Genomic DNA, 56,350 nt, shown 5'->3' on the forward strand with positions numbered 1-56,350 from the left:
ATTATTCGGGTTTCAAGACACGCTCGAGGCAGTTGAAGATGGCCTTGTAGATGCAGGTTGGGTCGGTGCGGGTCTGTGGGAAGAATCCAAGATGCCGCTGCAAACGATTACCTACTACGCACCCTTCGTCACTGATGACCAACCGACTTTGATGGCGATCATGAATGATCTCAACGAAAACACCCCAGCTATGGCGCAGTCTTGGGAGGATCGCGGCCAGGTTTTTCTTGGCGCATCAGGCGTTGAAACATACCACTTGCTGACGACCTTTCCCGTAGACTCTCTGGCTGACCTCGAAGGCCGCAAGATCCTGGCACCGGGGCCATCGGGGAATTGGATGTCGGCCATCGGTGCCGTCCCAGTCAACGGTGCTTTGCCTACATATTACAACTCGCTTCAGACTGGGGTTGCCGACGGAGTAATCTCCATCATCACAGGGACCTACCCCAACAAGATTCACGAGGTCGCGCCCTATGTGACGCTCGTCGGTGTTGGTGCTCAATATACCGGGGGCCTTTCGTTCAACCGGGATTCCTGGGATGGCCTGTCGGAAGATGTGCAGAGTGTTTTGCGCGAACTTGGAGCTGAGTACGCGATCCTGCACGCCGAACAGGTTCAGGGACGCTACGACCAGTTCCTTCAGGCAATGCGTGATGATCCGGACGTGACCGTTTCGGAGATGTCCGCCGAGGACCGCCAACAATGGATCAGAAGCCTGCCGGACTTGGCAGGCGACTGGGCTGCACGTCACTCCGCAGGCCCGGAAGTGCTGGCAGCCTATATGGCGGCCGTTCGCGCCGCCGGAGTCGAGCCAGGCCGCAACTGGGACCAGTAGCGCGGCCTTCCTCGGCCCCGCAGTAACTCCCTGCTGCGGGGCCAAAACGGCTCGAAAGGAAATCACATGTCGCGCACACCCACTCTGCTACATCGCCAATCTGATCCAACAAACCCGATAGCTCTTGAAAAGCCGAAATGGTTCGGGTCGCTGCATCTCGGGTTCTCCTACATCGCCGCGATGCTGGCGGCTGGCGCGACCCTATGGATTTTTGTCATAATGTTAATGATATGCGCGGATGTAATCGGGCTAAAGGTGTTCTCACGCCCGCTTTACGGCGTCGTCGAATTGACCGGCGCCTCGATCGTTGCCGTTGTATTTGCCCAGCTACCTCATACGCTGTTCGAAAAACGCATGACGCGGGCCGATTTTCTAATCTCGACGCTGGAAATCAAGACGCCGCACCTGGGGTTGGCGCTGAACCTGATATTCTGTCTTTGCGGTCTGGGCATCTTCGCTGCTCTCGCATGGATGCTGATAGATCCCACCCGTTCGGCCCTACTTGAAGGTGAGTTCATCGGAACCCAAGGCATCTTTACGATGCAGGTGTGGCCGATCAAGGCGATCATCCTTCTGGGCGTCACCATGACCGCACTTGAGTTCGGGTTTCAGTCCATTCGTCTGGCGCACGCAATCCTTGCGGAGAAGGCCGTGAAGGCCGCAATTGTTCCGTTCGGACTGGTCTTGCTGATTTGCATCGCGGTCTGGGTGGCTCCTGATATCGGGCGCATCGGGATCGGCGTGATCGGTGTCGTGGCCATGGTGCTCATGATCCTTCTAGGCATACACATCCCGGTAGCCATGATGCTGGTGGCCTTGGTCGGCGTCTGGTTGATCCGCGAAAATCCAACCCTTGCCCTAAAAACCATCAGATCTGCGGCAACAGGCACGATCAATAAATTCGATTTTGGCGTGGTTCCTCTGTTTGTATTGATGGGGCTGCTCGTTGACGCTTCGGATTTGGGCAAGGACGCCTACCGCGTTGCCGCGTCACTATTGCGACGCCTTTACGGCGGTCTGGCCATCGCAACTGTGGCCGCAAACACTGTTTTCGCGGCGATCACCGGCATTTCCATTGCCTCTGCCGCCGTCTTTACCCGCGTAGCAGTTCCTCAAATGACCGCGCATCACTATTCGTCGGGCTTCGCTGCCGGGACTGTCGCTGGATCATCCGTCCTCGGCATGCTGATACCGCCCAGTCTGCTATTGATTATCTATGGCTTCGTGACCGAAACGAGCGTCGGAAGTCTGTTCATCGCAGCCACTTTGCCGGGGCTGTTGCTCGCTATCTCATTTTGTCTGTTCATCTATCTCGCAGCGCGATTTGCGCCGGAGAAAGTTGGCTGCCCGGACATCGCAGAAGACATCGCACCCGTATCGGGCGGCGAGGTAATTCGTGCCCTGGCCCCCATCTTCTTTCTGGTTTTTGTGGTGCTCGGCGGGATTTACGGTGGCGTTTTCACACCGACACAGGCGGGCGCAGTCGGTGCTGCGACAACACTGATCGTCGCTGTCGCCCGCCGCTCACTTACATGGACAAAACTATGGCTCGTAATGAAAGAAACCGGCGTGATTTCGGTCACAATCCTACTTTTGATCATCGCAGCAGCCGCTTTCACAAAAATGCTCGTGATGTCCGGCATCCCCAACGCAATCGTCTCGGTCTTTCTTGAGCAAGGCATTTCGTTCTGGGGTTTCATGCTTGGCTATTTCGCAGTGATCATTCTGCTGGGCATGTTCCTCGACTCCACCTCGATCATCCTGATCGTCGTGCCTCTCGTGGTCGGCATCGTGCCCGAGATCACACAAGGCATCGTCGCCAGCGATCCGCTGATATGGTTTGGCATCGTCACTATCATCGCGGTCGAAATCGGGCTGCTGACGCCCCCCTTCGGCATCACCGTCTACGTCGTCAAAGCGACGCTCGCGACGGATGACGTAACGCTGACGGCGATATTCAGGGGCGCATTTCCATACGTGCTGATCATGGCGGTCGTGATGCTGATCCTGACGGCCTTTCCGATGATCTCGCTCTTTTGGCTGATGCCATGATTGCCTCAACTCTCCAAAGAAAGAAGCCTGCCCTGATGCTTTTGTTTGGCATTGCTGTTGCCCTGACGTGTGGCGTCCTGATTGGCGTACAACCTGCAATCAACGCCGAAGTCAGCCGTCGTCTTGCGTCCCCTTTCGCCGCTGTTCTGTTTTCGTTGCTGGTAAGCACAGCGATCGTTCTGCCGTTCGCCTTTCTGCAGGATCGGGCGCCAATCGGGCCAGCGATTGCCTCAGCCCCCTGGTGGGTCTGGCTAGGCGGGCTTGCAGGAGCGGCTTTTGTGACTGCGGGCATAACCATTGCACCAATCATGGGCATCGCGCTCTTTCTAATGATCGTCGTCACCGGCCAGCTCGCCGCTGCATCGTTTGCGGATCACTTTGCGCTGTTCGGCACGCCTAAGCGGCCAATGACACTCAGCAGATGTCTGGGTGTGGGTCTGGCACTTGTCGGCGTGCTGACATTCCGGTTCGGCAGGTTCTAGAAATGGGTCTGCACGTTGTCTCACCCGAACGAAGTGTAACTCTTATCAAGGGGTTGTCTGTGTTAGGATTCGTCGCTTCAAGACCTTTTGGGTGTACGATTGCGGAGACGGCCAAAGATGTTGAAATCAGTAGAGCTGCCGCCCGCCGGCTTCTGCTCACCTTTTGCGACATGGACATCTTGCGCCAAGACCAAAAGTGGTTCTTGCCGACACCAAAGCTTGCTGAACTTGCCATAAGCCCAATTGTGACTGAACCCTTCTGGGAAGCGTTGCGTCCGCCCATGAAGCATGTGTCTGAAAAGACGGGCGAAGCCTGCTCAATGTCGACCCTCTATGGTCAGGATATCGTCTACGTCGCGCGCGCGCCAAGCCGCCGTGTGCTTTCCGTCCACCTCGAAGTCGGCAGTCGGCTGCCTGCTGTCCATACCTCGATGGGTCGCGTTCTTCTGTCCAACCTCGTACCGGAGAGGCTGACCGCGTTGATCAACCAGACCGAGCTCCCGCGCAGGACACGTTTTTCATTATCAGACAGGCAAGTTCTATTGGAAACGCTCTGCGGCGTCGCGTCAAATGGCTATGCGATCGTTGATCAAGAGCTTGAAGAAGATCTGATCTCTGTCGCGGTTCCCGTCTTCGCACCGACGGGCGCAACGCTTGCCGCCCTCAATTTCAGTTCGACCCCAACTCGATACCCGTCCAAGCGGCTCCGCGACACCATCGTGCCGATGCTTGAAGCCGCTTCGAAGCAGATCACTGACGTGCTCCGGACGAACCAAGACATCAATTCTCACGCAATCAAGGAGATCAAAAAATGACCAGAAATTTCACCGAAGAGAACGCAACGGCCGAAGTCCTCAGCCGCTACGCAGACTGCCCCGACCCGCGCCTCAAGGAAGTTTCCGAAGCAATTGTGCGCCACCTGCACGCCCTTATCCGCGAGGTTGAGCCAACGACCGCGGAATGGATGCAAGCGCTCGAGTTCCTCACCGAGGTCGGACAAAAATGCGACGACGTCCGCCAGGAGTTTATTCTGCTTTCAGATGTCTTCGGGGTCTCGACACTGGTTGACGCTATCAACAACCGAAAACCCGCAGAGGCGACTGAGTCCACCGTATTGGGCCCCTTTCACATGGTCGAAAGCCCTGCGTACCCGAATGGCGAAAACGTGGCACGCCATGGCAGCGGCGCGCCTTTGGTTGTGACCGGAACGGTGACCGATCTGGATGGAAAGCCCTTACGGCAAGCGAAAGTCGACATTTGGCAGGCCAATGAGGACGGGTTCTACGACGTGCAGAAACCCGGTGAGTTACCCGATCTGAACCTGCGCGGTCTGTTCACGACAGAGGAGGATGGTTCGTTCTGGTTCCGGTCGGTTTTACCCAGCTACTATCCGATCCCAACAGACGGACCCGTCGGGAAAATGGTGCTGGCGTCCGGTCGACACCCTAACCGCCCGGCACACATTCATTTCATTGGGATGGCCGAAGGGCATGAGCCAATCACGAGCCACCTCTTTGTTGAAAACGATCCATACATCGAATCCGACGTCGTCTTTGGTGTGAAGGAAAGCCTCGTGCGGGAATTCGATCTGGTGGATGACCCCGTGCGCGCGGCAGAATATGGCGTGGCCAATCCGTTCTACCATGTCCACAACACCATTTCCCTCGTCAAAAATTGAGGGGCACTGGACATGTTCTATATCGCAAAGGCTCAAGACCGGTCGGGAACCGGCGCCAAAAGGGCCGAGTTTCATCCGAAGCACGCCGCACATCTGGACCGCGCCATCGACAACCCGCGCGTCGTCGTGAGCGGCCCGCTTCTTGATCAGGGCGACGCGCCTGAGGGGTCGTTCTTTATCTTTGAAGCAACGTCGCTCAAAGTTGTTCAAGATTTCTTGGGTCAGGATCCTTTCGCCCAAGAAGGTATCTGGGCGTCGCACGAAGCGCAGGCATTCGATTGGCGGCGCGGAAAGCCTGCCCCATGATCCGTCTTTGGGGCAGAAGCACCTCGACCAATGTTCAGAAAGTCCTTTGGTTTACCGAAGAGCTTAAGCTGGACATAGAACACCGCGAAGTTGGTGGGCCATTCGGTGGGCTCGATACGCCAGAGTTTGCCCGACTGAACCCAAACCGTACGGTGCCTGTGCTCGAATACGATGGATGCGTCATTTGGGAGTCTCATGCAATCCTGCGCTTTCTTGCCAACAAAAACGGAGCAGAAAGCTACTACCCTGGGAACGCAAATGAACGCTCCTATGATGACCGCTGGCTCGATTGGCACTCAAACGTGTTCTGGCCACCGATCAGAACGTTGTTTCTCGATGGATGGCGCGACAAGGTGTTCGCTCTCAATTCACCGGAGGCATCGAAGCTGTTTGCGCGGGTCGCAGCGAATGTGGACCTCCTTGAAACGTGCCGCGTTGGCGAAGCCGAAAGCTCAGGCGATGCTCGTCTGAGCGACCTCCCGCTTGTGATCGGGTTGAACCGGCTTCTTACCGTAAATCCCGAATTCACACTTCCACCCCATGTCGCAGACTGGTTCGCGCGGCTGACGTCACGACCGGGATTTTCTGTCGTTCGTGATGCAGAACGAAACCTAAGGATCTGAAAAAGTGAGATATCCCACAGTATTTGCCGCAATCGTCGCTGTCGGCATGATGACAACAACCGCCAAGGCACAGGAATTTGATCTGACATTCAACAATGTTGCGATCTCCGTTTCCGATCTGGACGAAAGCATCGCGTTCTACCGCGACATCCTCGGGTTCGAGGTCGTATCCCAAACCTATTTTGAACCGGTCTCCGCAAAGGTCGCATTCATCGCCCTCGCGGATGTTCGGCTGGAACTGCTTGAGGTCGAAGGCTCCGAACGGTTGCCAGAACTGGATACCCCACCCCCAACCCATCTGCTTACGCAAGGGTTCAAGGCCATCGTGTTTGATGTGAACGATCTGTCCGGTTTCACACAATATCTGAACGCGAACGAGGTCGAGACTCTTTGGGAAGAACTCGTGCTTGATGATGCCGGTTCGACGTCGACGCTGTTTCGCGATCCGGACGGGAACCTCATCAACGTCTTCGGGGTCAGCGATGATTGAGCTTTATTATTGGAAAACATCCAACGGTCACAAAGTGGCAATCTGCCTTGAGGAAATGGAACTCGCGTACCGTGTCACGGCAGTCGATATCCAGAAAGACGAGCAGTTTTCACCGCAATTCCTGTCGATCAATCCGAACAACAAGATCCCTGCGATCGTTGATCACGCACCGTCAGACGGTCTTTCACGGCAGGAAGTCTTCGAGTCCGGGGCGATATTGCTCTATCTGGCCGAAAAGACCGGCCTCTTTCTTCCAAAGACCGCGCCGGAGCGGATGGAGGTCTTGCAATGGCTCTTTTGGCAGGCAGCAGGGTTCGGACCCATGCTTGGTCAAGCGCATCACTTTAACCGAAAGGCGCCTGACGATGCTCACTATGCCAGGGAACGGTATAACAAAGAGGCGCTTCACCTCTATGGCGTGTTGGATCGCAGGCTTGAAGGGCGCGACTTCGTCGCTGGTGCCTATTCAATTGCAGACATGATGATTTTTCCATGGGTGCAAAGACATGCTTGGCAAAATGTCGATCTCAATGATTTTCCCGCAGTACACTCATGGAGCGAACGGATATCGGCGCGCCCTGCGATTCAGAAAGCCTACGCCCTTCCGGATCGCCTTGGGATTTAGTCCTTAGCGATCAGGACAAGGTCCACAACCGCTTCAAGGTCTTCCTTGGTCGCAAGGTTTCGCGCAGAGGCTGATAAGCCCCGCATTAAGATGAGAATGGTCGAGGCCGAACTTTCGGCCTCTTCTGCACCCAACTCCTGCAACCGTTCCGCTATTACCAGCTGTGTGCCCTGCGCTTGCGCCGCCACTAGCGCGTTCGCCTCCGGATCCTGTGAGGTGAGCGTCCCATCAAGGACCAGGCACCCTTTGATTTCTCCTGAGGTGTAGGCATCTGCGGCAGCGCGAAGGACCTTGTCCCACACCTCCCGCTCTGTCTGCGCCTGCTCAAGTGCCTCTCCAACGAAACGTCCGGTCGAACTGGCGTAGGCCTCTACCGCGCGCTCATATAGACCCAGCTTGTTGCCGAAGGCCGAATATAGCGATGTCGGGGTGATCCCCAAAGTGTCGCAAATCTCGCTCACGCCAACCACATCATACCCGCGACTGGCAAAAAGTAATTGCGCCTGCCGAACACCGCTTTCGATGTCAAACTTTCTTGGACGGCCTCGCGTTCTTTTTTGTGAAGTGGTCACTACATTAATCCTTGACCATAGCGATCAATTTAACTATCGATCACTACATTAATCCGTTTTGTCCCAAGATTCAACGGATTTCTCCAACCTAAAGGATATTGACTATGTTCTCTACGCTAAACCTCTCACCACTGAAAGCCGTCGCGTTCGCCGCTGGCGTCGCGCTCGCCCCGATTTCCGCAAGTGCCCAGGATGCAACCGTCTCGATTGCTGAAGCAGGCGATGCCGTCACTTTCATCAACGTGATGACGCCAAATGAAGGCGTTACGATCCAGGAACTGGCCCAGCAACTAACCCTAGCAATGGAGACCGAAATCAGCAGCTTCGACGGCTTTCGCAACGCGTCGGTCCACATCAGCCGCGATGAAACTGTCGTGACAAACTATGCGCAATGGGACAGTGAAGCGTCTGTGCAAGCGGTCGTCGAAGCCCTGACCGCCGGTGATCTGCCCGAATTGGGCAAAGCCTTCACCATTTCCAGCCCGGTTTTCCATCCCTACGATGTGTTCAGCATCACATTGGCGGCTGAATAACGGATGTCAGATCTCACATTCTACTTTCACCCCTCGCCAAATCCGCTGAAGGTCGCGCTCTTGTTGGAAGAGCTCGAGCTTGATTACGACGTCAAGCCGGTTGACACGTTCAAGGGCGAACAGCACAAGCCGGAGTTTCTTGCGCTGAACCCGAATGCGAAGTTACCCGTTCTGGTGGACGGTGACGCCACAATTTTCGACTCCAACGCGATCTTGCTCTACTTGGCCGAAAAGCACGGTAAGTTCCTCCCGCAGGATCCGGCCGTGCGTGCGGGCGTCCTAAGCTGGCATCACTTTATTGCAACGGGACTGTCGCCTTTTTCAGGGCAGGCAGTCCATTTTCTCAAGATGTGCCCCGAAGACATCCCCTACGCCAAGAACCGCTACGAGAAAGAAGTGGCGCGCCACTATGCCGTCCTTGATGAACGCCTGAAAACGAACGCGTTTATTGCGGGTGACACATACTCCATCGCCGACATTGGTGCGTGGGGCTGGATGAACTTCGCGCCCTATATCTTTGACGATGGCTTGGCGCAGTTCCCAAATGTCGCGCGGCTTTTTGATGCGATCTCTGCAAATCCCGCCGCTCAGCGGGTTGAGGCGCTGAAGGGTCGTCACGAGTTCAAGCAGGACTTTGATGACGAAACAGCCAAGGCACTGTTTCCACAAAACTTTTGAACCTCGTGAAAATCAGGAGAAAATACAAACTAGCGATCATTGGTCGCTAGTTTGTTTCTTTGGAGAGCAAATGAACTCAGAAGGTCACCTGGAGGCAGTGCCGATCAAGAAAATCCTTGATGCTCGAACAGGCAAAGTCGTGGGTTGGTTGTATTTGTGGAACAACGGTGAAGTTGCCCCAATGTGGATTGCCGACGAGCCTACCGATGAGATTTTTCCATCATTCTCGAGGCAAGGTCCCGCAGAATACTAGTCTGGTCAGTTGCTGATCGCTGGAACCGCCATTGGAGGTGCGCAACTAAACCACACTGTTTCTGTACCTCTCACTAGTTTCTTTAATGTTTTGAGGCACATTGCCCAATCTAGAGCTGATGATCAGGCTCTGTCATTCGCTCTGCAACATCCAAAAGTTCATGCGCATCTCCGTCAATTGCTCGCGACAAGACAATTAGCTCGATCACATCGATCCGACGCTGCCCACTTTCCAATCTCGCCACGAATGATTGATGGCACTTGAGCCGTGAAGCCAACTCAGTCTGCGTTAGACCAGCCGCCTTCCTCGCTGCGATCAGGGCTTCGCGCAGCGCCTCATGTCCAGAACTTCTAATCGTTTTTGCCACGCGTCACATACCTCTTGTGACGGGGCTAATCTGCTTTATAGATTATCTAAAATCTGGATAAGTTGGAGGTCTCTGGAAGTGCATGGCAGATCAGGAAACATAAAAAATCTGCGTCACGGACCAACCGTCTCAAGGAAGCGTCCGAATTCTTCGCTAACCTCACGCGCCTCTTCAAAAGCCCGTGCTCGTTCGTCCTCAAGACACCGAAAGTAGCCCTGAACATCGCGAATGTAGAACTCGAAGTCCGACCGAATCACATCCGCATATTCCCGCGCTGCTTGAGGATCGCTCGGAACGAATGGTCTCTGCGGCGCGAGACAGGTCTCAGCTACTGCGTCGCTGCCAAACAACAACGACAAAGCTATAGCCTGGCTACCGAGGAGCCAACACAACCGGAGGTTCTCCGAACCCCGTAAAACCTTGATAGAATCCATGGCGCATGCCTAATGGGTGCGCAACCAGAGTACAGCCGCAACGACAAAATAATATCTTGCGGTCATTTATATAGCATCGTAGGCTTGGGCATCAACTCCTGATACCCGGGTCTTCGCCTTTAGGGAGAACATGATCCGGGTGATGGACCTAGAACAAGAAGCACCAAATGTGGTCACTGAACCCAGATTCCGCGATCTGGTCGCCGACGGCTATCGCGTGGAAGTTGTCTGCAAGGAGGCAGCGTATAAGAAGGGCCCCAACTGGCATGGGGTCTGGATCATGCGCGCTGTCAGCGACGAAGGGCTCGAAAAGCTCTTGGTCACTGCGCGTACACGCACATCTCGCAACGATATCAAGATCCGTGAGATCAAAACCGTCACGGGTGTCATCTCCTTTCTGCAAGGCATCGGCTTTTCCCATGCCGACATCCCGCTCGAGGAAGGAAAGCGAACAGAGCTTAAGCTCTCGGGCGAAGAACTGGCGGCAAGCCGGGCTTAGCGCCCTTCTCGTCTCATTTCTGATGTCTCCAGTGTCGGCACAAATGGTGCTGGTGATGGAGGACGATGGCTCGCTTCGCCCGTCTGAGGCGCAAGAGCGTTTTGCACGCAACTACGTTGGCGGGATTGGTCAAGGTTCTGCCGAGACCGCTCTGATCATCTTCGGAGAAGGCGTTGCAGACCAAGAAGAGGTTCGCGTTGCCGCCGTCGCGCCCAGAGCCATCGCTCCCCGCCCCGAACTCCTCGCTGCCATCGAAGACACCGCTCTACGCTACGTCGGTCATCCCGGCCTTCGCGCCGCGGATCTCACTGTCACCGGTTGGATGAACCTCTATCGGGCCAATATCGAGATCGAGAGCGCTTACGACCCGCAGGCAGTCTCCTCTGCCGGAGCCATTGGGTTGGGTCAACTCATGCCAGCGACAGCCAGTGTGCTTGGCGTTGATCCTCGAGACTGGCAGCAAAACCTCGATGGGTCCGCGCGATATCTCGCAATGATGCTCTCGGAGTTTGGCGACGTTCGCTTAGCGCTGGCTGCGTACAACGCCGGGCCGGATGCGGTCCGTCGATACGGGGGGATCCCTCCCTTTCGGGAAACCCAAAACCACGTCAGCCGCGTGCTGGCCGTCTTCAACCGGCTGGAAGGAGCGACCCAATGAACTCCCGATCTTTGTGGAAACCAAGAATCAAATCACTTTTCGCCAATGTCACGAGAGCGCGAAGCGCGGCAGTGCATTGGCGAACCTACCATTTCCGCACAAGTCGGCTGCATTTCTTTATCGCATCTTTCTCTTTGTTTGTGCTCGCGGCCGAACCCGCGCTCGCGCAGAGCATCGATCTCTCCCCGATCCAGAGCCTGCTGCAAGGCATCGTGGACGCCCTCACGGGACCACTTGGCGTCGTCATCGCGACGCTCGCGGTCCTTGGCGTTTTCCTGAGCTGGTTCTTCAATATCATCGATTTGCGCCAGGCGCTTTGGGTGTTAGTTGGGATCGCAGGCGTGGCTGCTGCACCAACGATCGTTGCGGCTGTCTTCGGAGCCTGAGGGAGAGCGGGTGTGGCTGAGCGATCTCCCCTCTTCCTGGGCCTCGTGCGCCCGCCCAAGCTTCTCGGGCTGCCGATCATGTATGCGATGGTCTGGCTCTTCGGGTCTGTGCTGCTCTTTGTCTGGATCCAGCACATCGCCCTGCTCGGCGTCGCCGCCATCCTCTACCCCGCGCTTTGGAAAGCCGCCGATTGGGACCCGCGCTTCATCGACGTGATGATGACCGCCCTGCAGGAAACGCCGCCGACGCGGAACCGCAGCATCCACGGGGGCGACAGCTATGCCCCGTGACGAGACGCTGGATGAACGCACCCTCATGCCGGACTGGTACGCCCGCGAGAAACATCTCGCGCATATGCTGCCCTATGTCAGTCTGGTCGATGACCACACGGTGCGCACACGGGTCAATGAGCTCTTCCAATGCATCCGTCTGAGCGGCGTGAACAGCTACACGACCGATGATGTCTATCTCGACAAGGTGACGGCACTTTTCGCCCGGATCATCGCACAGCTTGGGCCGGAGTTCAGCTACTACGTTCACAAGGTCTCGAAAGCGATCACCCCGGACCTCCTCCCCGTCCCCGGTGATCACTACGCGGCGGCGGTCGATGAGAGATGGCGCGAGAAGCTCAGGCAAGCCGGCCTGCGCGATAAGACGCTGACACTCACAATCATCCATCGGCCGCCGCCGAGGAGCTTTCTTGGGTTCATGAATAGGAGCGATCCGGGGCGGTTCAAGACAGAGACGCAGAAACGAGTCCGGCGTCTCAACGAAGCTGTGGGTGTCTTCACCTCCGGCCTAGCCGACCTGAAGCCGCGCCTCCTCTCCGCACAATCAGGCGAGTTGGTGGGTTTTCTGGGCGCGCTTAACACCGGTCAAGAACGACCGCTCTACCCGGCCAATCGATATGGCTTCCTCGCAACCAACGTGGCCAACACCCGCGTGACCTTCTTCGATGAGCATTTCGAGCTCTCAGAGGGTGTCGTCGGACAACGCTATGGCAAGAGCTTCACCATCGGCGAATACTCCGAGGCCACGACCTGCACGATGTTCGACATGCTGAACCTGCCCGTCGACATGATTGTCACGCATTCCTTCACACCGATCAATTCGAACCTGATGGCCGGTCGGATCAAACGCCAGAAGCGCCAGATGCAGGCCTCTCAGGACGCCGCCCTCTCGCTCCTCGAAGCGCTCGACATCGCGCATGATGATCTGGAGGCCAAGCGCCAGAGCTTCGGTGAGCACCATATGGTCGTGACGGTGTTCTGCGACACGCTCGACGAATTGCAGACCCTCGGGGCCGAGATCGTAAATGCCGCCGCAGCCCAAGGCGTGAAGATGATCGGCGAGCGCATGGCCGCCAAGACCCACTACTTTAGCCAGCATCCAGGCAATCAGCCGAAGCGCGTGCGTGCCAGTGCGGTGACCAACCGCAACTTCGCGGATTTCGCGGCCCTGCATCGCACGCAACTCGGCAAGGACAAACACCAGCTCCCCTGGGGCCAGGAGATCACGCTCTTCCCGACGCCAGAGCAAAGCGCGTACCGGTTTTCCTACCACGAGCAAGGTTCAACCGACAAAGAGCCAACCGGGGGCCACACGCTCATATTGGGGCGTCCCGGGTCCGGCAAATCCGTTCTCTCGGCCTTCCTAATGACGCAAGCGCGTCGCGTCGGCGCGCGCATTTTCGTCTTTGACTATCGGCTCGGCATGGAGATGGCCGTGCGCGCCAATGGCGGGCGTTATGCCTCCGTGAAAGCCGGCAAGCCAACCGGTCTCAACCCGCTCTGGACCGAGATCGATGATCGCGGCACGGCCTGGCTTTCGGACTGGTTGGCCTCCTTGCTCTATCGCTCGGACAAACCTCTCGCGCCCGCCCAGACCAACCGTATCCAGGAAGTGGTTCGCCAGAACGCAGGCGCGGCCAATCCGCAGTTACGCAACTGGAAGGACTTCGCTTCCCTCTTTGTCTCGACCGATGACGATGGCGATCTACACCAGCGCTTGCTCGAATGGACAGTAGACGGGCGCTACGGCTGGATTTTCGGGCAAAGCCTGGAAGACACCTTCTCGCTAGAGGGCGATGTGGTTGGTTTCGATCTCACGGGCATCCTGGACTCGGAATCCGAAAAAGAACGCATGGCCGTGCTCTCCTACCTCTTCCGAAGAGTCGAGCGCGAAATCGAAGACCGCCGCCCAACGATCATCATCATCGATGAGGCCTGGAAGGCGCTTGACAACCCGTATTTTGCGGAACGTCTTTCGAACTGGCTGGTGACGGCGCGAAAGCAGAACACCGTCGCGGTGATGATGACCCAATATGCGAGCCAGCTAGAGCGCACCCGCACGGGCAAGACCATCATTGAAGCCGTGCCCACGCAGATCCTGCTGCCAAACATCCGGGCCCATGCCTCGGATTACGCGATGTTGAACCTCTACGAGAAAGAACTCGATGTGCTCCTGAACACTGGCAGCGACAGCCGCCTCGCCCTGATCCGCGATGATACCGGTTCGGTTGTAGTTGACGCCGATCTCTCGGCCCTCGGTCCCTATCTCACCATGCTTGGCGGCATGGAAAAGGGTGAGGCGCTCGTCGGCGCCGACTATCGCGATCGACCTGACTTCTGGAGGCTCCCATGATCCGAACTCTCGTCCTGTTGGCTCTGATCGGGTTTCTCTCCGCCTGCGCGCAATACCGGGAGCCGACGGTCAATTGCTTCGCCTTTCGAGCCTCCGTCGCGCCTGTCGAACCAGACTGCATCTTTGAACCGCTTGAGACGCCGGGGGCCGACGTTGAGGTCTAAGCTTCCTCATATCGTCTTGCTGTGCCTGTTGACCGGTATGGCGGCCGCTCAGGGCGTTCCTACCAACGATACTGGTCTGACAGCCCGCGATCTCGTCGAAACCCGCCACCGCGAGACCGATCTTGGCATCCAACGCGAGACGCTGGCCGTCGAAGAACTTCTCAGTGAAATCGAACAAGAGCAGCTCGCAGTCCTGCAAAGTATACTCGATGCACAGACGAGTTTCGGCGGACAGGGCTTGCCCGCACTGGTGTCGACGCTCGAGTCCGGAAGCGACGATGATGCACGAAGCGTAGAAGCAGTTTACGGCACCGGCGATCTCGACCCCAATCCCGGCGGCGCGCAGATGTTTGGAGATGCGGCGCATAACATCGAGCAATTGATCATCCGGGTGGCCCAGGAAACCCATGGCCGGCCCGGGATCAGCCGTGCGGGCCTGTCCGTCGTACAATGGCGCGCGCTCCTGCAAGCGTTGATCTGGCAGGAAAGCCGCTTCTCCATCGGTGCGCGTTCGCCCGTCGGGGCCTTCGGCCTCACCCAGATCATGCCGGGCACGGCCTCCGATCTCGGGATCAACCCGGAATACTATGACAGCCCCTATCTGCAGGTCGAAGGCGGTGCGCGCTATCTGGCCGCACAACTTAACAGCTTCGACGGCAACATCATCAATGCACTGGCGGCCTACAATGCCGGTCCGGGCCGCGTTATTGAATATGGCGGCGTGCCGCCCTTCGCCGAGACACAGCACTACGTCCAGGTCATCCCGGAACGCTACAACCTTTATCTCTCGCGGATTGGCGGTATCGAGGCACTTGGCACCATCGACCCCGCCCTACTGGCCAACGCCAATCTCTCCCTGACCGGCCATGGCGCGGCCTACTATGGCAGCAATTCTCCGGCTGCGATCCGCCAGGCCGCTATGCGCATTCAGGACATCGTGCGCCGCATCGGCGAGACCGAGGACATCCAGGAAAGCATTGCCCTCAACACTTACGCCCGCGCCGAACTCGTGCGTCTGATGGCGGCACGCATCCGTCTGCAAGCCGCCCGTACGCAACCCCTCAGTGCCGCGCAGCTTGCACAGGCCTCTGCAAGGATGGCCGAGGGCGACTTCATGGAATTCACTTTGGAGGACCTGGACTGATGAGACTGAACACCTTCCGCAAATCGGCGCTGCCCACACCCATACTCATCGGAGCACTCACCTTTCTGAGTCCCAACCTTTTGCCAGCTCCGGCCCATGCCCAAGGCGTGCCTGTCGTCGACACACAGAACATCACGCAAAACATCCAGCAGCTTCGACAGATGATCGAAGACGAACTTTTACAAAACGAGCAGTTGCTGCAGCTCCGCGAACAATTGGCCACCCTCACGGAACAGCTCGCGGAGTTGCAGCGAACCTACGAGGCTCTGACCCGCCTCGCCGAGCTGCCGGAAATCATCCAGACCGAGATGGAAGAGGAATTGAACGGGCTGCTCGATCAGGAATTCGGCGACATCCTCGCCACAATCCGAGCGATCCGGACTGGGGATTTCTCGGGCCTCAGCGGCTCCGGGGCCAGCGAGATCGAAACGCAAATGGACCAGGTTCTGGCCGATCTTGGGTTCGACGAGGACACGCTGAGCGAGATGGCCCGGAGCGGCAATCCGGGGGCGGAACGGATCGCAACGCAGGCCACGACCGGCGCGCTCGTCTCGGCGGCAGCCCAGAACAGTTATTACGATGCCGGGCAGTCGCTGGAACGCGTCGAACGGCTCGTTGGGCTCATCGATGATATGGATGAGCTCAAGGAAAGCGTCGATCTCAACACCCGCGTCACGGCCGAACTCGCTATCGCGCTCGTCGCCATGTGGCAGCTCGAGGCTGTGCAGACCGTGGGGGATGGCACCGGCGGTGTCATTGATGCGGCCACTATCGCTGAGGAACAGCGCTTCATGGAGTTCACCCTCCCTGATCTGCGAGCGGACTGAGGCGCGCCAAATTGGATGAAGAAACCGCCATCATCGAAGAGGAACTGGTCTACGGCGCGCTCAGACGGGAACGACTCTGGCAGCGCCTCGGGCTAATGGGCCTCATCTTTGGCATCCTCGGGTGCTTGGCGGCCGCTACTGTCGCGATCCTCGATGTCGATCCGCCGCCCGTAGTCGTCCCTTATGATCCGGAGACCGGCTTCGCGCTACCGGAAGCCGCGGTCGGCGCCACGACCGTGACCGAGAATCAGGCGATCATTGAAGCGGAGGTCTTCCGCTATGTGACCGACCGCGAGGTCTACAACCAGCTCGACAATGACGTGCGCATCCGCAGCGTCTTACAGCGCTCAGATGGGGCGGCCGCAGCCTCTGTGCGCCAGATCTGGAATTCGGCCAATTCAGAGTATCCCCCGACGCTTTACGGACCCAACGCCCGCCTCGAGGTCGAGATCCTCAGCATCAACCGGATCGGCACCAACCGCGCGACCGTACGCCTGCGGAAACGGCTGACCTCCATCAATGGCGTCCAGACCGGCCTTTTCACCGCGACTTTGCTCTTCGAATTTCGCCCCGAGGAAAGCCGTTCCATCGATCAGGTCTGGACCAACCCGTTCGGATTCACGGTCGTTGAATACGCCATCCGCTCAGACAGATTGGAGAATTAAGTGAAGTTTTTGAGTGCTGCCTTTGCCTGTCTGGTTTTGATCCCTGCCCTCGCCATCGCAGAGGCGATCCCGCGCGGCGGTCCCAATGACAATCGCGTCCGGGTCGCGACCTATCAGGAGGGTCAGGTCTATCGACTGAATGTTTCACTCACCCATGTGACCACCATCGAGTTTGGCGAAGGCGAGAGCATTCGGTCGATCATTTCTGGCGACACGGAGGGTTTTGAGATCGACGGCGTCCCCGGCGGTCAGGCCTTTGCAATCAAACCGCTCGCCCGCGGCGTGCGCACCAACGTGACCGTCTACACAAATCGGCGGAGCTATTATTTCAACGTCACAGAGGCCTCGACCCCGACCTTCTATGTGGTCCAGTTCCGCTATCCAGAGGATGAGCAACAGCCCACAAACGTCATCGCCCAGGCCGCGCCGAACTACAATTACGGGGCCAGCGAACGCCTCGACTTCACACCCGCGCGGGTCTGGGATGATGGGACCTTCACTTATTTCGAGTTTGCCCGAAACGCGCCGGTGCCGGCGATATTCCGATACGCCAATGGGCGCGAACGGACAGCGAATACGCAGGCTGTTGAAAATGGGGTCATCCGGGTCTCTGGTGTGCATGGCCAATGGGTGCTGCGGCTTGGTGAGGATGTGGTCTGCATCCAGGCCGCACTGCCCACAGGGGTGTCCTCATGAGCGATAGCAACGCCGATCTTGAGAAACGCCTCGCCGCCCTTGAACAGAGCGGGTCCAGACGTGGTTCCACCCCGAAGCGGCGCTCTCCGCTTCTCGCGCTGCTCGTTATTGGCCTGATCGCGGCTGGTGGCATCGTGCTCTACGTCCTGTCTCAGCCCGAAGAAGAGGTTGCACTGCCGACGGCCACGCCCGACGTGTTCCAGACGGAGGGTGACGGCTTCGGCGAAATTGAACCCTTCGTGCCGCCACCTGCCCCAGACCCTGAGATTGTTCTCGTCACGCCGGAGCCTGCGGAGCCGAATGCCGAACTGCTAGCGCAGCTCGAAGCCCTCCAGGCGCAGATCGAAGAGCTGCGGAATGCGCCCAAGCCCGTCGTTGCAGAAGATACCGCCGCAGCAGAGGCCATCGACGCGCTCACCGAACAGATCGCCGCCCTACAGGCCGCCTCGGAGAACGGGCAACAGCAATTCCAGGACGAGCTCGCGGCCCGAGACCGCGAATTACAGCAATTGCGCATAGACCTCGACCTCGCCCGTCTTGAGGCCACCGCCCCTGCCCAGGCCCCCCTTGGTCCAAGCGAAGACGAGTTGCTCCGGCGAGAACAAGAGCGGCTGCGCCAGGAAGAAGAGGCGCGACGACTGGCTGACCTGCAGCGCCGCGCGGAGGAGGAACGCGCCTTCCAGGAGCGCCGCATCGCCTCACCCGTGATCGCCTTCGGAGGCGCGGGCGGCACCAATCCGGGCGCGACCGAACTCACGGAGCGGACATTCGGAGACGTGACGGATTTTGTGCTGAATGGCGCGCTGCCTACGCAAGTCACTCAAGCGCAGGTCATCGCCAACCCCTCGAACACCGTGATTCAAGGCACGATGATCCAGGCCGTTATGGAAACGGCCCTCGACTCTTCATTGCCCGGCCAAGTTCGCGCGATCATCTCTGAGGACGTCTACAGCTACGATGGCACGCGGCTGCTGATCCCGCGCGGGTCTCGTCTGATCGGGCGCTACCGCTCCGGGCTGGAGATCGCGCAGCGCCGGGTCACCATCGCCTGGGACAGGATCATCCTGCCCACGGACCAGACGATCCAGATCAGCTCCTTTGGCGGCGATCAGCTTGGCCGGTCGGGTGTCACGGGCTTTGTCGATACCCGTTTTGATGAACGCTTCGGCTCGGCAGCCCTCATCTCGATCATCTCCGCGGCCCCAACTGCGGCCGCCAGCGGGGTTGAAGATGAAACCGCGGCCGACATTCTCGAAGACGTCGGTGATGACCTTGCCGACGCGACCGACAGCGTGATCGGCGAGTATCTCTCCATCGGACCGGTCATCTATGTCGACCAAGGCGCGCGCGTCACCGTCATGGTCGATCGCGATTTGGAGATTTTCTAGGCCATGACCCTAAGCTATCTCCAGACCTCTCTCGACAAGCTAACGGACGCGTCCCGCGATGACGTGATCGAAATCTGCATCAACCCCGACGGCTCCTGTTGGGGCGAGTTCCAGGGAGACCATTTCATGCGGGCTTTGGATCAGCATATGAGCGTCACCGAAGTGAAAGATCTCGGCAACCAGATCGCCTCCAGCGCCAACACAACGATGAGCAAGGATAAGCCCATCGTCTCGGTGTCGATCACCTATCTCAACCGACCGATCCGCGCGCAGGTCATTACGCCGCCGGCCGTGCTAGACGGAATGTCGATCTCACTGCGCTTTTTTTCGAGTCTACCACTCGATGCCATCGAACTGCGCTACCTATTTGGGGAAGAACGCAAACTCGAAGAGCTGCGCGAAGCGAAGAACCGCGCCTTGCGCGATGTCGTGGCCTCGGGCGCGATCACGGATGCCGTTCAATTCTGCGTCGAGAACAAGCTCAACATGATCGTCTCCGGCGGCACCTCCACCGGCAAGACCGTCGCAGCCCGCAAGATCCTTTCTTACGTCGGCGACTATGAGCGGATCGTGACCATCGAAGAAGCAGCGGAACTGCTGCCCGCACAGCCGAACGCCGTCACGCTCATTGCCAACCGCGATGCCAAATTCCAGACCGCCGATGTGCTTCTGACCGCCACCCTGCGCATGCGGCCTGACCGGATCATCCTCGGCGAGGTCCGTGGCAAAGAAGCCATGACCTTCCTCGAGGCGATCAACACGGGCCATGGCGGCTCCATGACGACCCTGCACGCCGAAACCCCCCAACTCGCGGTTCAGCGCCTCGCCATCGCGGCCCTCAAGACGGAGATCCCAATGACCTATCAGGACATGGTCCAGTACATCGAAAGCTCGATCGACGTGATCATCCAGGCCGGGCGAAAAGACGGCGCGCGCGGAATCACCGAGTTCTATCTGCCGGGCACCAGACTGGACGAAGGAGATGCCGCATGACCCGTTTTGAATATCAGATCGTCGCCTATCCGATGGACCAGAAAACCAGCCTCATCGAGATGCAGGAGGATTTGAACTTGCGCGGGAACCAAGGGTGGGAGGTTGTCTCAGTCAGCACGTCTGAATTCGCCCATCTCGGCCATACGGCGTTTCTAAAGCGCGAGATCGCTGATCTCGTCGAAGGAGACCAGACGTCATGAAACCGCCGAGATTTCTTTTGGTCGTTGTTCTCGGCCTCGCACCATGCCCGGCAATTGCAGAACGCAACCTCATTCCAACGATGGACGGCGTGTCCAACATCTGCCCAGATCGCCCGGAAGAGCCGCAATGGATGCAAGAGATCGCATTGCGAGACGCGTATCAGCGCGTGCTGGTGCAAGACATCTACAGAGCACAAAGTCTCGCGCGAGTCGTCGAAACCGGTGATTGCGCCTGCCAGACTCTGTTCCCTCCGTGGGATGCCGCCGTGGCGGATTTCAACGAACAGTTCACCACCAGCGAACGTTGGGAAATGCTGGACGCCTCGAGCGCATACGGACGCGAGGCGAACGCATTGCGCCCGCAGGCCATGGCGATCTGTGAAGCTGTGGGCAACTGGTAAGGTGCGCGAGAAATGAGCGTCGTCACCTACTTTGTCGAAACCTCGCAAGGTTATCTAGATTCCGCCGCTGAGACACAGTTTGGCGCTGTAGCGGCGACGGTCGGAACCTTGCTCGTCCTCGGAACAACCCTCGCGGTGCTCTTCGTATTCATCAACATGATCTATCAGTATCGAGCCATGGATGGGCGCACGGCTTTCTGGCTAGCAGTCAAGGTAGGGCTGATCGGGATATTTGCGACCAATTGGGTGCAGTTTAATGCGCTTTCTGGGGCGATCCTGAACGGCATCGACAGCATCGCAGGATCGCTTGTGGCGTCTGTTGGAGGTGGCACGCCCGGCCCATCCGGGACCTTTGCCGAAGAGTTTGACCGGCTGATCGAAGAACTTGGGGAGTATCTGAACGCGGCAGGCTCGGAACTGAACTGGATGGCAGGAGCGCTTCTGGACGTTCTGGGAGTGCTCTTGCTTTCGATCCTGGGAGGTCTGGCGGCGTTCATTCTCGTGGCCTCCCGGCTGATGATCGCGCTGCTTATCGGGATCGCCCCAGTTATGATCTTCCTGACGCTGTTTGACGTGACGAAAGACTATTTTGCGCGCTGGCTTTCGGCGCTCATCTCATTTGCCCTCTATCCGATTGTCGTCGCGGGTGTGTTCGCGACCATCACCGGCGTGTCATCCGCGCTCATTGGTGAGTTGGGAGACCCTGAAGGTGCATCCAATATCGGCGCGCTAATCCCGTTTTTCATGATGGTTCTGATGGCAAAAGGGTTCATCATTGCTACGCCGTTCATCGTCCGCGCGATCTCCGGGAACATCATGATGCCGGCACTCTCAGGCGGCCTTAGCGGCGCCTACAGCTTCGGCCGCGCCGCCATGGGCAGCCAGCAGGCCTACAACCGCTATCTGGTGGGTGGGGCGAGTGGAGCGGAATATGCAGCGCTCCGTGCACGGCAGATGTTCGGTGTTCAGCAAATGCCGATGCGACCAGGAATAAGCCAAATGTCACCGCCGGGCGGGACCGCAGGTCCAGGAACCGGAGCGCAGATGTTGGCGCAGCTGGCGCGATTGGGAAGATTGGGACGGAGATAAGGATGACAAATCCCGCAACTTCATGGATCAAGTTCGAAGATCGTCCACCAACCGGAGCGGAACTGCACACCGATAGGGTCGTTGGGTACTTTCGGATTCGGGACCTCTCTGGAAAGGTCACAACAGACCACTTTGGCAAGCTCTTTCGGGATGACGATGAAAAGACATGGTCGATTGAGATCTTCAGCAACACCCTCAGACTGACAGCACCCGGTCAGTTCGAACACGAACCCGTCGAGCCAAGTCATTGGTGTATGGTTCCACCCCTGCCAAACCATCCAGATATAGATGGGATGCCGGAGAATTAGCTATTTCGATCACCAACCTAGTGCAGAGCCGAAGACCGCTTGCTGAAACAATTTGAGCATTCGCTGCAGTTTAACTCAATGGGCAAGATGCGGACAAACCCGCCTTTTGCAGGTGCGGCTTTTGCTGACGCAGAAACCGCTCGCATCTGCGACATACGTTTCGCCGCGTTGCAGCCATATTCGCCGAAGCGGTCTTTTGCCATGCCAAAAAGGAGCACCCGGACAAACCGTCCAAACGCCGCATGATAGTCGGCGAATGGACGTCCCGTTCTTACCGGCGCAATCACTGATCCTCAACACGCACAACCACCTCCATCGAGAGCAGATCGGTACCTTCTCCCTGGAAGCTGCCGGTTACCGGAGCGACCTGTGATATGTTCCGCGCAACGGCCACCGGGATCAGGTTGGCCGACCCTACTGACCTGTTCGTTGGGTCGAACGGGATCCAACCGGCCCCGGGAACGAAGACTTCGACCCATGCATGCGTAGAACCCGAGCCAGCAGATCCGCGTTGATCATCACTGGGGTCGTAGAGGTAGCCGGACACCAGACGAGCCCCGAATCCCAGCGTTCGGATAGCCTCGGCAAAGAGGACCGCAAAATCGCGACACGAGCCACAGCCCCGGTCGAGGGTTTCGAGTGGTCCCTGCGTGCCTTCGCTCTCGCGGATCTCATATGTGATCTGCGCTGTGATGCCATTGCTGACGTCCTTCAGGAGCGACAGGGTATCCGTTGGCCTGTGCATCACGAATTGTTCGACCCAGTTTGACAAGCGCCCTGCGTCGTCTTGGTATTGTGGCGCAGAAAGCGCCCCGAGATCTGTCCAGTCTTCGGCGGAGTAAAGGAACGGGTAGGGCGTCGCAGCGGCCGCGATCGGGAAGACTGGCCACTCAGGCGCGGTGAGGATGGCGGTCGTGTGGGACCGGATCGAAAGCGTATCCGTTGCGGCATCAAAATTGGCGATAACGATGGCGTTTCCGGCGACATCGTGGGACCAGTCGAGTCGGGCCGTCGGCGTGATTTCAAGATCGAAAGCCGTCAATGTGAGGTCCCGCGTTTCACGCGGACGCAACATCAGCCTGTGCGGTCCAAGGACCACGGCGGAGCGATAGCGATAGGTGGTCATGTGTGCGACCGTGATTGTCGACATGCGGCGGACCTAAGCGGAGCGACCGGCTGAGCGAGACCGGCCTTTGCTGACGCCTTCCGGCACAGCTGCGCGCCATGCTGTCCTGCCTTTGCACCTTGCACAGATGCGCTGGCCGAACCCTTCGCTCCAAAAGGAAACCTTACAACACAAGCAGAACCGCAACTTCGGCACATCGCCGAGCACGCGGCCGGGGTAGTCCATCAGGGTGCCGTCGACTCTTGCTTGCATCAGTTCCTCGCGTTCAATTGGTCCCTGAAATTGCGTTTCGGACATCATACGGAAAAGGATGAAGTGCGCGGTCGGCACGGCATCCCTTCGTTCTCGGCGTCATGAATGTCCGAAGCGTCCCGCGAAGCCCCCTGCGCTGTTGCGTTTTCGGTCTCAGCGTCCGCGTCATCCATGTCAGTCTGTGCCATCCGCGATCCCGAGTAGAGATGGCGCAAATGCGCCTCCGACACCCCGTCGGCCTTCATGACCATTTGCACCATCGGATCGGCAAGCATTTCTTCGAGAAAGACCTGCGAGAGGTCCTTGCCGGACAGTTTGTCTTTCGCCCGGGCATGGTCGAGATCGGCCAGCGACACGGACAGGCTCCGCGTCAATCCCGGATGGGACAGGCGTGGATGCAGGTGGATCATGACGGAGGCCTTCCAGGCCTCCGGATCCTTGTGATCGGGCGGTGAGGCGAGTTCTGTCTCGATATCGTACTCTCCGGCAGGAAGCGTTTCGTCGAAGCCCGGGAGTTTGAAAGGCCAGTCAAAAACCGCGACGGTCGTGTCTGTTTGGTCGTCCATTGCGTTTGATCCTTTCAATTTAGCAGTTTTCCACGACGTGGAGCAAAACCAGCCGCTTCAGGTTTTCTTCGGATCCGGAGCCCCAGGTTTCGCAGCAGTGTCCGGCGTCCTGATTTGCGGTTCCTTTTTCGATGGCTCCGCAGGTTTGGCTTTCAGTATGGCAGCAGCCTTGGTCGTCAGGTCTTTGAAAGACATGCGCTTCATCCTTTTCGGGTTTTCCGCTGGAATTTCCGGGCCCCGATCAGGCTCGAATTCTCGAATGCGGCTTATCTGTATATGTGTATTGGCCGGCCCCATTACTATGGCGCGGTTTCGGACAAGTCTGCGAGATATGACTTTCGTCGTTCCCGCAGGCGATCATCTGGGCGTCATACCAGCGTCAGGTAGGGTTGGGTCTCGCAGTCCTTGGAACGACCGTTCATCTTTTGCTTGCCATGAACAACCTTGGCGACATCCGGGGCGTTCATCGCCCGCATGAGGGCGCTGTAATTAGTCCCCATTTTCATCTCGGACCCGACGGATACGGCGGATTTGGTCGTGTCGACAACGGCGTGGTCGCTGGTCGCGCCGATGAACATAATTCCTGAGGGAAACGTAAGGCCGCTTGTTTCGGTGTCTTGCTGCCCGACAGCAAGGATTGCTCGGGCTCGGAGGTCATCATTTCGAACCAATTTGAGTATCCCAAGCTCCGGAGCAATTGATGCAGGAGGTATTGCGCTTGGTTTGTCACTTGTTTCGATCACCTCGGCAAAAAGGGCAAACGCGTCCGTATGAAGGCCAGTGATCGGTTGCCCTGTCACGGGGTCGGTGCCCAACAGGATCGCCTCGCCGAGGCGGAGGTTGTTGACTCGCCCGGATGAGTCTTTGCCAAGCGCCCATGGCAAATTGGCTGATCCACCTCCTGAAACAAGCCCGACAAAAGGTCCGCAAGCGCCTTCGACTTGGTCGGCCAGTCGCGAGAGCATGTCCATGTCACCGGCCGTCGGTGCCACGTTTCCCATGCAGGCGAAATTTGCAGCGATGCCTTTGAGCGCAACACCGGGTGTCGCGCTGACCCGAGTAGCGAAGTCGTTAAGGTTCTCGGGCAAAATGCCTTCGCGCATATCTCCCATTTCGACCATCAGGATGACACCGTGCGACGTTCCTTGTTGCTTCGCTGCGGCGCCAAGCTTCAGGATTGTGTCCATCTCTGTGTTGTAGCTCGCGTCACAACACCGGACGACGTCTTCCATTTCGCTCACCAGCGGAGCGCGGATCATAGAGATCGGGCATTTGATCCCTTCCATCCGCATCCGAACGACGTTCTTGATGCGTGCGTCGGCCAGACCGACAACGCCGCCGTCCAGCATCGCCCCGGCTACGTCAGGATGCCCGCACACTGCCTTGGTCACACCGGTGACCGAGAGCCCACGGGCACCAAGACGACGGACGAGACATCGCGCGTTTGCCTGGATCTTGCCCAGATCAATTTCCACTCGCGGCGAGGTCATTCCGCAGCCACGAGAGGCACGGGCTTTAACTGTGGAAAGGCGGTCAGGATCATGTCGCTCAGGTACACTTCCGGCCGGGTCAGCGCGTCCGTCACCGGAATGCCGAGATCGCGTGAAAGGCTGTTGATTGCATGACCGACCTCGCCGTCCGTCATCGCCTCGTGATTGAGCGTGATACCAATCACCCGTGTGTCGGCAAAAGCTTCGATGAGGACAATCTCGCTTTTCGGCTCGGGCATCGGCATGGTGGGAAAGTCGCATCGATGGGCACGCTTCGGCGCATGTTGAAGAACGACGGCATGCGGCTGGCTGCCGCGCAGAATGAAAGCCGACGTGCAAAAGGCCGGATGGCTGAGCGCGCCTTGTCCTTCGATCAGGATGACATCCGGGTCTTCACCCTCAGACGCCGCGACAATCACACGTTCAAGTTCCCCGCAGCAAAACTGCGGTGGCACGGCGTCCATGGCGATCCCGTATTTTGCGCCCTGCATAAGTCCCGTCTGGCCGGTGCCGACGAGGACGGTCTTGATACCACGCGCGTTCAGTTCCCTGGCCAGAATGGTCGCCGTCGTCCGCTTGCCAATTGCACAATCCGTTCCGAGTACGGCAATGCGGATTGCCTTCCCCTCGGACACGCTTCCGTCAAACAGACGCATGTCCTTGCTTGGTCGGGGTTTGCGAATATCTCGGATCGTAACGTTGGCCGCATCAGCGGCGTTTGAAATCTCGGGATCATCGCCAAGGTATTCGTGGAGACCGCTGACGATGTTCATGCCGAGCGCGATGGCATCCAGCACGATCTCTCGATCAGTAGGTGACATCTTCCCTGTAGAGGGGGCCATCCCATAGATCAGCGTGTCTGGGATACTTGCTTCACGCGCAACCGCAGCCTCAATATCTTCAAGGATGGGGATGCCGTTACTCACATTGTCCAGCACTTGCCCGCTGTCGCGCCCTTCAAGTCTGCTGTCTATGACCGAAAGAATGCGGTAGGCTTGGCTGTGACGGACAAGCCCGTTTGCGGTTTTCCCGTCGATCTGCCCGAAGTTCCCCTCGCAATAGACAATCGCTGTGGGCACCCCTTTTGTTACTTCTTTGCTGGTGTGAGATCGACGGGACGCGGACAGGTCAGGCGGGGCTTGCGGCCCCATCGTTGACAGCCGTGCCATCGAGTTTTCTACATTGTCCGATTCCATGATTATTCCTTTGCCAAGCGGGTTTTCCCGGCTCCGATCACATGAAGCGTTCGGGCGGGTGAGCCGCGTTTCGGTTCTAATTGCGAGCGCTAGTCGTTCAGGACGCAACGCCCCTGCGAGCGCTGGAAATTCCTATGGCACTCCCAACCGTTTCCCGATCGGTCGAGATGCGCATTTTCGGGGAGGTCGATCTCATTGCACCCGTCGTCGGCCTCTGCAAAGCCGCGATTACACTTCCAGCCTGAGCCATAGCTCGCATCGTCGAAATAGGCGTTCTCCGGAACGACGACAGCCTCACAGGTGTCATCGCGTTCGAAATAGCCCCGCTCACATGTCCATGGCTGCCCGTATCCGGACCCATTCAGAAAGGCGTTTTCAGGAACCGCGATTGCGACGCATGTATCGCCTTCGATCTGGTAGCCACGGTTGCAAAGCCAAGCGGCGCCATAGGAGTCAGCCGACAGATACGCATTGTCCGGCACAACGACTTCGAGGCAAATGTCGTCGACCTTCATGTAGCCACGAAGGCAGCTCCAGCTCTTTCCCGACGGGTCGAGAAATCCGCCATCGGGCACGACGACCTCAAGACAAGTCGCGTCATTGACCATCTTGTACCCGTGCAGACACTCCCAGCCTGCGCCATAGGTTCGTTTGGTGGCATAGGCGTCCTGCGGAACGATGATGGCAAGGCAGGCATCGTCGTCACGCCGGTACCCACGATCACACTCCCATCCCTCGCCATAGCTCTTAGGCTGCGCATTCGCAGGCATCGGGGTAGACTGAGATTGGGCGTAAGATGGCGATCCGATCGCGATGAGCGCGACGAAGGCGAGCGCAAGGAACTCCGTGAAAGACACCGTGGCAAGCACGCCTACGGTGCCCTTGGACGAAACGGGCGAGAATTTGAGGTCACTACGATGCATCAAGGTCGAGACCTTCGATGCATGCCTGTGCCAGATCGCGGTTCGGGCCATCTGATCCGGGCATCGTCGCCCAACCGGTTTCCATGACAGCGTCGCGCCGTTTGAATGACGATGCCTCGCGGATCGTAACCAGCTTTGCAATGCGTTCATTGTCGGCGCGAGACTTGTCGAGGCAGAAGGGCACGAGCGCCGCGATCACCTCCTCCTGCGCCATATTGTTGGCCATCTCCTCCGCGCCGCCACCGGTCACCCAGCCGCCCCACGAAAATCCAACGATGCCGACAAACGCTGCGCCAAGGAGCGCGCCGTAGATGCCGGGTTTCAGCCATTCGGGTGTGGTCATGTCATGTCCTCCTGCGGGGAAAGCGCCGCTTCGCTGTGTTTGTTCGTTTCGGAGAGTGCCCGATCACATGCCATTGCATGTTCCAGATCCTCCTGTGTGGTCATGTGCATGGTCGTCTGACCCGCATTGCTCCCGCGCCCCTGGACCATCAAGTATGTCCCGGTGCGCCGGTAAGCCTCGAAGCTGAGGCCTTGTAGGAGCTCTTCCTCGACAAGGATTTCGTACGTTCCTGCCGGAAACTCACGCAGGCTCTCGCCAATCATGAAGTCGTTGGAAAACGTCACCATTGATCTGGTCGAACGCGAGAGCATCCCGGGTCTCCATTGATTAGAATGCTGGACTTTCCGCCGTCGCCAATGTGGCAAGCGTCGAAAGGAACGCCTCGTCACAGCAAGGCAGCTGCGGGAACACTATCTGAACTGTTGTGGTGCGATGCTGATCGAGGTTAGCCCCCGTCGGGGTCTTTGCTGTCAGGGTGAGAGGAAAAGCCGTTCCGCGGCTTCAGAAACCTGCGTGCGAGTTATCGAATGATCTTCACGCCGAAAGGAAACCCATGTCCGCCTCAGATGTTCTCCACCCCGATGGCAGCGACTACGATGCCTTCCTTTACGCGCAAGTGGGTGAAGACAGAACCGGTGCAGCCGTTACGGTCTTGTCTGCGCTTGCACGCCTTGACCTCGAGCCATGGACTGAGGCGAGTGAGCTTGCTGGTCTGGGCCGGGAGGGTGCGCAAGTTCGGCTGACAACGCATTTTGAAGCGATTACCGACATTCCGGCGCTGGCGCTAGCAAGCGAGGGCAAAGCAGCAAAGCTGGTTTCATTGTTGCCATTGCGTGCGTCGCCTCGCGTTCCGAAACCGCTCGAAGCAGGCACCTTTCCGAAACTATCGGTTTCTTGGACACTGATGGCCTTCGTTGGGGTCGTGGTTCTGGCATGGTTCTACTATCTGGCTCAGACGGGCTAACCTGCGTCAGTGCGAAGACACGGAGAAACCGGATAGGTGACCCTGTCCACCGAAAGTCATGGTGGCATTTTCCGAGTAGTTCAGAGGCGCGGGGCACATGCAGTTCCTCCATAGAACTGCATGTATTTTGCGCCTCTTTTTCTCGGACCGTCCAGGAAAGGACATTTCCATGAATGAAGAAAACCAAACCGCGGAAAACCAGACTGTGAAACATATGGCGTCCGTCAAGGCCGCCTATGACAAGGCCCCCGAAGGCTCCAAGAAAGCCACAGCTTTGAAGCACTACCAAGCCGCCGAAAAGGCCCATGAAGCCGAAAACGACGAAGAGGCCCACAAGGAACTCAAGGAAGCAAGCCGCGCGTTGATGTGATGTCGGCCTCTATGTGACAAGACCGCAGGGCCGCCCCCAGCCTGACTGAGGGCGGTCGTTTCACGGCAACAAAGGCCGCGACTGATCGAGGTAGGCCGGATCGAAATCCGCCAATGCAACCAGCCCCTCGTAGTCATCGAACGTGACAAGCCCGCCCTGAAACGTGACGAGCCCGCTTTCGCGGAGTTTACGAAGGACGCGGTTGACGTGAATGGCGCTCAACCCCAACGCATCCCCCAGATGATACTGTGTGAGCGGGCAGGCATAGCCTTGCCTACTTCCCATACCGACGAGTGATAGTCTCACGCCAAGCTCCAGCAGGAAATGCGCCATGCGCGCATCCGCATCGCGCCGCCCCAGCCCAACCAGATGCTCGACCACCATAGCCTCATCCCGCGACACGGCCCAGAGAATGGCCGTAGCCAGCCGGGGTGTCTCTGCAAAGGCTTGCAGAAGATCGCTCACCAGGACTTCCGCAGCTTCGATCTCGACGATTGGCTCAATCCCATGATCGGATGTGTGCAAAAGCACGCTGCGCAGCCCCAGAAAATCCCCCGGTATCTGGAAATCAACAATCTGCCGCGACCCGTCAGCCTGTATCTTGTAAGAAACGACCCAACCCGCCGCCAAGATGTAAGCAGCCTGCTCTGATTGACCCTGATGAACCAAGTCGCGACTTGCAGAAAAGGATTTCCTTCTCTGGTGCAAACGCTCAAGAACGGCCAGCTCAGTCTCCGACAGTGCAACAAACGCGGAGAGCTTTTGGGTGAGTGGACTGGCTTTGATGTTCATTATCGGTCCCTCCCGAACCGGCGCGTACTCATGGAAGAATTCGGCGCCGAGACTGCTTTCGATCAGTACGGGATACCAAACTCTTTGTGAGTTTAGGACGATCAAGACCCAACCCGGTCGCAATACAACGAACGAAAGAGGAATGCCCCGATGTCAGACCAACGAGACGCCGCAGGCGTGGCCGCCTTTTCGATTTGCGAGGCGCTCCTACTTGCCCTGCAAGATCGCAATCTGCTGCCGGAACGCGAGATCGTGGGGATTCTTCGGGATGCGGCAGCGACCCACGAGAATGCTCAAGACCCGGAAGACGAGCGCAAATTGCATGGGGCAGCCGCCAAACTGATCAACGAGATCATCATTGGCGGCAACCTATCGCGACGCTCGTAACGCCGATCCTCTTACGTTGGATAAGAAAAGCCTAAATGCTCAGCCTCTCAACCCGTTTTTGGGTCGGTCGGCTCGGTCTATGCTTCAGGAGGTCGTTTGGTTGCAGTCTGCGGTTTCGTATCTTTTTCTTGCGAGGCCTTTTTGTCGGCGGCCTCTTTCTTCGCCAAGTCGTTAAACGACATTCTGGCTTTCCTTTTCTGGCTGCCAGGGTATCCGGCAGCTTGTGATCCATAGTGGATCAATGCTCTCTTGGCAAAGGGAACATTGGCCAAAGCACTGAGTGCACCTTGTAATCCTCCCCGGCAGCCACCACGTTTTATGGGCTACTGACCTCCATTCGACCCTCTGTTTTCCTTCACTGGCTCGCAGCGCTCGACACTGTCGTGAGAAGCCGGGCTGCTGCATGTTGTGGGCAGCGATAAAGTAAGGAAAATTCACATGGCCAATGGCACAGTGAAATGGTTCAACACCACCAAAGGATTTGGCTTTATTGCCCCTGAGACAGGTGGGAAAGATGTATTTCTGCACATCTCCGCACTCGAGAAGTCGGGCATGACCACCCTGAACGACGATCAGAAGGTGACCTTCGACGTCGAGGCCGGCCGTGATGGCCGCGAAAGCGCAACCAACATCGCGCTTGCCTGATCTTTGCAAGTGGGCGCTCATTTGGAGCGCCCCATCGCCCGACGGCCATTTGTTTCTTAGTTTTCTTCCACCGACTAACGCAGCAGTTCCATTGCCCGGATCGGTAACCACCGAACTGGCGCTGCACTGGCGCTGCGACATGCCATCCTCAGGAGGCCAGCCGATGTCAGACTACACAGCGCCGAACAGATCAGATGCGGGACGTGGCGTCTTCAAGGCTATGTCGAAGAAATCGAAGGCCAAGTACACCGATAAAGAAGCCCCTATGTCGATCCGCATGGGCGAATATGGCCGATATCAGATCAAGTCCGCTTGTGTCGCGGGCGTATACACGGCTCGGGCATTCCCAAAGCCGCCGACGAAAGCCCGTGGTTTGATTGCCGAGGCAACCGGTAAGACCGAAGAAGCCGCGATCGCCGCTTTGCATTGCGTCATCGATGCGCGTGAAACCCGCAGGAGCGAGGACCGAAGGACAGATCCAAGCACCGGGACGCAGGTACCAACATCCGACGAATACGTGGAGGCCCTCAACACTGTAAATCTGACAAAATCGCAAGGCGCCATGTTGATGGCGTTATCGCTGGCGGAAGCGGACGGGCTGACAGAGGAGAGGGTCGCGAATGCGGGCAGTTACAAATCCACTGCCTCAGCCAAAAAAGCGCTAGCAAGCGCGGGTCGAATGATTGCTGGATATTTGTCTACAGAGACAGGTTCCAAGGTGCCTTCAACGAGTTTGGATGGAGTTGCGCTGATTGGATTTTGCAGTGATTCCGGACACGAAGAGAAGCCGGGGAACTGGATTCTGCACCCCGAACTTTGCGCCGCCATCCGGATCGCTACTTGAGCTAAAAGGGTTGGCCGTCTGAGTGATTACCCACTTGGAGCTGGCAGCCAATTCACCCGACTTTATCTGTTCCGGGATGGTTATGGCGAGCGGACGTCAAATAGATTTTGGCGGCGCTGGTCATTTTACGTCAAAACTGATGCTTGCAGCTGGTCGGCCCGCAAAGGCGAGCGGCATCAGCCGCTCACCCAATGCCTAAAGGTCAATATTTTCGGCGATGCTCAGCGCATCTTCGAGTTCAACTCCCAAGTAGCGCACCGTGCTGTCGACCTTTGTGTGTCCTAGCAAGAGCTGAACCGCGCGCAGGTTACCTGTTTTTCGATAGATCTCAGCAGCTTTGGTTCGGCGAAGCGAATGCGTTCCGTATCCGGTTGATTCCAGACCAATTGACGACACCCACTCGTGCACCAACCGGCCATATTGACGGGTTGAGATATGCGGGCGATCGTGAAAGCGGCTGGGAAACATGAACGAGCAAGCCAACATTTCGGGTGATTTGACCCAAGCCAGGACAGTTTCCCTTGTGTTTTCCGTCAGTTCAAACTGAACAGGTCGTTTGGTTTTGCTCTGGATGACCGAAACACGTTCTCGGACGCGGTCCACTTTGACCAGATCGACCACAGAAAGCCTGACCAGATCACACCCGCGTAGCTTGCTGTCGATGGTCACGTTAAATAGCGCCAGATCGCGAAGGTTGTTCGCCAGTTCCAGTCGCGCTCGGATCGCCCAAACCTGTTTTGGTAGCAGCGGTCGTTTCTGGCCGACGATCCGCCCCTTGTTCCAGGCTTTACGTTTCGGGGTGACAGCAGGAAGTTGGACTCGAGGCATGATTTGCCCTCCTTGCCGCCCTCCAAACCCACGCATCAGCACCGCGCTGACGTTGGAATGCTACTCGCAAACCTGATTGTAACTGATCTGCCGCCCGTGGGTTTGTGCTCCAAACTTAGTAGTAGCCCGGATGAATGGCCGGTTTCACCGCCGCATTCGCGCGCCAAAATCCAAGTGCCCGCAGCAATTTCCGTGCTGCGTGCGCGCGCAGCGAGGAATCATTATTTCCGCTGTAGGCTCTTTCGGAGCTTTTGCCGCGCTCGGTTCGAAAGTCAGGTCATTAAATCAATGCATCGGACCACAGCGGTTTCCCATCACTTTCAGCCTGTGATCTCCCGAACCCCTTCCTCGGTGAGCAGGTCTTCGTCGCCAAGCCTTGCCTCCATCGTTTCGAGGTCAGACAATGCAGTTTCGACGTCGTCTCGATCCTCAGGCTTGACGCTGTCACCTCCACCTTCAACAGCGCCCTCAAAATTCATCTCGATCTGGCGATCCTGATCCGCATCCTGAACTTGCTGAACAGCCGTGGAAACCTTCCGTTTCGGTCTAGGTCCCCCGCGCCGCTCTTCGCGTATTTGCGGGTCTCTCTTGGGCAGTTCCTCTGACAGGTTGATCCTATCGCCTGTATCCCCATTTCCTCTTTGAGAAGCATCGCCACCTTTGTCCGAACGCGCCTTCTTCTCGCCACCGCTCGTCGCCGGAAACGGCAGTTCCCCCTTCTGCGCATCGTGGATCTTCATGAAATATCCATCATCAAAATACTGAATGCGCTTCGCCCGGATCGGCATCTGCGCATCGATGACCATGATGATCTCATCTAGGGGCAACCGCCGCGCTTCATCTTCCGGTAACAGCGAGGTTTCTTCTGTGCGCATCGACTGGCTGCGCCCTTCGAATGGATTCTTGCCGATCGACCGAGATCGCGTGACGACGGTCTTCGTGGTCTTGCCGACCGCTTTGCTGAGCTCCTCGATCGTCTTTTCATCGGAGGGTGTGAGGTAGAGTTTTACGCCAGCATTGCCTTGCAAGGAGCGCCGCGTGTTCTCGCCGTAGATCTCATCGATGGCGGGAATGGTCTGGGTGACCACAGCGAGATGCCCGCGGTAACTTCTGAGCGTCTCGATGCTCTCAACCACGATAGGCATTTTGCCAAGCCGGTTGAACTCATCCAGCATGATCATCACGCGCCAGGGCTCGTCGGGTCCCGGTTCCTTCTCTTGCATGGCCGAAAGCAGATCAGAAAAGAAGAGCCGGATGAGGGGGGCGAGAGGTTTCACCATGAGCGGCTGGACCACCAGATAGACGCTCATCGGTTTTCTGCGGATCTCCCGGAAATCAAAGTCCGAGACGGCTGTCGCCTCATCGATGGCCGGGTTCTGCCATTGATCGAGTCCGGAGGTCATCAGGAGCGAGACATAGGAGGTCAGGGTGTCGTTGTTCGTGGAGGCCAGCCGCGTGAAGACCAGTTTCGCGGCCTTGTTCTCTACCTCATGGGAACGCGCGAGGTACTCCTTCTGCTTGTTCCCGCCTGAGGCGGCGATGCGGTAGATTTCTCCCAAGGTGGGTTTCTTGCGCTGGAAGGCCAGAAGACCTGCCGCGACGAAGAGATCGATCCCGCCCTTCAGAAGCCCCTGCACGCGGTCATTGTCGTTCTGCAGAAAGAGTGTGGCCAAAAGCTGCAACTCCATCTGCTGACGCGCGGGGTCTTCCAACTCATAGATCCGCAGAAGCGGATTGTAACGATGGGTGCGCTTGGTCTCCCAATCCGTTGGCGCGAAGCGGAACACCGCGTCGCCCTGCGACGCACGATGCCGGGCCGTCGCCTCATAACATTCGCCCTTCACATCCAGCGTCACCGACGATCCTTGCCAGGTGAGCAGGTTCGGAATCACGAAACCCGTGGTCTTGCCGCGACCGGTCGGGGCGACGATCAGCGCGTGCGGCAGGACCTTCGAGCAGAGGAACGGCCCGCGGCCCTTGGGTTTGCCGAGCTTGCCAATGATAAATCCGGTCCCCGGGGTCCCGAAGAACCCGTTGCGCTTCATCTCGCGGCGCGTCTGCCAATGGGTCTGGCCGAACCGCGTGAGCGCGGAACCCGAGAGCGCGATGGCGATCATCAGGCCGGCGACCCCTGCCCCACCCATAATGAAGTTGATCAGCCGGAAATCTTCGGGCCGGACATCTCGGATTGCAAGGTAGTTCCGGGCGATATAGGCAAAGTCGATATCGGCCTGGAATCCGAGGTCGCGGAAGGTGAGCACGGCGGAGGCGATGACATAGCCCATCGCGATCGCCACCAGCGTGACCAGCAAAACGCCGATGGCGATGCGTCCCCTACCCATGGGTCTGGCCTTTCTCGCGCTCGCCATGGGTCTCGCTCAGCCATTGCGCCTCGTATTCCCGCTCGGCGATCTCTTCGACCACGACCCGGGCCGCGTCGCTGTTCGCCGTGGTCGCATCGGATTGCAGATAGGCTTTCGCCGCATAAAGCCGATCGAGCCGATCCTCGACCACGTCTTTCAGAGCGTCGCTGTCCCCGGATCCCAGCCGTGCGGTCTGATCGTCGTCCAGAAGCCGATCGACCTCGGCGCGATAGCTCATGCGCTGGCTCTCGTCGGCAAAAGGTGACGACAGATTGCCCTCGCGCTCATGCGCAATGACGCGGCGCAATTCTTCAGTCTCGACGGGTGCGGGCTCTCGTTCCGCCCGCAGCGCCTCGTCAACCTGCGCGTAGGTATCCCCCAGACCCCGCGCCACATGATCCGGCATGTCCGGGTAGCGGGCTTTCAGGTCCTGTGCCACGGCCTCCGCTACCGGCTGATCTGTCGAGGCGCCAAGACGCGCCGCCTCGATCTCTTGGGTTATCCGACCGGCCAGAACCCTGTCCCTGATCTGCGGTGCACCCTCCTGATCCAGACGGATCACATCCGTGGGTCGCGCCAGGAGTTCGGGCCGGTCTCGCAGATAGCTCTGTTGTTCTGCCTCGATCCGGTCGAAGACGCGCTCTTCGACGTTCAGGGTCTGGCGTGCGAGCTCCGCCTCGCTCATGCCCTCCGCACGCATCTCTGCGCGGACGGCCCGCGTTGTGTCCTCAACATGGCGCTGGTCGAAATGGATATCCAGCTCGCGGTCTTCCTCGATCACCCCGTCTTCGCGTAGCACACCGGCGCGCTCGAGGGTGGTCCCAAGCTCCACATGGACGCGGTTCAGAACCTCGCGCGCCTGTTCGAGATCACGGCGGCGTTCGAGGTTCAGCCCGTTCTCTTCGGCCACCTTGGTCAGATCGTCTGCGATCCACTGGCGCTCAAGCGCGGCGTTCTGCGCCCCGGTCTCCAACCGCGCCATGACGGTCGTCGTATTGATCCCCGTCCCGCGCAGCGCCGCATCCACCTGCGCCCGCACCTCCGGTCTCTCGAGCCGATCCAGCCGCGTGGTCTCGATGTTTGCTTCCGAATACACCCCGCCCTCCGACGGTCGCTCGGTCAGCGTCTGGGATCGGATCCCAAGGGGCTGCATATGTTGCACCCGCGCCTGGATTTCGTTGAGGCTTTTCTCGAGCGCAGGTCGCTCCGCATCGGTCCGCGCGGCGATCATGGTCTGGACCCGCTCGACTTTCTCCGCGTAGCGGCTTCTGAGCTCGTCGAAGCTGTTTTCCTCGGCCATGTAGATGTCTCCTTCCTGGGCCACCTGCCCGCCGCGCGCCAGCATCTCACCCGCGCGGAAAAGCGCGTCCGCCACGTCTGCGCGGTTTTCGGATGAGGCTTCGGCGGCCAGCGCCTGGTAGATGGATTTGGTATTGGCGATCTCTTCCAGGGTCCGGGTGAGGTCGGCGCCGACGCGTTCCCGTTCGATCACCTCCCGCTCTTCCTCTTTCGCGGCATAGACCTCGCGGATGCGCGGCGGGTAATGCGCAACGCCCCGATCCACGCGGCGGGTGGCCTCGAGACGCACACCGTACTTCTCGGCCTCTTCGACCATCGCAAGGCGGAAGTCGTCATAGTTGAACCGGTGATCCCGCGCGAGATAGAAGAACTCACCCTCCTGCGAGCGGCGGTTCAGCACCAGATGCGCGTGCGGATGATCCCGGTCCTCATGCACCGCGATGATGTAGTCGAAATGCCCTTCATCGGTTTGCAAGAACCGCTCGGCCACATCCGTCGCGATGTCACGCACATCCGTCCCGCGCGTCCCGATCGGGAAGGACATCAGCAGATGCGTGGTCTGCCCGAGCTTCGGTTTGAACCCCGCGCTCCAGCGCTTGGCAAACCGCTCCGTGAGGTCTTTGATCTCTCCGCTCTCGAGCTTGCTCTTCCCGTCCAGGAACCCGCTCGAGTCCACGATATGGGTGGACTTGGTGGTGAGGTAATGCAGCTGGTTTGAGAGCTGCGATTTGCTCTGCGTGCCGCCGCCTCGGATCGCCTTGAAGACGGCCGCGCGGTGCCCCGCCGAGGCACGAATGAACTGCCGATACTTCGACGTGTTCAGCCCCTGCATCGAGCCGCGGATCCGGCTCCAGCCCTCCCGGAAAATCTCGCCGGTGACGGCGTCGACAGCATCACTCCGCGGCATGGGCAAACTCCCGCAAAGCCTCGACAGCCGTCAGCCGCATCGCGTCCCGACGACGGCGCACAAGCAAGTCGATCTCATCAGCCGCATCGAGGATGAACCGCGACAGACCCCGCATCTGTGCGAGGCGCAGTTCCGAGAATTCGAGGCCTACGCCCTGTCCGCTTCGGTTGGCCAGCGTCATCTGTTTGGCGATCTGCGCGACCCCGTTGCCAACCTCATTCAGGGACGCCCGGTAGCGCTCCATCTCGGCAGCCAGTTGGGCGTCCGGCACAAAGACCCCACCAGCGGCCTGCATCAACCGGCGCAGTCCTTCTGAGCGGGTTTCGATGCCAGCTGATGCCAGCACCGCGTCAAAGGCTGCAAGCTCCTCAGGGGTCACCTTGAGGCTCACCGCGGCGGTCGCCACAGAGGTGTCGCGCTGACGATCTTCGTCGGCCTTGAGCGTGTATTGGACAGCCCGGGGCGTCACACCGAAGCGCGCGGCCAGCTCGGTGCTGGACACCCCCTCGGCCGCCTCGCGCACAATCTCCATGCGCTCCGCCTCTGTCAGTCGTTTGCTGCGCGTCATGCGAAGAAAGACCCCCTATTTCCTGCCAACTTCCGCCTTCGTCTCCCACTATCGCCAATCCTATAGCTACGTGTCAATCATATACTTACGTACCGATTCAAACATTCATGTTGCCTTGGCAAGAACTGCGCGCTGAGCCTCGCTCGGCACGTCCAGGCCAAGGGCGTCCGGCGCAAAAGCAAGGACAGCTCTGAGGGCTAAGAGCTGCCCGAGGACCACGGGATCTTCCCGGCGGCACTCGGCGTCAAATCGCTGAACTTGGACTTGGCGAGAGTTGATGGCATCTGCACCGCATCGCATGGAACAGGAAAAGGGCCGCCTGTCGGCGGCCCCTCCTCGGCAGAGGATTTAGTCCTGCGGTTCCCGGGAGCTCGGCGGGAACATTACCAGCTCCGAGACCGCGACGGGGAAGTCGAGCTTGAGGCTGAAGAACTCTGAGCCATCCCCGGTGCGGGTGTTGCGGAACATAGCACCCACGCGTTGGAAGCGGGTGCGTTCCTGGCCGTCAGTGTCGGTGAATGTGACGGGGACGGTGGCGACGTAGTGGTTGGTCATTTGGGTCTCTCCTTTTTGCGATGGGGATCAAACAGCACGGGGGCAAGAGGCCCGGTCGCAAGCGAAAATGCGGAGGGTCCGCGCCATGGGCGTGGAAGCCGTATTTGTGCTTGCCGGAGCGCAGCGGAGGGCACGGACGGGCCGCCCCCGTGCGATCCACATCTTTGAGCAAAAGGGAAAGACCTAGGGATGAACAGTCCTCTCGCTGGAGCCACTGTTCTTGTTCACCTGGACGATGACGCGCTCGAGCTGCACCTGCCTCACGCACGCACTTGAGACGTCCATCAACCCACACTGGCGGACCGTGTGACTCAGCTATCGCGCCTTGGACAGCACGCCTTGCAGCGTAATGGCGGCGAGATTGTCCGGCGTCCGGCGTGACAATTCCGTGCCATCGGCTGACATCGCCGCGTCGACAAACTCGGTCTTTTTAAGAATGCCGCCATCGGCCTCGACCCAAGTCGTGCTGTCGGCATCCTTTCGGGTGATGGACCCATCATAGTTGATGCGGATCGAGACATCGCCGAACCTGACCGCAAGCTCATATTGCTCGATGACCACGCCCTGCCATGTGTCCGGGCAATCACGACGCAGGACAATCATGTCGGGGCGCAGTTTGATCTGGACATCTTGCGAGGCATCTCCATCGGCTGCCTTGACCACCACAAAGACCTCCTGATCCTCAGGTTTGTCATGGAGCGCGGCGCGCGCATTCTTCGGGGGCCAGACATGGGGGGTGCCGCGCTGCTTGCCGTTGGGGTCGCGGTGGAACCCGATGTAGAGCTGCGCCGACGTCCAGACGCGGCGCGCGGATGTGGTGAGGCTTGGCATGTCTGGGGCTCCCATAGCTGGAGTATCAGAAAGACGGCTGAACGCGCTGCTCGGTCGGTCATGACAGAACGCTGGTGTTCTGGTCCTCGGTGGATGGCGAGGGCGGCGATGCGCCGCCCCGGCCTTTGGCTTCACGCGAAGTAGTCAGGCAGCCACGCGTCGATGCGCGCCTTCTGCGCCTCCGTCACGCCAAGCAGCTTCTGGGTGGTCGGATCAGAGAACAAGTTCTCAAGTGCTTCGGCCTTGTCGGCCTTCTTCTTTTTGGAGAACGCCTTGGCCCGCTCGTCCGTCGGAGCAAGGTCCAACAGATCACAGTAGATGCCGTCCATCATCACCCCGGAAATCCGCTTGAAGAGGTTCTCCGTCGTTGGCGTCCAGACCTTGCGGATGCCCGCGTTGCACTTGTCGGCCAACACAGCTGCGAACACCTCATCCCCGCCGGTCAGAAGTTTGGCCAGCTGCCGAGCCAGTTCCGCATCGCGGTGCTTCTTGCCCTTCTTCTTGAAGGCGGCAAAGGCCTTTATGAGGTCAACGCCCCAGCGGTCTTCCGGACAGGATGATGGTTTGCTCAGACGCTTGTCCACGTCAAACCCGGTTTCCGTAGAGGGCGCATTGCAGGGCGTGCCAAGACTGATATCCAGCACATCCCGAAACCCGGTCATGCCGCTCAACTGGAACGTCAGCAGATCGAGCAACAGATCGGGCTGGTCGAGCATGGCATTCTGCAGGGAGGCCAGCTTGATCGCCTCCAGATCAGCCTGCAGTTTTTGCGAATAGGGGTTCTTCGGGGTCTTCTCACCGCTGCCGCCATGATGTGACTTGGCCAGTATCCCGGCTTCAATCGCCGCCTTCTTGTCTGCGGCTTTGATCAGCCCGCCGGTGACTTCAAGCTGGCCATTGTTGCCAACATGGACGACACACCCGGCGATGGCCCTTTGTGCCTCCGTGAACGCGCCGTCCAGCACCGCTTGCAGGCTGTCCAACTCGGCTTGGCCAGCCTCATTCAGAACATCACCTTCGGCCAGTTCTGCCAACTCGTCGTAGCGCTCGGTGAGATCATCGGACAGCACACCTTCCACCGGATAGACCCGCTCGAACTTGTGCTCATCCATGACGTGCCAGCCAAGGTAGGACTCATCGTGGGGCATGACCCACGCCCAGCCTGCCTCTTTCATCACCTTGTCCGCTGCTTCGCGAAGACGCAGCGCAAATACCTCGTCCAGAATGTCGCGGTTCTCGAAGAAGACATCCTCGGAGAAGAGATCGCGCGAGACCTTGCCACCTGCAGCCTCATAGGCCTCCACGCCAACAAAGGTGGCGCGACGGTCGGTGGATTTCACCGCCTTGGGATGCAACACGCCATCAATCTGACCCGTGTTGGTGATCTGGCCTTCGTCGATGAGGCGCAGAACCTCAAAGATCAGCTTCTCATCATCGGCTGTGGTGAGCTTTTGCGCAACGGTCAGATTGATGCTCTTGGCCTTGAGCGCATCCAGCGCCGCCTCGGGCAGGTCCGACAGTTTCAACCGGCCTTTGACATGGGCGACGGTGACCCCAAAGGCACTAGCGATGTCGTCAGCGCTTGCATTGCTCTTTGCCATCCGGCCATAGGCGCGGATTTCGTCGGCTGGATCGAGATCGGCGCGCGCGGTGTTCTCGGCGTTGGCCCAGAGTTCGGCCTGTTCCGCATCCTTGGCCAACAATACGGGAATGGAGGTCACGCTCTCCTGCGCCGGGTCGGTCTCCGCGAGAAAGGCAAGCGCCCGCAGGCGGCGACCCCCAGCCACAATGCCGACCTTGCCGCTATCGTCCTGCAGGCCGCCGAGGTTTTGCAACAGGCCACAGGTTTTGATGCTCTCGGCCAGGGTCTCGATGGCCTCCTGCGCCACCTCTTGGCGTGGGTTCAGATCATGCAGGTAAAGCTGATCCAGCGAGGCATAGATGATTGCGGTCCCGGTTGTGATTTGAGTTTGGTTTGTCATTGGGATGTTCCTTTGTGGTTGATTGAAGAAATGCATCTGGTTTGGACCCGCCCCGGCTCAGGGCGGTTCCGATCAGTATTCAGAGGCGTGCATGATGGTGAGGACGCGGCGGGTGACCTGCGGGTTCGCTGACTCATCGCTGCCCATGCTGTATTCAGTGTCGTAGAGATCGATCTTCCAGAAGATGCGGTAGCTGTTGCCGCCAATCTCAAACTCGAACGCACCAAAGGTGTGATCGCGGTAGGGGTCGTTGTCTTCGGTGAAGGTGGCGAACTTTTGAACCCGCTGCAGGATGATCGCCTTGGCGGCGGGCGAGAGGTCCGACACCCCGCGCGTCATGACGATCTGACCCGGCACCGTGAAATCAGCACCCCACGTGGTGCGGAAGCGGTCGTTCTGCTCCGCGATCTTGGCCGCGATTGCCCCTTCGTCTTCGCACTCGCCTGAAGTGTCCTTTGCTTGTGTCATCTGGTCTCTCCTTTGTGGTTGGGGTCCTTGCCCCTTTGGTGTCTGGTTTTGAGAGAAGCCCCTTGAGGGCGTCGTCTCTAAAACCTGACCCACTGGCGAAGTGCCGGAGTGAGCAAACGCCACCAGAAATCGACCGACCTGGTGCGGCCCGCAGGCGCAGCCGAGGACACGGGGGAGGTCTATTTTGGTTGCGTGCGCGAGAACCCAGCGGGTTCTAAAGCAACGTCCCCGCAGCGGCGTATCGCGCGGCACGCGCGAACCCCAAGGGGACAAGGGAAAGATGGGATCGCAGATCCCCTGCCCCCGCGATCGAAACCTGCCAGGGCGGATCATCGCCTTGAGACCTGACCATGCGAACGCCACGTCCTATGGCTCCTCAGGAGACATTGGAGGTGGCGGATGTGAGCAGGGAAGGATCGAGGCGTATGTTCCGGGCGTAAGCCGGCGTTACCGGCTGGAGCCTGAAGAGCGCGGTGGCGCAGCCGTCAGGATGCGTCAGGGGCCAAAGTCAGATACAAAGACACTGGCTACGATAACGAAAACCTATCGTTACTGGCGTGATGGGCGCAAACCTGCCAAAACCGCGTCTGTTTTGCCCAGGGTTTTTGACCCGCGTAAGTGGTTGATCCGGCATTCGGCGGTGCATGCTGGCACAATGGACCGCTTCTGGCATGGTACCGGTCAATGGACGATGCTCTCGGCTGCGTCCTTCAGCAGATGTCCCATGATCGTTGCGCGGGTATCTGGACTATTAGGGGGATGCTTTGCCTTCAGGTAATGTCCAGCTTGTTGAATGCGGTTGACGTTTCGCTGAAGGCCGGTGGGATAAAGCGCTCCTGCACTGAACGCTTCGTTCAGGCGGTCCAGCGATCCCTTGCTGCGATGCGCAAGGTTGTTGCGAGTCGCTATTACAGCGTTGATCACCGCTTTTTGCTGGGCGTTCAATCCGGTGAATCTGTTGCGGTGGTGATCGGCAAGCCATTGCTGCGCACGATCCTCAATAGCGACAAAATTCGGAAAAGACGTGTTTCGGCCCTCCGGGTCGAGGATTGCCTTAAGCTCTGACTTAGTCAGGTGATCCCGGTGTTTAAAGTCCGCAAACTTGTTGAACGCGGCTTCCGCCTTGGGAATGGCTGCAAGCGTTTCGCGCACACTGTTCTCAAGGTGCTGCATCACGCGAGAGCAGTCGCGGTTCGCATAGGCAAAGATAAGGTCATTGATATAGCCTTCGAACATGACGCCAATAGTGAGAGCGTAGTTTTCGGTTGCGATCTTCCTATCAGCTGCACCGGTGAGCGTGTTCCAAGAGCTTCTGTAGTATTGCGACTGTTCATCAAGCTGATCTTCAAAATCTTCCCAAACTCCTTCGGGATCAATCTTCCGCATCTGAGATTCCTTCGGCGAAGCCCTAAATGGTGAGAGCCTTCCAGCCTGCGGTTCTCATGTAAACAGATTGGTCCGGCATTTCTTGGGAAACCTTGTATGACAACTGACCCGAGGACTCGTGACGCTCACACGACACCAGCGTTAGCCACGAGAGACCGACGCCTACGTTTCTGTAGAGGCGTCACGAGGATCAGCGGGTTGACCCAAGGCGACGCAATCAAGCCTTTTCTGTTGCATCATTTGGCATCAAATGGCAGCATACGGCAAAAGGAGTCTAGCATGGCCGAAGAGTGGATGACAATCGAAGAGACCGCACGCTACCTACAAATCGGGAAAACCGCACTGTACGATCTCGCGAGGGAGGGGGCGCTTCCTTCCAACAAGATCGGCAGCAAATGGCTATTCAGCAAGAAAGACCTAGACGCATGGGTAAGGTCGAATATCCCCCTTGAGCAGTTCTTCATGAGGACACCTGCTCATATCGAAGAAAATCTTCAGCTCAGGGAACCGCAAGTCGAAGCCTACAAGGCGCTCTACGAGTACTTTCGTTCGGGCCGTAAGTCCGCGATTGTTCAAATTCCTGTTGGATGTGGAAAATCCGGGATCGCTGCAATTGTTCCATTTGGGATTGCCACAGGTAGGGTGCTCATCGTCGCACCAAACTTGACGATCAAAGAAGGTCTGTTCGAGTCGATGGACGTGACCAACCGCCAAAAGTGTTTCTGGCGTAGGCGCGGAATCTTGAGCGACGAAGCGATGATTGGCGGACCCTTTGCGACCACGCTGGACACCGGCAACATCTCAGTTTGCGAAAAGTCGCATATTGTCATCTCGAATGTGCAGCAGCTCTCTACCAACCCCGACAAGTGGCTGCATCGCTTTCCAAGAGATTTCTTCGATATGCTTATTGTGGACGAGGCTCATCACGCGCCAGCGGCCAGCTGGCAAAAGGTATGCGAACATTTCGGGGATGCGCGAGTTGTCAACATGACGGCAACTCCGTTCCGGGGTGACGCACAGGAAATCGAGGGAGATCTCGTCTATCGTTATCCCTTCAAAAAAGCGACTTTCAAAGGATACATCAAACGACTGACAGCATCGTACGCCGCACCAAATGAGTTAGAGTTCACAGCACACGGTGAGACCAAGACCTACTCGCTCGATGAAGTCTTGAAGATGAAAGAGAAAGACTGGTTTAGCCGCGGGATTGCTCTCTCGGAGCCTTGCAATCAAACGATTGTCGACAACAGTCTCCAGCGCCTCGAACAGCTACGCGAGACTGGGACCGCGCACCAACTCATCGCCGTTGCATGTAGCGTCAATCACGCTCGGTCCATTGTCCGACTTTACGAGGCGCGAGGTTTTAGTGCCGATCTCATCTATAGTGAAATGGACGAAGACAAGAAGGTGGAAGTCAAACGTCGTCTGAAGAGCGGCGAGCTAGACGTCATTGTTCAGGTTCAGATGCTCGGCGAGGGTTTTGATCATCCAAAACTGAGTGTTGCAGCCATATTCCGGCCCTTCCGCACACTAGCACCCTACGTTCAATTTGTCGGCAGGGTTCTCCGCGTCATTGTGCAAAACAGCCCGGGCCATCCTGACAACTACGGGCATATTGTAACCCATGCGGGTATGAACCTCGACGAGAGGCTTCGAGAGTTTAAGCTCTTTGAAAGCGATGATCAGAAATTCTGGGAAGACGTCATAGGCGGAAAAGAGCCAGAGCCGTCTGATGAAGTCAAAGGCGGGCAAGCCCGAATGAAACTCGGCGAGCAAGCAGTCGTCAACTACGAGATCGTTGACGAACTGATCGAAGAGCAATTCACGTCAGCTGAGCAAGAAGACATCATCAACGAGCTAAGGGAAAAACTGGACCAGCTCGGCCTCGATCCCGAACAGGCTGAAGCAATAGTACTAGCTAAGTCCAGCGGTCGTACGATGACCAAAGCGGCGCAACCATTTCAGATTCTACCTCAACGTGAATGGGAAGCCCAACGAAAGGGCCTGAATGACCAGGTTAACCGAGCCGCAAACCTGCTTATGAACAGGCTTGAGATAAATCGCGCTGGCCGCGATCTCATAAATTTGGGGGTCGCAGCAACGAACAACTTCGTCGCAGGCGTGACTCTCATCAACAAGGAATTGAAGGCCAGCTTTCCCAAGCAGCGAAAAGAATGGTCAGTCGAAGAGTTCAAGGCGGCTGAAGCTGAACTTGAGAACATACTCAATTCAATTACACGCCGCTATAAGGGGCTAATGCATGGCAAAGCCAAAGGGTAAGACACCTTCACTTCTATCCCAGTCGACGGGCAAACCTATCAGCCACATTTGCGGCAAGGCTACGAAATGCAGCAGATGCTCAAAGCTTGTCGGGACTGGGCGGAAATGCTTCAAAATCCCGAAGGTTAAGAATGGATTTACGACCAGGCCGATCTTCTGCGTAGGCTGCACAGCTGACATTATCTCACAAACGAGCTCAGAGCTAACCGCGATCCAGGCTGAACTAGATGCCGCCAGTTGACCCACCCCCTTTGGGGCGTCCGCGCGAAGCGCCGGGCCTGTCGGCGGGTGGCCTTCAGGTTGCCCGCCGACAGGTCACCCTGAAACCGCCCCGCCCAAGATCACTCCACAACGCAAAAAGGCCCCCACCTACTGACGGGGGCCTGAATAATTCGACAGGGCTGTCTGTTACTCTGCCGCCAGCCGCTCGGCCTGCGCGGTACGCTCCATGATGTAATCCACGGCCTTCTGGGCCTCTGACGCGGCGCGGAAAATCGCGCGGCTGTCTTCCTTCATCGCCTCAAGCCATCCTTCGACATAGGCCGCGCTCTGGTCAAATTCGGGCTCCACCCCGATCTGCGCGCAAAGCATGCAGTTACCGATTTCCGCGACCAGCTCCTCGAACGCATAGGCCTTTCGGTCATTGAACCGGCCCAAACGGTCCAGCCGCTTTGTCGCGCCTGTCCAGTGGATTGTCTCATGGGCCAAGGTGCCAAAATACCCTGCCGCTCGATGAAACGTGCCAACGGGCGGCATGTGGATGCGGTCGGTCTTGATGTTGTAATAGGCACGCGGCTCCTCGGTCACGTCGATCTGCGCGCCTGTCGCGGCAAAGAACGCCTCCAGCTCGGGGTCGGCCACGGTGCCAAGATCACGGGGCGGATCGGGCAGGATGTAGAGTTCGGCAGGCAAGCCCTCGATCTGGTCGGCATTGAACACGCGGTAGGCCTTGGCAAAGGGGATCTGACGCGCCTCGCCGTTCTCGTCCTCGCGCTCGACGGTGCCGTACTTCACCACGGTTGCGGATTTCTCGCCCTTGCGGACATGGCCCCCAAGCTGCTTGGCCTGATTGAACGTCATCCAGCGGGCTGAGCTGTAATCCTTGGCCATCGCTGTCGCCCAAAGCATCAGGATGTTGATGCCCCGATAGGCCTCGCCGTTGAACCGTTCCGGCAAGCTGACCCCTGCCCCGCCGCCGGTCCACGGTTTGCGCCAGGGCGGCGTTCCCGCCTCGATCTGCGCGATGATCTGATTGGTGACATGGGTGTAAACGTCAAACTTCTCTGCGGTCATTTGTGACCCTCCTTCGCGTGACGCGGGCCGGGTCTCTTCCCCTTTCCGCCAATGGGCGGGCCTTCCTGTTCTGATCTTTGGAATGCCCATGCATTCCGAAGGGCAGAGCAGGTAAGGGCAAAGCCCGTCCTGCGGCCCGGCGGGGCCGTGACAACCCGGTGGAGGGCGTGAATTTGGGAGGGAACCGCGCGCCTGCGCGTGGGAGGAACCGGAATTCTCGACCGGAACCGACGCCAGCGGCGGCGCTTGCCGGTTTTCTCGGACCTGCCGGGATGGCAGGCGGACCAACAGGATTTGGAAACTGTCAAGGTTGGGGTGAGCGGGCGTCAGCCCACAGGTCCCCTGCCCTGTCAATCGCCCAGTGCGAGACCGGCCCCTTCCCGCGAGCAAACCTCAAAGCCTAAGGCGGAGGGTTTGCTTAAGTGCGCCCTCAGCGGCTCAATTTCTGCGTGGGACGATAATGGCGGGCCATTATCGTTACCGCCGAAAGCCCCGAATTCGTGGCGATGAACCACCTACGGTGAACTGGCTAAGCACCTCAATTGAGTTCAGTTCAACATGCGTCGTCTCAATTAAAAGGTCTTCGTCAATGCCCGTAGAGGTGAGTGTGATCTCTGCCACCACACCCTACCGGCCTACCGGCGCTCAAAGCGCAGCCTAAGCGAGCCGCGGCCAACGACGGAAAACTGCGCCTGTGTTTCTTTGTCCATTGGGTTGGGAAGCTCAAAGACACACCACTTCTCAGGCGAAAAGACATGCGGAACATAGAGAATGCGATATCGTCTGCGACCGGTGCGCGATGCGGAGCTGGCGACGCGAAGTTCGTTCGAGGTCAGTTCGAATTCGCATCCATCCTCAAGGGTAGACTTGACTTCAAACATCCAGTCGACTGTTGGTGTCTGCACAAGAAAGTCGTAGCCAGCTGAATCGTCACCTTCGCTGCCGCCAAAGAACCTCGTTCTATTCTCCGATATCCACGAACTCTCGCCGACGGCGCCGGGAAACCGTCGCTTGAGGTACTGAAAGGCCAACCATTCACTGGCGACGCCCATTGCGACCTTCTGCGTTTCGGTCAGGCGTGCGACCCGCTGCCCCCGCTTACCTCCCCCGCCGTTGCCACCACCGGAGTCCGATCTCGACGTCTCATCAAACGGCACCAGCCTAGTGCGCTGCCGACTCCTTGCGAACCAGCTATCGTCAGACTCGATCGCGGCCTCGGCAATGTTTTGCATTGCTACAGCAAACGACGGTTCATCTGGATCAAGATCCTGTCCAGCGAATTCGATGATGCGCTTCCGACGATCAAGTTCTTGCTGCTCTCTGGCCTTCCGCTCCTGCTCTTCGCGCACAGCGCCTTCGTCAAGCCCGAGACCTTCCGGATCAATCCGTGCGGGCATTTCCTTGGGCCAGATGCCCGCCCGCTCGCAGAGACCAGCCACTTGGTCCTGTTTGATCACCTCGAAGTCAAGGAAGCCTGCATTCTCCACCAGGCGCACGACATCTTGTGCCTCACCTCGTTCCCAGATCTCTGGTAGATCGGGATGGTTCTTTCGGGTCCACGCCCCTAATATGGATTTGGCCTCGCTTGCAAAGGCGCGGACCACTTTTCTGTTCTCGCTAATCATCTTCTCGAAGGCCGGAAGATCCGCTTCCGGGATTTCTCCCAGCGCATCAGCGAAGGACCGCTCCACATGCGTGACAACCGTCTGACGGTCGAGCGTTTCGCAATCTAGGACCCAACTCGGATCAAACGGGATGAATTGAAGCTCGCGCCTTGAAAGGTAGGTGGAAAGCTCGCGTCCTTGCCGGTAATCCTCAATATGCAGGCATCTAAGCCGGTCTCGGAGCCCTGGCGCCAACTCGCGCAGGTACGCTTCGAAGGTGGCCCGCAATTCTGCTTCGCTAGATAGGGCATCTTCACCGAGAGACTGAAGAACCCGGTTGAATTTTCCGTAGTCAAGCCCCAGCGTCGCCGAAATCGAACGCCGGTCGGGACTTTCCTCGCAGGCGGCGAGCAGGTCGCCGGTGCGCGGGGAGTTTTCCGAAAGATGCGTCTCTAGCCAACCCCGCAGGCTGAATTCCGCCCCCGCATTCTCTGCGGCTTCGCCAAGGGCGCGCGCGAGTTCGGCACCTTCGAAGTATGCGACAACCGGGACCACAAGGTAAAGGACGTGGGCCAGATCGGTCCGCATCCCCGCGCGCATATCTTCGACAATTCCGATATCACAACCAAGCGCAGTGGCGAGTTCCGCGTCCGAGGGGCGTTCGAGAATGCCTTCGGGGCGTCCGACCGCCAAGCGGAGAAGCACCAACTCTAGGGAGCGAAGTCGCGTGTCGGTAAGCTTGGATATCTCAGAAGCAAGACCCTTCGCCAAGCGTGGCCAATCGAGAGATACGCCGTGCGTCAGGATAAGCGTCGGGCTGGCATCGTCCCGGAAGGCGTACCAGTCCATGCGGCCACCGCCCGTCACCTCCTGGTCAGCCACCTGCAGTGAAATTGAACTGCACCTCCGAAGCCTAATCGCTCGGATCCCCTTGTCGAGAGTGGCATGCTGAATCCGTCGCTCAAGGTTCTCGCCCACAACCTCGTTGGCGATCACCGCGACTTCTGGAAGCCAGTCTAGGCCCTGTGATACCAGATGGTCGTCATCGTTCCTTGGAACGAACACCGAACCATCCACAAGCAACCGGACGGAGGCTCGGTCCAGCTTACTGGGCGAATAGCCATTGATGTGTTTGAGGCTCTCCACGATGATATCGAGGTCGGCGTCCCCCACTTCAAGTATGGCAAGGCCGGCGGCGGAAAGGGCCCGCGCCTCAAAGCTTTGTGCGTTGTCGACAAGGATCACCTCGATCGACTCAGCCTTGTCGCCCTCGATGTACGCTAGGTTTCCGAAACGATAAGCCGCCAGCGGAAGGTCAGATGGCAACGCTGCACCGCTCTCGGCCAGTTCCCCCCAAGCCCGGCCGTGTTGGCGTCGAAAGGTCGCCACATCACCCGACTGAAGGTTTCTGGCAGAGTTCGCCAGAGCGGCGAGGCGCAGCGGCGCCGTCTCAGGACTGGCCCAGTCCAGAAGTCCAAGCGCATCGCCAAATGAGATCTTGGCGATCTCCTCTCTCTCGACAAGCACTCTAGCGTCGTCGGAAAGACGCGGAACAAATGCCGGAACTCCTGGTCTTTTCGTCCTTGATGCCCAACACTGGTTTGTTGAAAGGAATATGCGTTCACCGCGCAGGTCGCCCTGCAGCCACGCCTCGGATCGCAGGAACGCGCCTATCGGTGTGACAACGCGACGTTCGTCCCAGTCACGCTGTGCACGATCGTAACGTCCAATTCGCGCAGAAAGGAACTTTCGGCCATAAAACGAGAGGTGTTGGACAAGCAATTCATAGAATGCTTCGCGCAAATGCTCAGGCAGCTCGTCATGTTCGTTCTGCCCCGGCATCCGCCAGAACTCGCCCTTGAGCGCGTAATCGTCCGTATTAGGATGATGAAAGGTGGTAGTGCCCGCGTGCCTTATCCAAGCCTCGCCGAGGCCGTTCTTTAGGTCTCCGCGACGCAGCAGGTTGTCCCAGTATCCCGAAGGCGAGCCTCTCCGTCGAATTCTAGCCGCAATGGGCTTCAGGCCATCGGCTACCTCAATCACTTCCAGAAACGTCACCCATTTTCGAGCGCCAGCGTCGATCCGGGTTTCCCATTCGTCCAAAGGCTTTAGAAGATGTTTCCTCGCCCGCTCGCAGTCCTCCGAATATGCGGAGGCGTCGCTGAGATAGGCTTCCAGACGTCTTCCGGCTTCGGTCCACGTTCCCGAAAACACGGCGTTGTCGGCTCGCATCCAGCCTCCAAGCGTGGGCACGTGTAGGTCGGCACTCTTTATCGCAGCTTCCGCGCTCTTTCCCGCCGCATCCCAGACGCGAAACGCCCAATCGAGCGCTTCCACGCGTCTCTTGTCACTAGGTGCCTTACCAAGCGCGGAGCCGAGACCGGACAGCGCTTCGATTGGATCAAACTTCCGAATGAGCCCTGCGTCGGCGAAAGCTTTCAGCACTTCGTCGGACAGACCGATCTTCTCATCGAAAAAACGATACCCTCTGGTCAAGGACGGCGGCGGCAATGGAATGCCACCTTTCCTGCGCTTGCCGATCTCGCTTTCGCTGCGAACGTAGAGACCGTGCCGACCGTCCGCATCATGTCCACCCGCCGAGCGCAGCTTCCCCGACCGGTCGATCAGGACTTCGACGCCGTCCAGACAATCCAAGTCAACCTCTGAAGCCTCGCAGAGGGTGGCCAGATCCTTATAGAATTTCGACCATGTTGCTGGCTTTGCCCCCCGGTCGACGAGCGTTCTCGCAAAAATCGCCGACCACTCGGGGATCTCGTCGGGCGAAGGGAGGCGGGAATACTGCCAGCCATAGCGGCCCCAGCAGCGACCCGCCATTTCGCGAAGACGCTCAAGGCGCTCGCTATCCAAGTCGCTCGAAGTTAGGTTTATGCCAATATGCTTCACAATCTCGCGCGGTTTCAGCAACGCGAAATTGACCTCGGGCCAGATGGTAACGTCATTGATCGTGGACCATCTTTCGCCGTCCTTGGTCGGAATGATTGGAACAAGGCGAATGTCTTTTAATTGCGATTCCGCAACCCGGATCGCGCCATCCAGTTTCTTTGCGGCACTTCCGGTCCACGCGATCAGATCAAAGACACTCCGACCGGGAACATCTAGTTGCTCATGTACGGCGGCGAGAGCCCCGGAAAGGCAGGTCTCTGCAACAGCCTCCATTAGGATAATGTTAAGCGGAAGATCCAACTCGGTATTGCGTCGGTCGATGTCTGCAAAAAACGGGGCGTCAATGTGGCCCACGAGGGGCGATCCAGCTTCGCTTGCCATTGGTAAAAAGTTGTAAAGTTGTCCGTTCAAAACGGCCGCGGTGGTTATCCCTACTGCGACCGAAACAGATGGTTGTCCCTTCCAGTCCAACCAACGCTTCAAAGCGGGGGCTCGGTCGATGCTTTCCCTAACGGCATCAAGGACCCGTTCCTTGTCGACCTCCTGCTGTACCAGGAGGAAGCGACGCCGCTCTCCAACGTCAATCTCGGAGATCCTAGGGCTCCCTGGGCGCCCCCCCTCCCGCAGAGATTTCTCGCGTCTGGTCAGGCGACGGCTACTTGTTCTTTTACCATCGATTTCAACGTCTATGCGGACTTCCCCGATACGATCGAGAAAAAGGAGAAGCGGATGTTCGAAGTTTGCGATCTCGTCAACTTGTTTTCCCACCAGAGCCACCGCTGACGAGGATCGCAGAGGAGCAACTACAACCGTCGCAAAACCGGCAGACGCGAAGCGTTCGACCTCGGGAGGGATTTCATCTAGCGGCTGCGGTACCAGGTATCGAGGGATTGTCTGCGAGATCCGATCTGCTTCATCTTCCCGAACATCTTGATCGAGAAGCTCGGAAAGAATGATGTCACGTATCTCACTTGGTTGAGAAAATCGGAAACAGAACCCATCGAACGATTTAGTCGTCCGTTCCTGCGATCGTGAGTAGATACGTACATCGTCAGTGATCGCTTCGATACTGCGAAAGCCGAGTCCCTTGTTGCCAATCCCCTCGCCGATCTCTTTTCCGCTGGTCGCCAGGTTCATGATGGCATTTACATCACGCTCTTTGAAACCACGCCCTCGGTTGGCCACATAAAGGTAACCTGCGGTTTCCGATATTTTGACAAACTTGATGGTGATCGCACCATCCTCACCAATTTTGTGAGCGTCGTGCGCATTCTGGATGAGCTCAAAAAGTACTCGGTCACCGTATTCGGTCCCAATGACTTCTCCGAGGTTCTTTAGGCTTTCGTAGGTTGAAAGTTCCTTCCGATGCGCATCAAGAGCGTTCGAAAGAGCATTTCGTGCCTTTGTTCTCAGAATCTCGGAAATGCTGCGAGATGGGATGTCTGTGGAAAGGTTCAACTATTTGACCAAATCTTGCTAGGCAACAGACGGGATTCTAAATCAACGAAGTTCCTTAAGCGTTGTTCCGTCACTGTCGTGGGGCCAATTTTGCGGCCGGTTGTAATTGCCGTCCTTGACCACGCCACCACCTGTTCCGGCTTTTCACGCTTCATGAGTTCCAAGTAAGTATCTCTCAACTCAGCCGAATTCACTAGCATTGTCCACTCTGTTTCTATTGCTATTTTCTCGACATAAGTAGGTCTTGCCCGTCAATGCGGATCAAAAAACCGAGATCTGCTGGAGCCACTGTAATATAGTCGCTCCGACTCGTCGCAGTCCTTCAACGATTTCACCTTTGTAAAGCACAGCGCTTGTTCCCACTGTGCCGACAACCGCCTTCACGGCATACTCTCGAGCAATATCCTTGCCCTTATCAATCGTTTGCCCGACTTCAGCCCGCACGACCCGAAGAATTTTGCCCATCCATGCGAGAAAAGATCCAGATGCCGCTACTTGCCGCACATCTGGCTCTTCCGCCTCAAGTTCAACCTTGATCTTTGTGGCAGCGGCTTCGACTTCCGCGACAGCAACGTCCGGATCTTCGACTGGCCCCGGTGGACTGTTGTGCCCGATTTGTGCAGGAGCCTGCTGCCCATCAAGATCAAGAGCAGCCAGCAGATCTGCCACGCCTGCAAGTATCTCTGATCGTAGATCGGGTTCCTTGCTGGCTGCGAGATTGAAACCTATAGCGTCAGATCCAATTCGAGATATTTCGGATGCGAGTGGATCGGATGCGGGATCCTCTTCGCTTGCCAAGACGGGACCCAAATCGCCTTGATGCGCTGTGCTTAGGTGCTGGGCATATCGTCCAAGTTTTTCCGGTGTAAGCGCAGCCGCAAATTCGTTCTTCGTCTTGTCTTGTAAGGAAGCGCCGCTCTCAACAGCTGCCTGCAATGTTTTTGCTGTGATCTGAATCGATGGAGAAGCTCCCATTTTTCCCAAACGACGCTGAACGTCGAACCCAGCAAATACATTAAAGTCTTCACTCCAACCAAGCAGAAGAGTTCGCCCGTTTTGTTCGGGCTCGAACGTTTCGACGCCAGTGATTTGAATGCGATATTCGTCTTGCGATCTGCTCTTGCCGCCATGCGAAAGATTCCAGACATAGAGTTTTACAACATGGTTCACCCCATCCTGGCTCATGATAAATCTTGCGGGATGGGTGCCATCCTCAGTCAGCATTTCAACTGACCAACCACCCTCTGCCAACGCGTCTGTTGCTTTAGAGATAAGAGTGTTCTTACTAAGACGGGCTATCTTGATTTTCTCCTTCTGAGTTCTCTTCAAACAGTATGCCCGCTACATCGGGTGGCAAACCTTCTTCGGATTTCAGTCGGCCCAACCCCTCATTCATGAGATGCTCAATCAAGCGATACGGCTGTGCTTCCTCGGGGTACAAGGCCTGAATAATGGCCTTCATCGTACCATCGCTATCGACGCTGCCGACATTCCACTTAGTGCCCGCTCCTTCTGTCGTGCCGCGGGTTATTTCCAAATCAATTGCATACGCCATAGCAAATTTAGCCGCATCGATTTCGGACGCAAACAGACCTTCCGACACGAGTGCGGTAAGAATGCTCTCGTTGCCAGAAGTAATGCCAACCGTCTTTTTATCTGCCGCTTTCTGGTTAACCATTTTTGCCTCCTTATCTCTCTGCAAGTTCGGTGTGACGGGCTGTTTTTCGTTCGAGTGTCCATTCTGATTTGAGGCGTCCCTTTAATGCCTCGCGCGCTCGCGCCGGCGGCAATTCTTCCTCATATACGAGTAGGATAACTTGGTCGGCCATCTCCGGGAGCGTCTCTACAATGCGAGCTCTGTGGCCTCCATCTAATCGGCCAAACGGAGAGTCCACCACGATAGGTCCGCGCAATTGGGCGTTGTTCTGAAGAGCGGCTACCAGAGAGAGTGCCACTACATGCTCTGCACCAGCAGATCGCATCGGTATATCGCTTCCGTCGCGGTGCATGATGGTAAGGCCGTATGTATCGTTAATTCTTAGACCCGCGTAGTCCTCTTCCGTCGTCAGCCGCTTGAAATAACTGCTGGCATCGGCCTCAATTCGACGACGAAGCTGTTCCCGGTAGACACCGACACTTTCGTTGAACATGTCATATAGCGTGTTCGCAAGATCACGCCTACGTCTTTCAAGGTCCATCTCGCTTCCTGCAAGCTTGTCTAAGCGCTTTTGCAATTTTTCGCGATAACCAGCATTCTCAAGGAGCTTATCATTGGTCTCAGCTATACCTTTCTCGAGGGCTGCGGTCTGACGGACATTTGACTCGTACTCTCTTTGAAGGCCTTTGATTTCACCTTCTGAATCGCCACTCAGTTTCTTCTTAATCTCCTCAATCTCACCGCGTTTTGTGTATATGCTGCGCCGATGGGCTTCAAAATCAGTCCACAACAAGCGAAGCACCTCCGGATTGGTGTTTTCGAGCTGGGCGTTAATCGCATCAATCTGACGTCGTACACTTGCAAGCTCCCTGTTTCGATCATCCTCTGTTCCCGCATCTGCATTGGGAAGATGGGCGCGAATCTTGGTCTGTGCTTCGTCGGAAACGATCTGTAGGCAGGTGGGGCATTCCGGGTCATGGCCCTCCGAGAGGCTTTGCAAAACTTGCGCGCGCATAACGGTGCTTTGCAATTCGACCTCCCGTTTCAGGTGTCTCGTCAGCGCCAACTTTAGCTTATCCACGATGATGGCGGCCCACGCTGGAGACATTGCTACCGTAATCGCTTCTTGCTTCTTGGCGATCTCTGTCAGGAGCCCAGCAACCTCATCCGTGAGGCGGTCACGTTTCTCTAGAAGCGTCGCCATCCTCTGCTTGCGTCGCATATCGTCTTCTATGGCAACTTTTCTGGCACGGAGGTCCTCCAGAGCTTTCTCATGCCGGAAAAGGTCGCCCGTCAACACAGTGCGTTCTTCAACAAGATTTTGCAGTTGATTGCCGTACTCGCGTGTTTTTTGATCGCCCTGTGCTGCCAATGCGACGCGAGCTTCCGCGCGGTCGAGTGCTGCTTTCAAGGAGTCGCGCGATTTTGTCAGTGTCGGCAAGCCGAGAATACGTTCGATGGCCTGGCTGATCTTTGGGCCCATGTCCGTATCGCTGTAGAGCAGATCCTCATATTCCTGCAACAATTCGCCATCGAAGAGAAAGAAACGCGCAATTTGTTCTGGCAATATGCGTTCGATTTCCATCGCTGCCTGTTGCGGCGGTAGTATGTGTCCCCCACGCTCCAGATAGTAGTCCGCGACATAGTCTTCATGACCTGTAGGCGTGTTATGCCCACTCTTGGGCTTACAGGTCCTTGTGAGTCTGTACTCTGCTCCAGCATGGCTAAGGATCAATCGCACTTCAAAACTCTGAACGCCGTCCGCGCGCGCCTCCCAATTGATCATGTCGTGGAATGAAACAGAGCGCCGCCCCCGACCAATGATCTTACCAAATAATGCAAAGCGAAAGGCGTTCAAAAGTGTTGTTTTACCTCGCATGTTTTCGCCGTAAAATACCGTAACTCCCTCGTCCTGCGGGAGTTCAAATCTTTGCTCTCCTTTGAACGCTCCAAAGTTTTGCATGGTGAGTGATTTTATCCGAAGCATTAGTCATCCCCTTTGAGGCGCTCGGCAATTGCTTCATCAATCTGTCGATCAACATGGTCAACTACTACTCCATCGGCATGGAAGCGAAGCAC

At 57.7% G+C, this 56,350-nt stretch carries 58 protein-coding genes (2 of these 58 cut by a window edge); 32 read left to right on the top strand and 26 right to left on the bottom strand.

The features are described 5' to 3' along the window. The 9 genes from Q1A32_RS21985 to Q1A32_RS22025 all read left to right on the top strand — a co-directional run. Nucleotides 1–835 carry the 3' portion of a C4-dicarboxylate TRAP transporter substrate-binding protein gene (locus Q1A32_RS21985; RefSeq protein ID WP_299657958.1) on the top strand. It extends 212 nt beyond the left edge of the window, so the window shows 835 of its 1,047 coding nt (coding positions 213–1,047); its start codon lies beyond the left edge, outside the window; its stop codon occupies nt 833–835. 66 nt (nt 836–901) lie between these two features. Then, complete coding sequence (locus tag Q1A32_RS21990; protein WP_299048767.1) at nt 902–2,887, top strand: TRAP transporter large permease subunit; 1,986 nt, start codon at nt 902–904, stop codon at nt 2,885–2,887. Nucleotides 2,888–2,922: 35 nt separating this feature from the next. After that, nucleotides 2,923–3,369, top strand: a complete 447-nt coding sequence (locus Q1A32_RS21995; RefSeq protein ID WP_299657959.1) for a DMT family transporter — start codon at nt 2,923–2,925, stop codon at nt 3,367–3,369. 2 nt (nt 3,370–3,371) lie between these two features. Further along, entirely contained in the window at nt 3,372–4,184 is an 813-nt protein-coding gene (locus tag Q1A32_RS22000; protein ID WP_299048761.1) for an IclR family transcriptional regulator C-terminal domain-containing protein, read from the top strand. Continuing rightward, on the top strand, nt 4,181–5,047 hold the full coding sequence (locus tag Q1A32_RS22005; RefSeq protein ID WP_299048759.1) for an intradiol ring-cleavage dioxygenase: 867 nt from the start codon (nt 4,181–4,183) through the stop codon (nt 5,045–5,047). Before Q1A32_RS22000 ends, Q1A32_RS22005 begins: the two co-directional genes overlap by 4 nt. A gap of 12 nt (nt 5,048–5,059) precedes the next feature. Beyond that, on the top strand, nt 5,060–5,353 hold the full coding sequence (locus Q1A32_RS22010; RefSeq protein WP_299048757.1) for a YciI family protein: 294 nt from the start codon (nt 5,060–5,062) through the stop codon (nt 5,351–5,353). Further along, a complete protein-coding gene (locus Q1A32_RS22015) occupies nt 5,350–5,976 on the top strand; it encodes a glutathione S-transferase family protein (protein ID WP_299048754.1) in 627 nt (208 codons plus the stop codon). The genes Q1A32_RS22010 and Q1A32_RS22015 overlap by 4 nt, the downstream gene beginning before the upstream one ends. A gap of 4 nt (nt 5,977–5,980) precedes the next feature. Then, entirely contained in the window at nt 5,981–6,466 is a 486-nt protein-coding gene (locus tag Q1A32_RS22020) for a VOC family protein (protein ID WP_299657962.1), read from the top strand. After that, nucleotides 6,459–7,091 carry a glutathione S-transferase N-terminal domain-containing protein gene (locus tag Q1A32_RS22025; protein WP_299048750.1) on the top strand — a complete coding sequence of 211 codons (633 nt, stop codon included), beginning with the start codon at nt 6,459–6,461 and terminating at the stop codon, nt 7,089–7,091. Before Q1A32_RS22020 ends, Q1A32_RS22025 begins: the two co-directional genes overlap by 8 nt. On the opposite strand, the gene Q1A32_RS22030 is transcribed toward Q1A32_RS22025, so the two are convergent. After that, nucleotides 7,088–7,663: a TetR/AcrR family transcriptional regulator gene (locus Q1A32_RS22030; RefSeq protein ID WP_299048748.1), complete on the bottom strand. Its 576-nt coding sequence runs from the start codon at nt 7,661–7,663 to the stop codon at nt 7,088–7,090. The genes Q1A32_RS22025 and Q1A32_RS22030 overlap by 4 nt on opposite strands. A 104-nt stretch (nt 7,664–7,767) precedes the next feature. Here Q1A32_RS22030 and Q1A32_RS22035 point away from each other — a divergent pair, with 104 nt between their 5' ends. Next, nucleotides 7,768–8,196 (top strand): antibiotic biosynthesis monooxygenase, encoded by a 429-nt coding sequence (locus Q1A32_RS22035; protein ID WP_299048746.1) that lies wholly within the window; start codon nt 7,768–7,770, stop codon nt 8,194–8,196. A gap of 3 nt (nt 8,197–8,199) precedes the next feature. Next, nucleotides 8,200–8,874 (top strand): glutathione S-transferase family protein, encoded by a 675-nt coding sequence (locus Q1A32_RS22040; protein ID WP_299048744.1) that lies wholly within the window; start codon nt 8,200–8,202, stop codon nt 8,872–8,874. Nucleotides 8,875–9,236: 362 nt separating this feature from the next. Here Q1A32_RS22040 and Q1A32_RS22045 read toward each other — a convergent pair whose 3' ends face one another. Both Q1A32_RS22045 and Q1A32_RS22050 read right to left on the bottom strand, forming a co-directional pair. Beyond that, entirely contained in the window at nt 9,237–9,494 is a 258-nt protein-coding gene (locus Q1A32_RS22045) for a helix-turn-helix domain-containing protein (RefSeq protein WP_299048742.1), read from the bottom strand. A 113-nt stretch (nt 9,495–9,607) separates the two neighbouring features. After that, complete coding sequence (locus Q1A32_RS22050; protein WP_299048739.1) at nt 9,608–9,928, bottom strand: hypothetical protein; 321 nt, start codon at nt 9,926–9,928, stop codon at nt 9,608–9,610. Between the two features lie 142 nt (nt 9,929–10,070). Here Q1A32_RS22050 and Q1A32_RS22055 point away from each other — a divergent pair, with 142 nt between their 5' ends. Genes Q1A32_RS22055 through Q1A32_RS22125 form a run of 15 tightly spaced genes read left to right on the top strand, consistent with a single transcriptional unit; the run spans nt 10,071 to nt 21,682 of the window. Next, nucleotides 10,071–10,427, top strand: a complete 357-nt coding sequence (locus Q1A32_RS22055) for a hypothetical protein (RefSeq protein ID WP_299048874.1) — start codon at nt 10,071–10,073, stop codon at nt 10,425–10,427. A gap of 43 nt (nt 10,428–10,470) precedes the next feature. Further along, nucleotides 10,471–11,085 carry a lytic transglycosylase domain-containing protein gene (locus tag Q1A32_RS22060; RefSeq protein WP_299048712.1) on the top strand — a complete coding sequence of 205 codons (615 nt, stop codon included), beginning with the start codon at nt 10,471–10,473 and terminating at the stop codon, nt 11,083–11,085. Then, nucleotides 11,082–11,471, top strand: a complete 390-nt coding sequence (locus tag Q1A32_RS22065; RefSeq protein ID WP_299048710.1) for a TrbC/VirB2 family protein — start codon at nt 11,082–11,084, stop codon at nt 11,469–11,471. Before Q1A32_RS22060 ends, Q1A32_RS22065 begins: the two co-directional genes overlap by 4 nt. A gap of 12 nt (nt 11,472–11,483) precedes the next feature. Further along, nucleotides 11,484–11,762 (top strand): type IV secretion system protein VirB3, encoded by a 279-nt coding sequence (locus Q1A32_RS22070; protein ID WP_299048708.1) that lies wholly within the window; start codon nt 11,484–11,486, stop codon nt 11,760–11,762. After that, nucleotides 11,752–14,115, top strand: a complete 2,364-nt coding sequence (locus Q1A32_RS22075; protein ID WP_299048706.1) for a type IV secretion system protein B4 — start codon at nt 11,752–11,754, stop codon at nt 14,113–14,115. Before Q1A32_RS22070 ends, Q1A32_RS22075 begins: the two co-directional genes overlap by 11 nt. Continuing rightward, on the top strand, nt 14,112–14,279 hold the full coding sequence (locus Q1A32_RS22080; protein WP_299048704.1) for a hypothetical protein: 168 nt from the start codon (nt 14,112–14,114) through the stop codon (nt 14,277–14,279). The genes Q1A32_RS22075 and Q1A32_RS22080 overlap by 4 nt, the downstream gene beginning before the upstream one ends. A gap of 37 nt (nt 14,280–14,316) precedes the next feature. After that, nucleotides 14,317–15,423: a lytic transglycosylase domain-containing protein gene (locus tag Q1A32_RS22085; protein ID WP_299048702.1), complete on the top strand. Its 1,107-nt coding sequence runs from the start codon at nt 14,317–14,319 to the stop codon at nt 15,421–15,423. Continuing rightward, nucleotides 15,423–16,250: a type IV secretion system protein gene (locus Q1A32_RS22090; protein ID WP_299048700.1), complete on the top strand. Its 828-nt coding sequence runs from the start codon at nt 15,423–15,425 to the stop codon at nt 16,248–16,250. Before Q1A32_RS22085 ends, Q1A32_RS22090 begins: the two co-directional genes overlap by 1 nt. An 11-nt stretch (nt 16,251–16,261) precedes the next feature. Continuing rightward, the gene (locus Q1A32_RS22095) at nt 16,262–16,915 is read left to right on the top strand and encodes a virB8 family protein (RefSeq protein ID WP_299048698.1); all 654 of its coding nucleotides are present in this window, start codon (nt 16,262–16,264) and stop codon (nt 16,913–16,915) included. Between the two features lie 9 nt (nt 16,916–16,924). Continuing rightward, nucleotides 16,925–17,611: a TrbG/VirB9 family P-type conjugative transfer protein gene (locus Q1A32_RS22100; RefSeq protein ID WP_299048873.1), complete on the top strand. Its 687-nt coding sequence runs from the start codon at nt 16,925–16,927 to the stop codon at nt 17,609–17,611. Further along, nucleotides 17,608–18,999, top strand: a complete 1,392-nt coding sequence (locus tag Q1A32_RS22105; protein WP_299048696.1) for a TrbI/VirB10 family protein — start codon at nt 17,608–17,610, stop codon at nt 18,997–18,999. Before Q1A32_RS22100 ends, Q1A32_RS22105 begins: the two co-directional genes overlap by 4 nt. Before the next feature lie 3 nt (nt 19,000–19,002). Continuing rightward, nucleotides 19,003–19,992, top strand: coding sequence for an ATPase, T2SS/T4P/T4SS family (locus Q1A32_RS22110; protein WP_299048694.1), 990 nt, complete (start codon nt 19,003–19,005; stop codon nt 19,990–19,992). Continuing rightward, on the top strand, nt 19,989–20,192 hold the full coding sequence (locus tag Q1A32_RS22115; protein WP_299048691.1) for a hypothetical protein: 204 nt from the start codon (nt 19,989–19,991) through the stop codon (nt 20,190–20,192). Before Q1A32_RS22110 ends, Q1A32_RS22115 begins: the two co-directional genes overlap by 4 nt. Beyond that, complete coding sequence (locus Q1A32_RS22120; RefSeq protein ID WP_299048688.1) at nt 20,189–20,593, top strand: hypothetical protein; 405 nt, start codon at nt 20,189–20,191, stop codon at nt 20,591–20,593. The genes Q1A32_RS22115 and Q1A32_RS22120 overlap by 4 nt, the downstream gene beginning before the upstream one ends. A 12-nt stretch (nt 20,594–20,605) precedes the next feature. Then, complete coding sequence (locus Q1A32_RS22125; RefSeq protein ID WP_299048685.1) at nt 20,606–21,682, top strand: type IV secretion system protein; 1,077 nt, start codon at nt 20,606–20,608, stop codon at nt 21,680–21,682. Nucleotides 21,683–22,273: 591 nt separating this feature from the next. Here the strand turns inward: Q1A32_RS22125 and Q1A32_RS22130 are convergent. The 7 genes from Q1A32_RS22130 to Q1A32_RS22160 all read right to left on the bottom strand — a co-directional run bounded on the left by Q1A32_RS22130 (nt 22,274) and on the right by Q1A32_RS22160 (nt 28,197). Next, a complete protein-coding gene (locus Q1A32_RS22130; RefSeq protein ID WP_299657969.1) occupies nt 22,274–23,140 on the bottom strand; it encodes a transglutaminase family protein in 867 nt (288 codons plus the stop codon). A 272-nt stretch (nt 23,141–23,412) separates the two neighbouring features. Beyond that, nucleotides 23,413–23,934, bottom strand: a complete 522-nt coding sequence (locus tag Q1A32_RS22135; protein WP_299048676.1) for a hypothetical protein — start codon at nt 23,932–23,934, stop codon at nt 23,413–23,415. A gap of 368 nt (nt 23,935–24,302) precedes the next feature. Further along, nucleotides 24,303–25,424: an alanine/ornithine racemase family PLP-dependent enzyme gene (locus Q1A32_RS22140; protein ID WP_299657971.1), complete on the bottom strand. Its 1,122-nt coding sequence runs from the start codon at nt 25,422–25,424 to the stop codon at nt 24,303–24,305. After that, the gene (locus Q1A32_RS22145) at nt 25,421–26,620 is read right to left on the bottom strand and encodes a DUF1611 domain-containing protein (protein ID WP_299657973.1); all 1,200 of its coding nucleotides are present in this window, start codon (nt 26,618–26,620) and stop codon (nt 25,421–25,423) included. The genes Q1A32_RS22140 and Q1A32_RS22145 overlap by 4 nt, the downstream gene beginning before the upstream one ends. Before the next feature lie 89 nt (nt 26,621–26,709). Further along, nucleotides 26,710–27,543: a hypothetical protein gene (locus tag Q1A32_RS22150; RefSeq protein WP_299048666.1), complete on the bottom strand. Its 834-nt coding sequence runs from the start codon at nt 27,541–27,543 to the stop codon at nt 26,710–26,712. Further along, complete coding sequence (locus Q1A32_RS22155; protein WP_299048665.1) at nt 27,533–27,886, bottom strand: hypothetical protein; 354 nt, start codon at nt 27,884–27,886, stop codon at nt 27,533–27,535. Before Q1A32_RS22155 ends, Q1A32_RS22150 begins: the two co-directional genes overlap by 11 nt. Continuing rightward, nucleotides 27,883–28,197 (bottom strand): hypothetical protein, encoded by a 315-nt coding sequence (locus Q1A32_RS22160; protein WP_299657976.1) that lies wholly within the window; start codon nt 28,195–28,197, stop codon nt 27,883–27,885. The genes Q1A32_RS22155 and Q1A32_RS22160 overlap by 4 nt, the downstream gene beginning before the upstream one ends. Before the next feature lie 242 nt (nt 28,198–28,439). Between Q1A32_RS22160 and Q1A32_RS22165 the strand changes: the two genes are divergently transcribed. Continuing rightward, complete coding sequence (locus Q1A32_RS22165; RefSeq protein ID WP_299048660.1) at nt 28,440–28,850, top strand: hypothetical protein; 411 nt, start codon at nt 28,440–28,442, stop codon at nt 28,848–28,850. A gap of 169 nt (nt 28,851–29,019) precedes the next feature. Further along, the gene (locus tag Q1A32_RS22170) at nt 29,020–29,220 is read left to right on the top strand and encodes a hypothetical protein (protein WP_224825431.1); all 201 of its coding nucleotides are present in this window, start codon (nt 29,020–29,022) and stop codon (nt 29,218–29,220) included. A 60-nt stretch (nt 29,221–29,280) separates the two neighbouring features. Here the strand turns inward: Q1A32_RS22170 and Q1A32_RS22175 are convergent, their stop codons facing one another. Further along, entirely contained in the window at nt 29,281–30,012 is a 732-nt protein-coding gene (locus Q1A32_RS22175; RefSeq protein ID WP_299048655.1) for a Crp/Fnr family transcriptional regulator, read from the bottom strand. A gap of 150 nt (nt 30,013–30,162) precedes the next feature. On the opposite strand from Q1A32_RS22175, the gene Q1A32_RS22180 reads away from it, so the two are divergent. The 3 genes from Q1A32_RS22180 (at nt 30,163) to Q1A32_RS22190 (ending at nt 31,888) form a co-directional block, all read left to right on the top strand. Beyond that, on the top strand, nt 30,163–30,399 hold the full coding sequence (locus tag Q1A32_RS22180) for a hypothetical protein (RefSeq protein ID WP_299048652.1): 237 nt from the start codon (nt 30,163–30,165) through the stop codon (nt 30,397–30,399). Nucleotides 30,400–30,837: 438 nt separating this feature from the next. Further along, the gene (locus Q1A32_RS22185) at nt 30,838–31,044 is read left to right on the top strand and encodes a cold-shock protein (RefSeq protein WP_224825428.1); all 207 of its coding nucleotides are present in this window, start codon (nt 30,838–30,840) and stop codon (nt 31,042–31,044) included. 163 nt (nt 31,045–31,207) lie between these two features. Next, the gene (locus tag Q1A32_RS22190; protein WP_299048642.1) at nt 31,208–31,888 is read left to right on the top strand and encodes a hypothetical protein; all 681 of its coding nucleotides are present in this window, start codon (nt 31,208–31,210) and stop codon (nt 31,886–31,888) included. A gap of 195 nt (nt 31,889–32,083) precedes the next feature. Here the strand turns inward: Q1A32_RS22190 and Q1A32_RS22195 are convergent, their stop codons facing one another. The 9 genes from Q1A32_RS22195 to Q1A32_RS22235 form a co-directional block, all read right to left on the bottom strand. Next, a complete protein-coding gene (locus Q1A32_RS22195; protein WP_299048641.1) occupies nt 32,084–32,716 on the bottom strand; it encodes a tyrosine-type recombinase/integrase in 633 nt (210 codons plus the stop codon). Nucleotides 32,717–33,036: 320 nt separating this feature from the next. Further along, complete coding sequence (locus tag Q1A32_RS22200) at nt 33,037–35,058, bottom strand: type IV secretory system conjugative DNA transfer family protein (RefSeq protein WP_299048639.1); 2,022 nt, start codon at nt 35,056–35,058, stop codon at nt 33,037–33,039. Further along, nucleotides 35,051–37,285, bottom strand: coding sequence for a relaxase/mobilization nuclease domain-containing protein (locus Q1A32_RS22205; protein WP_299048636.1), 2,235 nt, complete (start codon nt 37,283–37,285; stop codon nt 35,051–35,053). Before Q1A32_RS22205 ends, Q1A32_RS22200 begins: the two co-directional genes overlap by 8 nt. Then, entirely contained in the window at nt 37,272–37,853 is a 582-nt protein-coding gene (locus Q1A32_RS22210; RefSeq protein WP_299048633.1) for a helix-turn-helix domain-containing protein, read from the bottom strand. Before Q1A32_RS22210 ends, Q1A32_RS22205 begins: the two co-directional genes overlap by 14 nt. Nucleotides 37,854–38,201: 348 nt before the next feature. Beyond that, the gene (locus Q1A32_RS22215; RefSeq protein WP_299048631.1) at nt 38,202–38,408 is read right to left on the bottom strand and encodes a hypothetical protein; all 207 of its coding nucleotides are present in this window, start codon (nt 38,406–38,408) and stop codon (nt 38,202–38,204) included. Between the two features lie 315 nt (nt 38,409–38,723). Next, nucleotides 38,724–39,239, bottom strand: a complete 516-nt coding sequence (locus Q1A32_RS22220) for a hypothetical protein (protein ID WP_299048627.1) — start codon at nt 39,237–39,239, stop codon at nt 38,724–38,726. A 131-nt stretch (nt 39,240–39,370) separates the two neighbouring features. Then, nucleotides 39,371–41,221: a ParB/RepB/Spo0J family partition protein gene (locus Q1A32_RS22225; protein WP_299048625.1), complete on the bottom strand. Its 1,851-nt coding sequence runs from the start codon at nt 41,219–41,221 to the stop codon at nt 39,371–39,373. A 72-nt stretch (nt 41,222–41,293) separates the two neighbouring features. Continuing rightward, a complete protein-coding gene (locus Q1A32_RS22230; RefSeq protein WP_299048623.1) occupies nt 41,294–41,689 on the bottom strand; it encodes a DUF3768 domain-containing protein in 396 nt (131 codons plus the stop codon). 681 nt (nt 41,690–42,370) lie between these two features. Continuing rightward, a complete protein-coding gene (locus Q1A32_RS22235; RefSeq protein WP_299048620.1) occupies nt 42,371–43,075 on the bottom strand; it encodes a hypothetical protein in 705 nt (234 codons plus the stop codon). 279 nt (nt 43,076–43,354) lie between these two features. Here Q1A32_RS22235 and Q1A32_RS22240 point away from each other — a divergent pair, with 279 nt between their 5' ends. Continuing rightward, nucleotides 43,355–45,355: a DEAD/DEAH box helicase gene (locus Q1A32_RS22240; protein WP_299048617.1), complete on the top strand. Its 2,001-nt coding sequence runs from the start codon at nt 43,355–43,357 to the stop codon at nt 45,353–45,355. A 408-nt stretch (nt 45,356–45,763) separates the two neighbouring features. On the opposite strand, the gene Q1A32_RS22245 is transcribed toward Q1A32_RS22240, so the two are convergent. The 6 genes from Q1A32_RS22245 to Q1A32_RS22270 all read right to left on the bottom strand — a co-directional run. Next, a complete protein-coding gene (locus Q1A32_RS22245; protein ID WP_299048614.1) occupies nt 45,764–46,648 on the bottom strand; it encodes an ArdC family protein in 885 nt (294 codons plus the stop codon). Nucleotides 46,649–47,283: 635 nt separating this feature from the next. Beyond that, complete coding sequence (locus tag Q1A32_RS22250; protein WP_299048871.1) at nt 47,284–52,614, bottom strand: sacsin N-terminal ATP-binding-like domain-containing protein; 5,331 nt, start codon at nt 52,612–52,614, stop codon at nt 47,284–47,286. Nucleotides 52,615–52,875: 261 nt separating this feature from the next. Beyond that, nucleotides 52,876–53,799 (bottom strand): hypothetical protein, encoded by a 924-nt coding sequence (locus Q1A32_RS22255; RefSeq protein ID WP_299657984.1) that lies wholly within the window; start codon nt 53,797–53,799, stop codon nt 52,876–52,878. Nucleotides 53,800–53,899: 100 nt separating this feature from the next. Then, nucleotides 53,900–54,292: a hypothetical protein gene (locus Q1A32_RS22260; protein ID WP_299048866.1), complete on the bottom strand. Its 393-nt coding sequence runs from the start codon at nt 54,290–54,292 to the stop codon at nt 53,900–53,902. A 10-nt stretch (nt 54,293–54,302) separates the two neighbouring features. Then, entirely contained in the window at nt 54,303–56,258 is a 1,956-nt protein-coding gene (locus Q1A32_RS22265; RefSeq protein WP_299048864.1) for an AAA family ATPase, read from the bottom strand. Next, nucleotides 56,258–56,350, bottom strand: partial view of a hypothetical protein gene (locus tag Q1A32_RS22270; RefSeq protein ID WP_299048861.1) — the 3' portion only. Its footprint extends 105 nt past the window's final position; only the last 93 of its 198 coding nucleotides appear in the window; its start codon lies beyond the right edge, outside the window — the gene reads right to left on this strand; it ends in the stop codon at nt 56,258–56,260. The genes Q1A32_RS22265 and Q1A32_RS22270 overlap by 1 nt, the downstream gene beginning before the upstream one ends.

Source organism: uncultured Tateyamaria sp. (assembly GCF_947503415.1).
GTDB lineage: Bacteria > Pseudomonadota > Alphaproteobacteria > Rhodobacterales > Rhodobacteraceae > Tateyamaria.

Excerpts from the sequence above, each read along its gene's own strand:
- Q1A32_RS21990 (WP_299048767.1), top strand. The coding sequence starts at position 902 with ATGTCGCGCACACCCACTCTGCTACATCGCCAATCTGATCCAACAAAC.
- Q1A32_RS21995 (WP_299657959.1), top strand. The coding sequence starts at position 2,923 with ATGCTTTTGTTTGGCATTGCTGTTGCCCTGACGTGTGGCGTCCTGATT.
- Q1A32_RS22000 (WP_299048761.1), top strand. The coding sequence starts at position 3,372 with ATGGGTCTGCACGTTGTCTCACCCGAACGAAGTGTAACTCTTATCAAG.
- Q1A32_RS22005 (WP_299048759.1), top strand. The coding sequence starts at position 4,181 with ATGACCAGAAATTTCACCGAAGAGAACGCAACGGCCGAAGTCCTCAGC.
- Q1A32_RS22010 (WP_299048757.1), top strand. The coding sequence starts at position 5,060 with ATGTTCTATATCGCAAAGGCTCAAGACCGGTCGGGAACCGGCGCCAAA.
- Q1A32_RS22015 (WP_299048754.1), top strand. The coding sequence starts at position 5,350 with ATGATCCGTCTTTGGGGCAGAAGCACCTCGACCAATGTTCAGAAAGTC.
- Q1A32_RS22025 (WP_299048750.1), top strand. The coding sequence starts at position 6,459 with ATGATTGAGCTTTATTATTGGAAAACATCCAACGGTCACAAAGTGGCA.
- Q1A32_RS22035 (WP_299048746.1), top strand. The coding sequence starts at position 7,768 with ATGTTCTCTACGCTAAACCTCTCACCACTGAAAGCCGTCGCGTTCGCC.
- Q1A32_RS22040 (WP_299048744.1), top strand. The coding sequence starts at position 8,200 with ATGTCAGATCTCACATTCTACTTTCACCCCTCGCCAAATCCGCTGAAG.
- Q1A32_RS22050 (WP_299048739.1), bottom strand. The coding sequence starts at position 9,928 with ATGGATTCTATCAAGGTTTTACGGGGTTCGGAGAACCTCCGGTTGTGT.
- Q1A32_RS22055 (WP_299048874.1), top strand. The coding sequence starts at position 10,071 with ATGGACCTAGAACAAGAAGCACCAAATGTGGTCACTGAACCCAGATTC.
- Q1A32_RS22060 (WP_299048712.1), top strand. The coding sequence starts at position 10,471 with ATGGTGCTGGTGATGGAGGACGATGGCTCGCTTCGCCCGTCTGAGGCG.
- Q1A32_RS22065 (WP_299048710.1), top strand. The coding sequence starts at position 11,082 with ATGAACTCCCGATCTTTGTGGAAACCAAGAATCAAATCACTTTTCGCC.
- Q1A32_RS22075 (WP_299048706.1), top strand. The coding sequence starts at position 11,752 with ATGCCCCGTGACGAGACGCTGGATGAACGCACCCTCATGCCGGACTGG.
- Q1A32_RS22080 (WP_299048704.1), top strand. The coding sequence starts at position 14,112 with ATGATCCGAACTCTCGTCCTGTTGGCTCTGATCGGGTTTCTCTCCGCC.
- Q1A32_RS22085 (WP_299048702.1), top strand. The coding sequence starts at position 14,317 with ATGGCGGCCGCTCAGGGCGTTCCTACCAACGATACTGGTCTGACAGCC.
- Q1A32_RS22090 (WP_299048700.1), top strand. The coding sequence starts at position 15,423 with ATGAGACTGAACACCTTCCGCAAATCGGCGCTGCCCACACCCATACTC.
- Q1A32_RS22105 (WP_299048696.1), top strand. The coding sequence starts at position 17,608 with ATGAGCGATAGCAACGCCGATCTTGAGAAACGCCTCGCCGCCCTTGAA.
- Q1A32_RS22110 (WP_299048694.1), top strand. The coding sequence starts at position 19,003 with ATGACCCTAAGCTATCTCCAGACCTCTCTCGACAAGCTAACGGACGCG.
- Q1A32_RS22115 (WP_299048691.1), top strand. The coding sequence starts at position 19,989 with ATGACCCGTTTTGAATATCAGATCGTCGCCTATCCGATGGACCAGAAA.
- Q1A32_RS22120 (WP_299048688.1), top strand. The coding sequence starts at position 20,189 with ATGAAACCGCCGAGATTTCTTTTGGTCGTTGTTCTCGGCCTCGCACCA.
- Q1A32_RS22125 (WP_299048685.1), top strand. The coding sequence starts at position 20,606 with ATGAGCGTCGTCACCTACTTTGTCGAAACCTCGCAAGGTTATCTAGAT.
- Q1A32_RS22130 (WP_299657969.1), bottom strand. The coding sequence starts at position 23,140 with ATGTCGACAATCACGGTCGCACACATGACCACCTATCGCTATCGCTCC.
- Q1A32_RS22135 (WP_299048676.1), bottom strand. The coding sequence starts at position 23,934 with ATGGACGACCAAACAGACACGACCGTCGCGGTTTTTGACTGGCCTTTC.
- Q1A32_RS22140 (WP_299657971.1), bottom strand. The coding sequence starts at position 25,424 with ATGACCTCGCCGCGAGTGGAAATTGATCTGGGCAAGATCCAGGCAAAC.
- Q1A32_RS22145 (WP_299657973.1), bottom strand. The coding sequence starts at position 26,620 with ATGGAATCGGACAATGTAGAAAACTCGATGGCACGGCTGTCAACGATG.
- Q1A32_RS22150 (WP_299048666.1), bottom strand. The coding sequence starts at position 27,543 with ATGCATCGTAGTGACCTCAAATTCTCGCCCGTTTCGTCCAAGGGCACC.
- Q1A32_RS22155 (WP_299048665.1), bottom strand. The coding sequence starts at position 27,886 with ATGACCACACCCGAATGGCTGAAACCCGGCATCTACGGCGCGCTCCTT.
- Q1A32_RS22160 (WP_299657976.1), bottom strand. The coding sequence starts at position 28,197 with ATGCTCTCGCGTTCGACCAGATCAATGGTGACGTTTTCCAACGACTTC.
- Q1A32_RS22165 (WP_299048660.1), top strand. The coding sequence starts at position 28,440 with ATGTCCGCCTCAGATGTTCTCCACCCCGATGGCAGCGACTACGATGCC.
- Q1A32_RS22170 (WP_224825431.1), top strand. The coding sequence starts at position 29,020 with ATGAATGAAGAAAACCAAACCGCGGAAAACCAGACTGTGAAACATATG.
- Q1A32_RS22175 (WP_299048655.1), bottom strand. The coding sequence starts at position 30,012 with ATGAACATCAAAGCCAGTCCACTCACCCAAAAGCTCTCCGCGTTTGTT.
- Q1A32_RS22180 (WP_299048652.1), top strand. The coding sequence starts at position 30,163 with ATGTCAGACCAACGAGACGCCGCAGGCGTGGCCGCCTTTTCGATTTGC.
- Q1A32_RS22185 (WP_224825428.1), top strand. The coding sequence starts at position 30,838 with ATGGCCAATGGCACAGTGAAATGGTTCAACACCACCAAAGGATTTGGC.
- Q1A32_RS22190 (WP_299048642.1), top strand. The coding sequence starts at position 31,208 with ATGTCAGACTACACAGCGCCGAACAGATCAGATGCGGGACGTGGCGTC.
- Q1A32_RS22195 (WP_299048641.1), bottom strand. The coding sequence starts at position 32,716 with ATGCCTCGAGTCCAACTTCCTGCTGTCACCCCGAAACGTAAAGCCTGG.
- Q1A32_RS22200 (WP_299048639.1), bottom strand. The coding sequence starts at position 35,058 with ATGGGTAGGGGACGCATCGCCATCGGCGTTTTGCTGGTCACGCTGGTG.
- Q1A32_RS22205 (WP_299048636.1), bottom strand. The coding sequence starts at position 37,285 with ATGCCGCGGAGTGATGCTGTCGACGCCGTCACCGGCGAGATTTTCCGG.
- Q1A32_RS22210 (WP_299048633.1), bottom strand. The coding sequence starts at position 37,853 with ATGACGCGCAGCAAACGACTGACAGAGGCGGAGCGCATGGAGATTGTG.
- Q1A32_RS22215 (WP_299048631.1), bottom strand. The coding sequence starts at position 38,408 with ATGACCAACCACTACGTCGCCACCGTCCCCGTCACATTCACCGACACT.
- Q1A32_RS22220 (WP_299048627.1), bottom strand. The coding sequence starts at position 39,239 with ATGCCAAGCCTCACCACATCCGCGCGCCGCGTCTGGACGTCGGCGCAG.
- Q1A32_RS22225 (WP_299048625.1), bottom strand. The coding sequence starts at position 41,221 with ATGACAAACCAAACTCAAATCACAACCGGGACCGCAATCATCTATGCC.
- Q1A32_RS22230 (WP_299048623.1), bottom strand. The coding sequence starts at position 41,689 with ATGACACAAGCAAAGGACACTTCAGGCGAGTGCGAAGACGAAGGGGCA.
- Q1A32_RS22235 (WP_299048620.1), bottom strand. The coding sequence starts at position 43,075 with ATGCGGAAGATTGATCCCGAAGGAGTTTGGGAAGATTTTGAAGATCAG.
- Q1A32_RS22240 (WP_299048617.1), top strand. The coding sequence starts at position 43,355 with ATGGCCGAAGAGTGGATGACAATCGAAGAGACCGCACGCTACCTACAA.
- Q1A32_RS22245 (WP_299048614.1), bottom strand. The coding sequence starts at position 46,648 with ATGACCGCAGAGAAGTTTGACGTTTACACCCATGTCACCAATCAGATC.
- Q1A32_RS22255 (WP_299657984.1), bottom strand. The coding sequence starts at position 53,799 with ATGAGCCAGGATGGGGTGAACCATGTTGTAAAACTCTATGTCTGGAAT.
- Q1A32_RS22260 (WP_299048866.1), bottom strand. The coding sequence starts at position 54,292 with ATGGTTAACCAGAAAGCGGCAGATAAAAAGACGGTTGGCATTACTTCT.
- Q1A32_RS22265 (WP_299048864.1), bottom strand. The coding sequence starts at position 56,258 with ATGCTTCGGATAAAATCACTCACCATGCAAAACTTTGGAGCGTTCAAA.